The 56847-nt window shown below is 64.9% G+C and carries 51 protein-coding genes (1 of these 51 only partly in view); 9 read left to right on the forward strand and 42 right to left on the reverse strand.

Annotated elements, in window-relative coordinates; all coding sequences use genetic code 11:
• Positions 1-236: 236 nt before the first annotated feature.
• Complete coding sequence (locus BLEFHOIH_RS05000) at positions 237-890, reverse strand: hypothetical protein (protein WP_125461584.1); 654 nt, start codon at positions 888-890, stop codon at positions 237-239.
• Positions 887-1447 carry a sigma-70 family RNA polymerase sigma factor gene (locus BLEFHOIH_RS05005; RefSeq protein ID WP_088343427.1) on the reverse strand — a complete coding sequence of 187 codons (561 nt, stop codon included), beginning with the start codon at positions 1445-1447 and terminating at the stop codon, positions 887-889. The genes BLEFHOIH_RS05000 and BLEFHOIH_RS05005 overlap by 4 nt, the downstream gene beginning before the upstream one ends.
• A 462-nt stretch (positions 1448-1909) precedes the next feature.
• Here BLEFHOIH_RS05005 and BLEFHOIH_RS05010 point away from each other — a divergent pair, with 462 nt between their 5' ends.
• Positions 1910-3541, forward strand: a complete 1632-nt coding sequence (locus tag BLEFHOIH_RS05010) for a hypothetical protein (RefSeq protein ID WP_125461585.1) — start codon at positions 1910-1912, stop codon at positions 3539-3541.
• Between the two features lie 66 nt (positions 3542-3607).
• On the forward strand, positions 3608-3886 hold the full coding sequence (locus BLEFHOIH_RS05015) for a hypothetical protein (protein WP_125461586.1): 279 nt from the start codon (positions 3608-3610) through the stop codon (positions 3884-3886).
• A gap of 3 nt (positions 3887-3889) precedes the next feature.
• Here BLEFHOIH_RS05015 and metH read toward each other — a convergent pair whose 3' ends face one another.
• Together metH and BLEFHOIH_RS05025 are read right to left on the reverse strand one after the other, a co-directional pair.
• On the reverse strand, positions 3890-6586 hold the full coding sequence (metH, locus tag BLEFHOIH_RS05020; protein ID WP_088343430.1) for a methionine synthase: 2697 nt from the start codon (positions 6584-6586) through the stop codon (positions 3890-3892).
• Positions 6583-8454 (reverse strand): monovalent cation:proton antiporter-2 (CPA2) family protein, encoded by a 1872-nt coding sequence (locus BLEFHOIH_RS05025; RefSeq protein ID WP_088343431.1) that lies wholly within the window; start codon positions 8452-8454, stop codon positions 6583-6585. The genes metH and BLEFHOIH_RS05025 overlap by 4 nt, the downstream gene beginning before the upstream one ends.
• Positions 8455-8663: 209 nt before the next feature.
• On the opposite strand from BLEFHOIH_RS05025, the gene BLEFHOIH_RS05030 reads away from it, so the two are divergent.
• Positions 8664-9212 carry a hypothetical protein gene (locus tag BLEFHOIH_RS05030; RefSeq protein WP_125461587.1) on the forward strand — a complete coding sequence of 183 codons (549 nt, stop codon included), beginning with the start codon at positions 8664-8666 and terminating at the stop codon, positions 9210-9212.
• 63 nt (positions 9213-9275) lie between these two features.
• On the forward strand, positions 9276-10745 hold the full coding sequence (locus tag BLEFHOIH_RS05035; RefSeq protein ID WP_088343433.1) for a patatin-like phospholipase family protein: 1470 nt from the start codon (positions 9276-9278) through the stop codon (positions 10743-10745).
• 15 nt (positions 10746-10760) lie between these two features.
• Here the strand turns inward: BLEFHOIH_RS05035 and BLEFHOIH_RS05040 are convergent, their stop codons facing one another.
• The 28 genes from BLEFHOIH_RS05040 to BLEFHOIH_RS05175 all read right to left on the reverse strand — a co-directional run bounded on the left by BLEFHOIH_RS05040 (position 10761) and on the right by BLEFHOIH_RS05175 (position 44467).
• The gene (locus BLEFHOIH_RS05040) at positions 10761-11147 is read right to left on the reverse strand and encodes an SEL1-like repeat protein (protein ID WP_125461588.1); all 387 of its coding nucleotides are present in this window, start codon (positions 11145-11147) and stop codon (positions 10761-10763) included.
• A gap of 170 nt (positions 11148-11317) precedes the next feature.
• Positions 11318-12919 carry a glycosyltransferase family 39 protein gene (locus BLEFHOIH_RS05045; RefSeq protein ID WP_176427200.1) on the reverse strand — a complete coding sequence of 534 codons (1602 nt, stop codon included), beginning with the start codon at positions 12917-12919 and terminating at the stop codon, positions 11318-11320.
• A 90-nt stretch (positions 12920-13009) separates the two neighbouring features.
• Positions 13010-14023 carry a quinone oxidoreductase gene (locus tag BLEFHOIH_RS05050; RefSeq protein WP_088343492.1) on the reverse strand — a complete coding sequence of 338 codons (1014 nt, stop codon included), beginning with the start codon at positions 14021-14023 and terminating at the stop codon, positions 13010-13012.
• A gap of 131 nt (positions 14024-14154) precedes the next feature.
• Positions 14155-15723 (reverse strand): DUF6798 domain-containing protein, encoded by a 1569-nt coding sequence (locus tag BLEFHOIH_RS05055; RefSeq protein WP_088343435.1) that lies wholly within the window; start codon positions 15721-15723, stop codon positions 14155-14157.
• Positions 15724-16307: 584 nt separating this feature from the next.
• Positions 16308-17501 (reverse strand): DUF3644 domain-containing protein, encoded by a 1194-nt coding sequence (locus BLEFHOIH_RS26110; RefSeq protein WP_125461589.1) that lies wholly within the window; start codon positions 17499-17501, stop codon positions 16308-16310.
• A gap of 76 nt (positions 17502-17577) precedes the next feature.
• A complete protein-coding gene (gatB, locus tag BLEFHOIH_RS05065; RefSeq protein WP_088343493.1) occupies positions 17578-19053 on the reverse strand; it encodes an Asp-tRNA(Asn)/Glu-tRNA(Gln) amidotransferase subunit GatB in 1476 nt (491 codons plus the stop codon).
• A gap of 244 nt (positions 19054-19297) precedes the next feature.
• Complete coding sequence (locus BLEFHOIH_RS05070) at positions 19298-19615, reverse strand: chorismate mutase (RefSeq protein ID WP_088343437.1); 318 nt, start codon at positions 19613-19615, stop codon at positions 19298-19300.
• Between the two features lie 14 nt (positions 19616-19629).
• A complete protein-coding gene (gene gatA, locus BLEFHOIH_RS05075; protein WP_088343438.1) occupies positions 19630-21210 on the reverse strand; it encodes an Asp-tRNA(Asn)/Glu-tRNA(Gln) amidotransferase subunit GatA in 1581 nt (526 codons plus the stop codon).
• A gap of 4 nt (positions 21211-21214) precedes the next feature.
• Positions 21215-21502, reverse strand: coding sequence for an Asp-tRNA(Asn)/Glu-tRNA(Gln) amidotransferase subunit GatC (gene gatC / locus BLEFHOIH_RS05080; protein WP_088343439.1), 288 nt, complete (start codon positions 21500-21502; stop codon positions 21215-21217).
• A 199-nt stretch (positions 21503-21701) separates the two neighbouring features.
• A complete protein-coding gene (locus tag BLEFHOIH_RS05085; RefSeq protein ID WP_088343440.1) occupies positions 21702-22577 on the reverse strand; it encodes an outer membrane beta-barrel protein in 876 nt (291 codons plus the stop codon).
• 680 nt (positions 22578-23257) lie between these two features.
• A complete protein-coding gene (locus BLEFHOIH_RS05090; RefSeq protein WP_088343441.1) occupies positions 23258-24106 on the reverse strand; it encodes an outer membrane protein assembly factor BamD in 849 nt (282 codons plus the stop codon).
• A 266-nt stretch (positions 24107-24372) separates the two neighbouring features.
• Positions 24373-25329, reverse strand: a complete 957-nt coding sequence (lpxC, locus tag BLEFHOIH_RS05095) for a UDP-3-O-acyl-N-acetylglucosamine deacetylase (RefSeq protein WP_088343442.1) — start codon at positions 25327-25329, stop codon at positions 24373-24375.
• A gap of 348 nt (positions 25330-25677) precedes the next feature.
• The gene (ftsZ, locus tag BLEFHOIH_RS05100; RefSeq protein ID WP_088343443.1) at positions 25678-27237 is read right to left on the reverse strand and encodes a cell division protein FtsZ; all 1560 of its coding nucleotides are present in this window, start codon (positions 27235-27237) and stop codon (positions 25678-25680) included.
• A 127-nt stretch (positions 27238-27364) separates the two neighbouring features.
• Positions 27365-28630, reverse strand: a complete 1266-nt coding sequence (ftsA, locus tag BLEFHOIH_RS05105; RefSeq protein WP_170937008.1) for a cell division protein FtsA — start codon at positions 28628-28630, stop codon at positions 27365-27367.
• Positions 28631-28763: 133 nt separating this feature from the next.
• A complete protein-coding gene (locus BLEFHOIH_RS05110) occupies positions 28764-29636 on the reverse strand; it encodes a cell division protein FtsQ/DivIB (protein WP_088343445.1) in 873 nt (290 codons plus the stop codon).
• Positions 29637-29725: 89 nt separating this feature from the next.
• On the reverse strand, positions 29726-30658 hold the full coding sequence (locus BLEFHOIH_RS05115) for a D-alanine--D-alanine ligase (RefSeq protein WP_088343446.1): 933 nt from the start codon (positions 30656-30658) through the stop codon (positions 29726-29728).
• Positions 30655-31602, reverse strand: a complete 948-nt coding sequence (gene murB / locus BLEFHOIH_RS05120; protein ID WP_088343447.1) for a UDP-N-acetylmuramate dehydrogenase — start codon at positions 31600-31602, stop codon at positions 30655-30657. Before murB ends, BLEFHOIH_RS05115 begins: the two co-directional genes overlap by 4 nt.
• 25 nt (positions 31603-31627) lie before the next feature.
• Complete coding sequence (gene murC / locus BLEFHOIH_RS05125) at positions 31628-33061, reverse strand: UDP-N-acetylmuramate--L-alanine ligase (protein ID WP_088343448.1); 1434 nt, start codon at positions 33059-33061, stop codon at positions 31628-31630.
• A complete protein-coding gene (gene murG / locus BLEFHOIH_RS05130; protein WP_088343449.1) occupies positions 33058-34197 on the reverse strand; it encodes an undecaprenyldiphospho-muramoylpentapeptide beta-N-acetylglucosaminyltransferase in 1140 nt (379 codons plus the stop codon). Before murG ends, murC begins: the two co-directional genes overlap by 4 nt.
• A complete protein-coding gene (locus BLEFHOIH_RS05135) occupies positions 34194-35369 on the reverse strand; it encodes a putative peptidoglycan glycosyltransferase FtsW (RefSeq protein ID WP_088343450.1) in 1176 nt (391 codons plus the stop codon). Before BLEFHOIH_RS05135 ends, murG begins: the two co-directional genes overlap by 4 nt.
• Positions 35366-36775, reverse strand: coding sequence for a UDP-N-acetylmuramoyl-L-alanine--D-glutamate ligase (gene murD, locus BLEFHOIH_RS05140; protein WP_088343451.1), 1410 nt, complete (start codon positions 36773-36775; stop codon positions 35366-35368). Before murD ends, BLEFHOIH_RS05135 begins: the two co-directional genes overlap by 4 nt.
• A gap of 7 nt (positions 36776-36782) precedes the next feature.
• Positions 36783-37865: a phospho-N-acetylmuramoyl-pentapeptide-transferase gene (mraY, locus tag BLEFHOIH_RS05145; protein WP_088343452.1), complete on the reverse strand. Its 1083-nt coding sequence runs from the start codon at positions 37863-37865 to the stop codon at positions 36783-36785.
• A gap of 15 nt (positions 37866-37880) precedes the next feature.
• A complete protein-coding gene (locus tag BLEFHOIH_RS05150) occupies positions 37881-39314 on the reverse strand; it encodes a UDP-N-acetylmuramoylalanyl-D-glutamyl-2,6-diaminopimelate--D-alanyl-D-alanine ligase (protein WP_088343453.1) in 1434 nt (477 codons plus the stop codon).
• Positions 39307-40764 carry a UDP-N-acetylmuramoyl-L-alanyl-D-glutamate--2,6-diaminopimelate ligase gene (locus tag BLEFHOIH_RS05155; protein ID WP_088343494.1) on the reverse strand — a complete coding sequence of 486 codons (1458 nt, stop codon included), beginning with the start codon at positions 40762-40764 and terminating at the stop codon, positions 39307-39309. The genes BLEFHOIH_RS05150 and BLEFHOIH_RS05155 overlap by 8 nt, the downstream gene beginning before the upstream one ends.
• Positions 40765-40835: 71 nt before the next feature.
• Entirely contained in the window at positions 40836-42497 is a 1662-nt protein-coding gene (locus BLEFHOIH_RS05160) for a penicillin-binding protein 2 (RefSeq protein ID WP_088343454.1), read from the reverse strand.
• On the reverse strand, positions 42472-42870 hold the full coding sequence (locus BLEFHOIH_RS05165) for a hypothetical protein (RefSeq protein ID WP_088343455.1): 399 nt from the start codon (positions 42868-42870) through the stop codon (positions 42472-42474). The genes BLEFHOIH_RS05160 and BLEFHOIH_RS05165 overlap by 26 nt, the downstream gene beginning before the upstream one ends.
• 68 nt (positions 42871-42938) lie before the next feature.
• Positions 42939-43979: a 16S rRNA (cytosine(1402)-N(4))-methyltransferase RsmH gene (rsmH, locus tag BLEFHOIH_RS05170; protein ID WP_088343456.1), complete on the reverse strand. Its 1041-nt coding sequence runs from the start codon at positions 43977-43979 to the stop codon at positions 42939-42941.
• On the reverse strand, positions 43979-44467 hold the full coding sequence (locus tag BLEFHOIH_RS05175; RefSeq protein ID WP_088343495.1) for a division/cell wall cluster transcriptional repressor MraZ: 489 nt from the start codon (positions 44465-44467) through the stop codon (positions 43979-43981). The genes rsmH and BLEFHOIH_RS05175 overlap by 1 nt, the downstream gene beginning before the upstream one ends.
• Before the next feature lie 667 nt (positions 44468-45134).
• On the opposite strand from BLEFHOIH_RS05175, the gene BLEFHOIH_RS05180 reads away from it, so the two are divergent.
• Together BLEFHOIH_RS05180 and BLEFHOIH_RS05185 are read left to right on the forward strand one after the other, a co-directional pair.
• The gene (locus BLEFHOIH_RS05180) at positions 45135-45440 is read left to right on the forward strand and encodes a hypothetical protein (protein WP_088343457.1); all 306 of its coding nucleotides are present in this window, start codon (positions 45135-45137) and stop codon (positions 45438-45440) included.
• Positions 45441-45780: 340 nt separating this feature from the next.
• Positions 45781-46155, forward strand: coding sequence for a polymer-forming cytoskeletal protein (locus BLEFHOIH_RS05185; protein WP_088343458.1), 375 nt, complete (start codon positions 45781-45783; stop codon positions 46153-46155).
• 332 nt (positions 46156-46487) lie between these two features.
• On the opposite strand, the gene gor is transcribed toward BLEFHOIH_RS05185, so the two are convergent.
• The 9 genes from gor to BLEFHOIH_RS05230 form a co-directional block, all read right to left on the reverse strand.
• On the reverse strand, positions 46488-47855 hold the full coding sequence (gor, locus tag BLEFHOIH_RS05190) for a glutathione-disulfide reductase (protein ID WP_088343459.1): 1368 nt from the start codon (positions 47853-47855) through the stop codon (positions 46488-46490).
• A gap of 108 nt (positions 47856-47963) precedes the next feature.
• Positions 47964-48515, reverse strand: coding sequence for a DUF2059 domain-containing protein (locus BLEFHOIH_RS05195; RefSeq protein ID WP_088343460.1), 552 nt, complete (start codon positions 48513-48515; stop codon positions 47964-47966).
• Positions 48516-48534: 19 nt separating this feature from the next.
• Complete coding sequence (gene rpiA / locus BLEFHOIH_RS05200) at positions 48535-49245, reverse strand: ribose 5-phosphate isomerase A (protein ID WP_088343496.1); 711 nt, start codon at positions 49243-49245, stop codon at positions 48535-48537.
• 21 nt (positions 49246-49266) lie between these two features.
• Entirely contained in the window at positions 49267-49407 is a 141-nt protein-coding gene (locus tag BLEFHOIH_RS26580; RefSeq protein WP_170937009.1) for a hypothetical protein, read from the reverse strand.
• Positions 49408-49614: 207 nt separating this feature from the next.
• A complete protein-coding gene (locus BLEFHOIH_RS05210; protein ID WP_088343462.1) occupies positions 49615-50565 on the reverse strand; it encodes a methylmalonyl Co-A mutase-associated GTPase MeaB in 951 nt (316 codons plus the stop codon).
• Between the two features lie 93 nt (positions 50566-50658).
• Positions 50659-51228 carry a hypothetical protein gene (locus tag BLEFHOIH_RS05215; protein ID WP_088343463.1) on the reverse strand — a complete coding sequence of 190 codons (570 nt, stop codon included), beginning with the start codon at positions 51226-51228 and terminating at the stop codon, positions 50659-50661.
• 15 nt (positions 51229-51243) lie between these two features.
• Positions 51244-52419, reverse strand: coding sequence for a zinc-dependent alcohol dehydrogenase (locus BLEFHOIH_RS05220; RefSeq protein WP_088343464.1), 1176 nt, complete (start codon positions 52417-52419; stop codon positions 51244-51246).
• Positions 52420-52711: 292 nt separating this feature from the next.
• On the reverse strand, positions 52712-52993 hold the full coding sequence (locus BLEFHOIH_RS05225; RefSeq protein WP_140421885.1) for a hypothetical protein: 282 nt from the start codon (positions 52991-52993) through the stop codon (positions 52712-52714).
• Positions 52994-53115: 122 nt separating this feature from the next.
• Positions 53116-53418, reverse strand: a complete 303-nt coding sequence (locus tag BLEFHOIH_RS05230; RefSeq protein WP_088343466.1) for a hypothetical protein — start codon at positions 53416-53418, stop codon at positions 53116-53118.
• A gap of 153 nt (positions 53419-53571) precedes the next feature.
• Here BLEFHOIH_RS05230 and zapE point away from each other — a divergent pair, with 153 nt between their 5' ends.
• Positions 53572-54687, forward strand: a complete 1116-nt coding sequence (gene zapE / locus BLEFHOIH_RS05235; RefSeq protein ID WP_088343467.1) for a cell division protein ZapE — start codon at positions 53572-53574, stop codon at positions 54685-54687.
• Between the two features lie 147 nt (positions 54688-54834).
• Here zapE and BLEFHOIH_RS05240 read toward each other — a convergent pair whose 3' ends face one another.
• Positions 54835-55740, reverse strand: a complete 906-nt coding sequence (locus tag BLEFHOIH_RS05240) for a Na+-dependent transporter (RefSeq protein WP_245296872.1) — start codon at positions 55738-55740, stop codon at positions 54835-54837.
• A 181-nt stretch (positions 55741-55921) separates the two neighbouring features.
• On the opposite strand from BLEFHOIH_RS05240, the gene BLEFHOIH_RS26115 reads away from it, so the two are divergent.
• Together BLEFHOIH_RS26115 and BLEFHOIH_RS05245 are read left to right on the forward strand one after the other, a co-directional pair.
• Positions 55922-56551, forward strand: a complete 630-nt coding sequence (locus BLEFHOIH_RS26115) for a GNAT family N-acetyltransferase (RefSeq protein ID WP_125461590.1) — start codon at positions 55922-55924, stop codon at positions 56549-56551.
• A gap of 26 nt (positions 56552-56577) precedes the next feature.
• Positions 56578-56847 carry the beginning of a hypothetical protein gene (locus tag BLEFHOIH_RS05245; RefSeq protein ID WP_125461591.1) on the forward strand. It continues 447 nt past the right edge of the window, so the window shows 270 of its 717 coding nt (coding positions 1-270); it begins with the start codon at positions 56578-56580; the stop codon falls past the right edge of the window.

A 56847-nucleotide genomic window follows, 5' to 3' on the forward strand; every position in this document is an offset into this window, starting at 1 on the left:
CACCGCCCCCGCCGCCGCCACCGCCGCCGCCCGTGCCGCGCGAAGCGTTCGAGCCGCCTTCGCCTTTGGAGCTGCGCTGCGCGACGGCGTCATCGAAGACGCCGCCAAGCATGGCGAACAGGCCGAGCACGGCGAGAAGCCCGGCAATGCGGGTGGAATAAAACCGTATCATGGCGCACTCCCCAAAATGCTTGATGCCAAAGCGATGCGGGCACGGCCTGCTCAGGCCGTCCAGCCTATCCCGACGGAGCCAGGAACGTCACCAAATCTGTTTTGGCGCGCAGCCGCGCCATGACCGCCTCGCGCTCTTCCGGCGACAGCGCGCGCGTGGCGATGCGCAGCTTGTAGACGCCGCCGGGCTTGGGCCCATCGACGATGGCGCCGCCGACCGATTGCAGCAGCGCCGCGATGTCGGCCGCGCCGGCATTGTCGGCGAAGCGGATCAGCAGGTAGGTGCCCGCGGGGGCCGCTTGCTCATCGCCGCCCGCGACGCGGTAATCGCCGTCCTGGGAGACCAGCGCGGCCAGTTGCAGCACGATGACCAGCGCCGCGGCCACTGCCGCCAGCGCCAGCCCCGGCGACACCCCGTCCGGCAGCCAGCGTTGCAGCCAAGCCATCAGCCGGGGGCTTTGCTGCGCGCCGCCCGGCTCGGCGGCGATCTGCGCCGCCAGCTTGTCGCGCGCGCCGGTGCCCGGCATTCCGAGCGCCTCATTGGCGGCGACGGCGTGCTCCATCTCCTCGCGGATGAGCACGAGATAGGTCCGCATCTCCGGATGCGCCTCGAGATAGGCATCGACCCGGCGCATCTCGTCCGCGCTCAGCGTGCCCTTTTCGTACCAGGGCAGCATCAGCTCGATCTCGTCCCGTTCGCGGCTGTCGTCGTCGCTCATGGCCATCCCCGGTCGAGCCCGGCCTCCCGCATCAACTCCGCCAGCTTCTTGCGGGCATAGAACATCCGCGTCTTCACCGTGTTCTCCGGGATCGCCAGCAAGGCGGCGACTTCCGCGACGGACTTATCGTGGTAATAGACGAGGTCGATCACCGCCTTGTGGTCGACCGTCAGCCGGTCCATGCAGCGGCGCATCACATCCGCCTTGCCGCGCTTCTGCAGCGCGATCTCGGCATTGTCGTCCTGGTCGGCGATCTCGGCGGCGGCGTCCTCGTCGAGCTGGGATTCGCCGCGCTTCCTCATCGAGCTGATGGCGCGGTTATGGCCGATCGAAAACAGCCAGGTCGACACGGCCGAGCGCCCTTCATAGCTGCCCGCCTTGCGCCAGGTCTCCAGAAATGTCTCGTTCATCAGCTCTTCCGCCACCGCCTCGTTCCGCGTCAGCCTCACCAGATAGCGGTAGAGGCGGACATGATGGCGCGCATAAAGCGTGGTCATGGCGGTCTGATCGCGGGCCGCGATGCGCCGGATCAGATCCTGGTCGCCCTCGGCCTTCATGATCGCGCCCGTCTGAGATATGCGCGGCTTCGTCTCATGAGTCGTCCCGGCACTGAGGATGGTTCAAGCGGATAGGGGGCAGTCTAGCCTCGAGGCATTTTCTAGCATTTCGTCTTGAATGGGGAATGAAGCTTGCCACGCGTTCCGTCTTTCTTGGCACGGCATAGGCAGAAACCGAGTCGCTTCAACGCCACAGTTTTGGGAATTCGTGAGGCGGTTCAGGCGCGTGGCGGCTCGTGCGGATGTAACCATCAGTTGCATAAGTAGAACCACTGATGTCGATATCGGCTATTGACCGGCTGGCTGACAGATGAGTTCGGCTCACCCAGCGGTTGTGGATAGAAGGTTACTAGCCAATTCGGAGATCAGGCGCGCTCCGCCCACGTAATCTTCGGACTTGCCCGATCATCTCCGAGCTCATCTTAATAAAACGCCCGAGACCATAGCAGTGAGGCGTTGTGTATGAGTACGCCGACAAATCAATTGCCGCCGCCCTCCCCAGTCTACAGAACAGAACGGATCATCGCCTCGCTGACGATGGCGTGGGTCATAATATTGACCACCTACATGATCTTTCAGGATCACGCCCTCTCATACACCAGCCTCTATTTCCTGAAAATCATCCTGTCGATGTCCGGCGCGGTGATGCTCGCGACCCTGCCCGGCTTCATCGACATAAACTATAGTCTTGGCGGATTCTCGGTGCGCGCGGCGGGCGGCGCGGCAGCTTTCGTGTTCATCTTCACACAATCGCCCAACCTGCCGGTGCTGAAGCTCGACCCGGCGCAGGCCCGCCCCGCCGCGCAGCGGGAGCGCCCCGCCAAAGACCCTGACAAGATGTCGGCGCTGACGGATGAGCTGCCGATGATGGTCGCGTTTTCGATCGATCCGATGAGCATTCTGCCCGACGAGGCCAATCCCGATGCGCGGCGCGCCGAGGCGCCGGCCGAGCTGGAGCGCCCGACCCCCGGCGGTTCGGGCGGCGCAGGGATCGGGCTCGGCGCGGCGGTGATGGCCGATGCGGGCGCGGTGATGGAGAAAGCCGCCGTAATCCTGCGCGCCGCCGTCCGCCGCTTGCGCGCGGCTCTCGACGCAGCGGCGAGCGCGCTCCGGGGCGGACTGGGCAAGTTCGCGGCAACCGCGAAAGGACTGCTCGGCCTGGAGCCGGGCGGACCGGGACTGGGCCAGACGATCGCACTCGTCACCGAGAGCGTCTCGGCGCGGCTCGATCAACTCACCGCCGCATTGCTCGGTCCGGAGGCCGCGCCGCTTTCGTCCCTGCTGGGAGGCGCGGGCGACATCGGTGGATCGCTGGCCGGCCGGCTCGGAGATGCGGCCGGCGGCATCGTCGCCGCGACCGATGGCACCGTGCAATCGCTCGCCGCCGGCGTGCAGGATACCGCGCATGATCTGCTCGATGGCACGCAGGCACTCGCGGGCAAGGTCACCGGGCTGCTGGACAATACGACAGGCGGACTGACCTCAGGTCTTGCTCGTCCGGTCAACGCGCTGGTCGGAGGACTGAACGAGACCGCCGGGGGCCTTGTCGACGGCATCGTTCCCGTGGCGACCGGGACGACGAGCCGGCTGCTAGCGGGCGTCGGCAAGGGGCTCGACACCATCACCGACCAGCTCAATCTGGTTTCGCCATCGCTCGTGCCGGGTCTCGATCGGGAACGCGCAGCGACGCCGCTGCCGGTCGTCGGCAAGCTCGACTTGCTCGGCAATCTCAGCGGCGAGCACGGCCTGCTGAACGGCGTGGCGGACGGCCCGCTGCTGGGGAACCGCTTCGCCGATCCGCTCGGCGGCGAGAGGCTGAATGCGGGGCGAGGCTGCATCTCCGGCTGCGGACAAGGCGGGCTGTTGCCGGCGGTCGGCGGCGGCTTGCGCGACACGGTCGGAGGGCTCGGCCTGCGCCAAGGGCAAGGCCAGGGAGGGCTTCTCGGCGGCCTCGCCGGAAATGGTCCGGCGGCTGGCCGCGCCAGCGCCGGCGAGGGACCGGCACCCGCGCGGGGCGGCCTCATCTCGTCGACGGTCGGCAAGACCGGTTCCCTCGTCAAGGGCGTGACGGGGTCGCTCGGGCGGCGGCGCTAATTATTTTAAGCAAGCAGGTGATTCGAAATGTTGGAAAATCTAACTCAGACTCTCTTGGTTACGTCATTGCTCATGTCAGCGGTCGCCGTCGCGCAGGCCGCGCCGCGCGGCGCGATCTGCGTCATGAGCCCGGCGGCGGCGCAGAGCCAGTGCGCCGGGTCATCGGCGCTGCTCCCGGTCCGCGACACGCAAAGCGCCGGGCGCGGCGGCGGCAATAGCTGCTGGAGCGCATGTTTCAACAATTACAACGAATGCGTGGACCTGCGCCCGAAACCGCAATGCGTCGCGACCATGAAGCTTTGCCTCGAAACCTGCGACCGCCTCGCCAACCGCTCGGGGAATTGACGCTCAGCTCGCCGCGCGCACCGGCGGCGTTTCGTCATCGGCGGAGGGGTCGTAATTCAGGATCGGCGCGAGCCATTTCTCCGCCTTGGCCAGCGGCCAGCCCTTGCGGCGGGCATAATCCTCGACCTGATCGCGCTCGATCTTGCCGACGCCGAAATAATGGCTGGCGGGATGGGCGAAATAAATGCCCGAAACCGCCGCGCCGGGGATCATGGCAAAACTCTCCGTGAGCCGCATGCCGGCGACGCGCTCGGCGTCGAGCAGCTTGAACAGCAGCGCCTTCTCGGTGTGGTCGGGCTGGGCCGGATAGCCGGGCGCCGGGCGGATGCCGCGATAGCGCTCCTTGATGAGGTCTTCCGGCGTCAGAGCCTCCTCGGGCGCATAGGCCCAGAATTCGCGCCGCACGCGCTCATGCATGTGCTCGGCAAAGGCCTCGGCCAGGCGGTCGGCGAGCGCCTTGACCATGATCTTGGAATAATCGTCATTGGCGCGGGCGAAGCGCTCGGCCATCACCTCTTCGCCGATGCCGGCGGTCACCGCGAAGCCGCCGATATAATCGGCCTTGCCGCTCTGCCTGGGCGCGACGAAATCGGCAAGCGCGGTGTTGGCGCGGTCGCCGCCGCCCCGGCTGATCTGCTGGCGCAGCGTGAAGAACGCGCCGAGCGGCGTCTCCCGCCGCTCATCCGCATAGAGCCGGATGTCGTCGTCGCCGACGGAATTGGCGGGCCAGAAGCCGATGACGCCGCTGGCCTTCAGCCATTTCTCGGCGACCATCTGCTTCAGCATCGCCTGCGCGTCCTCGAACAGCGGGCGGGCGGCTTCGCCATAGCGGCTGTCGTCCAGCACGAGCGGATAGGTGCCCTTGATCTCCCAGGTCGAGAAGAACGGCGTCCAGTCGATATAGGGGACGAGCGTCGCCAGATCGTAATCGGGGAAGGCGCGCGTGCCGAGGAAGGTCGGTACCGGCGGCTCATAGTTCGCCCAGTCGATGCCGAACTTGTTGGCGCGGGCGGCAGCGATGGAGGTGCGCGACTTGGCGCCCCGGCCGCGCTCATGCGCCAGCTTCAGCTTGGAATAATCGGCGCGGATGGCCTCGACATAGCTGCCGCTTTCCTCGCCGAGCAGCTTCGACACCACGCCCACCGCCCGGCTCGCATCATTGACGTAGATGGCCTGGTTGCGCTTGTAGTTCGGGCTGATCTTGACGGCGGTATGCACCTGACTGGTCGTCGCGCCGCCGATCAGCAGCGGCACGGTAAAGCCGCCGCGCTCCATCTCGGCCGCGACATGGCACATTTCGTCGAGGCTCGGCGTGATCAGGCCGGACAGGCCGATGATGTCGGCGCCCACCTCGCGCGCCGTATCCAGGATCTTCTGCGCGGGCACCATGACGCCGAGGTCGATCACCTCGTAATTGTTGCATTGCAGGACGACGCCGACGATGTTCTTGCCAATGTCATGCACGTCGCCCTTGACGGTGGCCATGATGATCTTGCCGGCGGCGGGCTTGTCCTCCAGCCCCATCTCGCGCTTTTCGGCGTCCATATAGGGCATCAGATAGGCGACCGCCTTCTTCATCACCCGCGCCGACTTCACCACCTGCGGCAGGAACATCTTGCCCGAGCCAAAGAGGTCGCCGACGACGTTCATGCCCTCCATCAGCGGGCCTTCGATGACGTGCAGCGGACGCTCGAACAGATGGCGCGCCTCCTCGGTGTCGGCCTCGATGTAATCGGCGATGCCCTGCACCAGCGAATGGGTGATGCGCTCCTTGACCGGCTTCTCCCGCCAGGACAGGTCGACGGCGTTCTTGCGCTTCTCGCCGGTCTTGAAGCGCTCGGCGGCTTCCAGCAGCCGGTCGGTGGAATCGGGCCGCCGGTTGAGGATCACGTCCTCGACCAGCTCGCGCAGCTCCGGCTCGATGCTGTCATAGACGGCGAGCTGGCCGGCATTGACGATGCCCATGTCCATCCCCGCCTGGATGGCGTGATAGAGGAACACCGAATGCATGGCTTGCCGCACGCTCTCATTGCCGCGGAACGAGAATGAGAGGTTCGAAACACCGCCCGAGACATGCGCATAAGGCAGCTCGGCCTTGATCCGCCGCGTCGCCTCGATGAATTCGATGCCGTAATTATTGTGCTCTTCGATGCCGGTCGCGACGGCGAAAATATTCGGGTCGAAGATGATGTCTTCCGGCGGGAAGCCCACCTCCTCGGTGAGGATCCTATAGGCCCGCTTGCAGATCTCGAATTTCCGGTCAGCGGTATCGGCCTGCCCCTCTTCGTCGAAAGCCATCACCACGACGGCGGCGCCATAGCGCAGGATTTTCCGCGCCTGCTCGATAAAGGGGCCCTCGCCTTCCTTCATGCTGATGGAATTGACGATGGCCTTGCCCTGCACGCATTTCAGGCCGGCTTCGATGACGTGCCATTTCGATGAATCGATCATCACCGGCACGCGTGAGATGTCCGGCTCCGACGCGATCAGGTTGAGGAAGGTCGTCATCGCCTTCTCGCTGTCGAGCAGGCCCTCATCCATGTTGATGTCGATGATATTGGCGCCGTTCTCGACCTGCTCGCGCGCCACGGCGAGCGCCGCGTCATAGTCGCCCGCCTCGATCAGCTTGCGGAATTTGGCCGACCCCGTGACATTGGTGCGCTCGCCGATATTGATGAAATTGCTGCCGCTCTGCGTCATGCCGGTCTTTGCTTTCGATCTTCCTGTAGCGGCGGCTCTTTGGCCGCCAAGGCTAATTTGGCTGTCGGCCCGGCTTTCTTGACGACGAGCGGCTCCGTCTTCGCCGCGCGCTCTGCGGCGTCCTCCGCGAACAGTTCCGCCAGTTCCTGGGACTGCTTGCGCGCATAGAGCTGCACCTTTTCGGTGTCGGTATAATGCTTGTAATCGTCATAGAGCCGGCGTTCGTCGCTTTCCTTGAACGTCTCGATGATCCACTTGGCGCGTCCCTCTCCCGTCCCCAGCCCTTTGAGCAGGGTTTTGGTCAGCTCGAGTGACGACAGAAAGGTCTCGCGCTCGATCTCCTCGATGCCCAGATCCGTCAGCCGGTGCACGTGCTGGCGATTGCGGGCCCGCGCGTAGATCGGCACATGCGGAAAATGCGTGCGCACCACCTGCGCCGTGCGGATCGAGGTCTCGACATCGTCGATGGCGAGAACGAAGGCCCGCGCGTCCTGCGTCCGCGCCGCTTCCAGAATGCCAAGCCGGCTTGCATCTCCGTAATAGATCTTGTTGCCGAATTGATTAACGAAATTGACCTGCTCGGCATTGATGTCAAGCGCTGTGAACGGAATCTGGGTCGCGCGCAGGACGCGGGCGACAATCTGACCGAAACGGCCGAAGCCGGCGACCACGACATGGCCCTGCGCCTTGGGCGGCGTGTCGAATTGCGGCTCGGCCCTTTCGAAGCGCTTGCTGACGAAATCGTCGATGATGAGGAGAAGCGGCGTCATGGCCATGGATATGGTGATGGCGACCGCGATTCCGTCCGCCAGCTTGTGGTCGATCACCGATCCGGCCGCCGCGGCCAGCAGCACGAAGCCGAATTCGCCGCCCGGCGACAAAACGATCGCCAGCCGCCGCGCCGAGCGCAGGTTCAGCCCCTGCCACAGCCCGACGAAATAGACGATCAGCGCCTTGATCAGCGTGATGGTGGCGACGGCCGAGAAAATCACGTTCGGCCCGGTCAGCAGCAGGTCGATATTCAGCGACATGCCGATGGTGATGAAGAACAGGCCGAGCAGCAGCCCCTGGAACGGCGCGATGTCGGCCTCGATCTGGTGGCGGTATTCGCTGTCGGCGAGCAGCACGCCGGCCAGGAACGCGCCGAGCGTGGCGGAGAGGCCGATATAGTCCATCAGATAGACGACGCCGATGATGGTCAGCAGCGCGCCCGCCGTCATCGCCTCGCGGGCGCCGGTCGAGGCGATCAGCCGGTAGATCGGGTTCAGCACATAGCGGCCGGCCAGGATGATCGCCGCGAACACGACGATGCCTTGCAGCAGGCTGGAGACCGACACGCCCGAGCCGTTCTCGGTCAGCGCCAGGAAAGGCACGATCGCGATCATCGGGATGGCGGCGATGTCCTGGAACAAGAGGATGGAGAACGCCATGCGGCCGTGCCGCGTGGTCAGCTCGCCCTTTTCCTCCAGCGTCTGCAATGCGAGCGGCGTGGCGGAGAGCGACAGGGCAAGGCCGATCAGCAGCGACGGGCCGAGATCGAGGCCGCCGGTATAGGCAACGATCATGAAGACGATGCTGGTGACGCCGACCTGGGCGCCGCCCGCGCCGAACACCGTGTTGCGCATCGCCCAGAGGCGGCGGGGGCGCAGCTCGAGGCCGATCAGGAACAGGAACATGGCGACGCCGAGCTCGGCCGTATGGCGCAGGTCGTTCGGGTCGCCGAGCGAGGCGCTGAGGCCGGTCTGGGCGATGATGATGCCGGCGAGCAGATAGCCCAGGATGGATCCGAAGCCGCACATCCGGCCCAGCGGCGCGGCGACCGCCGCCGCGACGAGGAAAACAAGGAGCTGCAACAAGGAGCCGGTCATTGGCTGCTTCCCAATTGAAAGATCATTGCCCGGCGGCGGGAAATGCGTGGAAGGGACGCGGGTCTCAAGGGGAGAGAGGCGGTGCGTAAAGAAATTTTTACACCAGATGGCGCGCCACGTGAAGCTTTCTTGCGGTGCGCCATTTTATCGTCTTATGAATTTGCCATAAGGCTCACAGGAATTTTGCCAAGGTTTCCATGGTGCTGCACATGACGCTTCCGCTCGCCCGACCCGCAGGCCGGATCGGGGCGACGCTCTGCCTACTGATTATTTCGGTTTCTGCATTGTCGGCGGAAGGCGTCTGCGTGCGCTGCACCGGCCCCGACCAGACCTATCGCTGCGATGCGACCGCCGACCATCCCATCGCCAATCGCGAGCTCGGATTGTTCTGCGCCGCCAAGATCGCCAGCGAGCGCGGGCATGACATCTGCGCGACGCAGCGCAACGCCACCGATTGCGACGGCGTCGCCGTCACCTATACGTATGAGGAAGCACCCGGCATCGGCTTGGCGACGCTGCCGGCCGACGAGCCGACCGGCACGACGAAACGCGACGAGCCCGCCACGCTCGGCGAGTTCACCAAGGACGCGGTCAGCGCCTCGGCCAAATCGGTGAAACAGACCGGGGAAAATATCGGCGATGCGGCGAGCAAAGCCGGCAAGGCCACAACCGACGCGATAAAGGGCGCGGGTAGCGCCATCGGAAATGCAACCAAGAAGACATGGAATTGTCTTGGGTCTGCCTTAAACGACTGCTAAGCGCTATAAGTGAGCTGGGACACTGCCCGGATCGATTCTCTGAACCGATGAAGGAAAAAAGCGATGCCAGCTAGGGGAACCTTGGCTGTCGACGGCGAGGATTCGTTGGCTCCGCGAACGCGATTCTCGAAACGCCTCGTGCCGGTGGCGCTGCTGATGGCTGCCTCGGTCATGCTTGGCGGTTGCGCGAGCGCGATCCGTAACGGGCCGATCAACATCGCCATGGCGGCGGACGCTCCCGACGAGACCGGGGCGGCGCCGGATGCGCCGTTCGGCAATTTCGAGGACACTGTCGTCGGCCTCAGCTTTTCCGGCGGCGGCAGCCGCGCGGCGGCCTTCGCCTATGGCGTGCTGCGCGAAATGGGCCGCACCCAGATCTCCAGCGCCGGACGCCGCTCGCCGCTGATCGATCAGGTCGATCTGGTCTCCAGCGTCTCCGGCGGCTCGGTGACGGCCGCCTATTTCGCCCTCAAGGGCAACGCGATCCTGGGCGATTTCGAGAACAAGTTCCTGCACCAGGATGTCGAGGCTTCCCTGCGCACCTCCGTCTCGCTCGCCAATATCATCCGGCTGTCGGATGGCGGCGTGAACGATTCGACCGGGCTGCAGAGCTGGCTGGACGAGAACCTATTCCGCAACGCCACCTATAAGGACGTGTTCAAGCGCGGCCGGCCGGCCTTGTGGATCAACGCCTCCGACATCTATAACCGCACGCCCTTCGTCTTCAATCAGACGACCTTCGCGTCGCTGTGCAGCGACATCTCCAACTTCCCGCTGTCCGAGGCGGTCGCGGCGTCGGCTGCGGTGCCGCTGGTCTTTGCCCCGGTGGTGATGACCAACTATGCCGACCGCTGCAAATACGAGACCCCCGGCTGGGCCCGCCGCGCCCTCGCCAACGCCAATTCGCCGGCGGTGCTGCGCGCCAATGCCGAGACCATCCAGCGCTACCGGGAAAACAAGGACTTCAAATTCGTCAAGCTGCTGGACGGCGGGCTCACCGACAATCTCGGCCTGACCGGCATCCTGATCGAGCGCCTCGGCGCCAGCGCGCCTTACGAGCCGATGAGCGAGCGGGAAGCGGTGAAGATGCGCCGGCTGCTCTTCGTCGTCGTCGACGCGGGGCGTCCGCCCGGCGGCGACTGGGCGAAGAGCGTACAGACCTCGGCCGGCGATCTCATCCAGGCCGTCGCCGATACGGCGGTCGACGCCAATGTCCGCAACACCTACGACACCTTCGCCGCTCAGCTCCGCAATTGGAACAAGGAGCTGATCGAGTGGCGCTGCAAGCTGCCGCCCGATCGCGTGCAGGCGCTGCTCGGCGACGGTTCGGCTTGGAATTGCAAGGATCTCAGCTTCCACGTGGTCAAGGTGACCTTCGACCAGATGCCCGACCCGACGGTTCGCGCCAAGCTCGAGGCGATGCCGACGCGCTTCAAGCTCGAGAAGGAGAATGTCGACCTGCTGCTCGACTCGGCCGGCGCCATTCTGCGGCGCAACAGCTCGTTCCAGCGCTTCCTGGCGTCCAGCGATTAGGCGGTGCCGGCGCTGTCAAGCGCCGGCGACCACGCGGCCGAAGGAACTTGCGCTGCGCATAGCCTGGGCGCGGCGGCGCACATAGATCGGGCGCACGATGTCGGCCTTCGCGTCGGCGGCGGCCTGGGCCGGCGCATCGCGCGTCCACAGCCAGGCGCGGGCCTGGCGCTGGGCTTCGGCGATCTGCTCCGAAGTCATCTCGCGGGCAAGCTCGGCGCGGGCGGACAGGGCAGCCTCATGCCCCATCATCGCGGCCAGATTGAACCATTGATGCGCGGCGACGAGATTTTGCTCGACCCCGCTTCCCGTCGAATAGTTGATGCCGAGCACGAACATGGCGTCCGCATCCTTCGGCTGCTCCGTATTGGGCGCTTGATTATTGTTATCGCAAGGCTGGGCCATGAACTTATTCCCGGACGCTGAAACATGAGTTAGGGTTTATGGCGCGAAAGTCGCATTCCCCCTGGTTCAAGGTCAGCTTGTCACGGCATCGGAAAAGTTCTGTGAATCGCCGAGCGGGAATTCGACGGCGAAGTTAACGAACAAGTCTTTCCGGTTAACGGCCCTTATCTCTATTTAACGCCCGCTGAAGATTTGCTCGCAGCACCCGGCAAATCCAGGACCAGCACGTGCCAGATGGAGCTTTTATAGCCGTCGGGCTTCCAGAAATGGTCGCGCCAGGGCACGCGGATTTTTGCGGCGGTGGCAAGATCGCCTGGGGATAATTGCGGCAGCAGCGTCTGGAACTGCTCCGCCGCGTGGGTTTCGTCGCCAGCCCAGACCAGCGCCGTCTTCGCCGCCGCGCCGCCCGGCACCGCAAGCGGCGGCACATAGAGCCTCGAGCCGGCGAGGTCGATACGGGCATCCGGAAAGAACCGGCGCAGATTGCCGCCGAGCTCCTTATCGGTGACGACGATGCGTCCCTCCGTGAAGCCCACCTGCCGCATGCCGCCCGCCAGCTCGGCATAGGGCACGCCCCAGCGGCAGATATTGCAGACCGGCTCCAGCACATACATGTTGGCCGAGCGCGCGAAGAAGGCGAAAGCGGCGATCGAGGCCGCCACGATGACGAAGCGGCGCATCTGCGCCTTGCTCGGCGCCGAGCGGCGGGCCTGCGCCGTCAGCCAGATCGAGGTGATCAGAAACAGCGGCATCAGTGCGTGCACCGGATAGCGGTGGATGCCGAAAATCAGCGCGCCGGCCAGCAGCGCCGCGACCGACAGCAGGGTCAAATGCAGGATGAGCTGCTCGTAATCCGGCGTCGCGGACGCATCGGGCGTAAGACGCGCCGTGCGCCGGATGCTGGCGAGCATCTTCGGAAAGAATAGCGGGTAGAAGAAGATCAGCGGCGCCAGATACATCACCGGCTCGCTGAAAGCCCGGCCGATCCCGGCCAGCGCGAGGCGCAGATGCCCGTGCCAATCGTCGGCGAGAAAGCTCGGCAGGATGGCGAAGATGCCGTCGGGCGTCCCGGCAAGCCAGATGAAATGCGGCGCGGCGATCAGCGCGGCGATGGCGAGTGTCGCGGCGAAACGGCGGTCGAGGACGGCGCCGCGAATGGACGGTTGCAGGCAGGCCGCGCCGAGCAGGGCGGCGAGGAAAATCCAGTAGGTCGTCACGGTCAGCACGCCGAGGCCGATGCACACGCCAAACAGCGCGTAATCGCCAAGGCGCCGCCCCTCGATCAGCCGCAGCAGCGCCCAGAAGGTCGCCGCCACCGCGCACATGGCGCCAACGGCGTGGGTGAAGCCCTCATGGAAGCGCCAACTGATCTGATAGATCAGCGCCAGCGCCTCGACCGACAGGAACGCCCAAAAGCCTTCGCCCTTCATGACGCGGCGCGCGGAGAGGAAGATGAAGCCGCAAGTCGCCGTCAGCAGGCCGTATTTCAGAAGCTGGAAATGCACCGCGCCGGGGCCGGTCGCCCGCTCCAGCAGCCAGAGCGCCCAATCATAGAGCGGCGGCTGGCCCGGCTGGTACCCGAGCGACAGCGTCTGCGTCAGGATGGCGTCGAGCGGGTCGTCCTCGCCGAGATTGCCCGACGCGATGAGCCGCGCCGTGACATGCAGCAGCGAATAGAGCGTGGCGGCTGTCAGCACGCCGCCGAGGCTGTACAGCCATCCGCTCCTGATGCCCGGCATGAAACCGGTCTGTGCCTGCGCCCGTTCGAGCACGCCGCGTCCCTCCATTCATCGGCCCGCCACCGGACGGCTCGATAGCACGATGAGCGGAGGAAAGCGAAGTGCGATTGGTCGCCTCACCGATTAATCGGAGTCGCGCATCGCCGACGGCCGGATGATGCGGTCGAGGACGAAGACGGTCGAGCCGGTGGTGCGCCGCGCCTCCAGGTCGCGATGCGCCTGGGCGGCGTTGGAGAGCGAATAGGTCTGGTTGACCGAGACCTTGACGATGCCCTTTTCGAGCGCGTCGAACAGGTCGGCGGCGCGCTCCAGCAATTCGGACCGGGCGGCGGTATATCCGTTCAGCACGGGCCGGGTCGCGTAGAGCGAGCCCTTTGCCGCCAGCAGGGAGGTCTCGAAGGGCGGCACCGGGCCGGAGGAATTGCCGAAGGACACCCACAGGCCGCGCGGCTTCAGGCAATCGAGCGAGCCGGGAAAGGTGTCCTTGCCGACCGAATCGTAGACGACGTCGACGCCCTTGCCGCCGGTGATCTCCTTGACGCGCGCCGGGAAATTCTCGGTGTTGTAGTTGATGACGTGATGCGCGCCGGCCGCCTTGGCCAGCGCCGCCTTCTCTTCCGAGCCGACCGTGCCGATGACGGTGGCGCCGAGATGGGTGGCCCATTGCGTCGCGAGCAGGCCGATGCCGCCGGCCGCCGCGTGCAGCAGCAGCACCGTGCCGGGGCCGACCGGATAGGTGCTCTTCAGCAGATATTGCACGGTCAGGCCCTGCAGCATGATGGCGGCGGCGGTCTTGTCGTCGACGCTGGCGGGCAGCTTGACCAGGCGGTCGGCCGCGATCAGCCGCTCCTCGGCATAGGCGCCGATGACGCTGGCATAGGCGACGCGGTCGCCCACGGCGATGTCGGTGACGCCCTCGCCGATCTCGAGCACTTCGCCGGCGCCTTCCGTGCCGAGCACGAAGGGCAGCGAGGGCTGCTTATAGAGGCCGTTGCGGTGATAGACGTCGATGAAATTCAGGCCGACGACATGGTGCCGGATCTTGGCCTGTCCCGGGCCGGGCGAGGGCACCTCGACCTGTTCCCATTTCATCACCTCGGGACCGCCGACTTCATGCACCCTGATCGCGTAGCTCATGCCCTGCTCCATGTGACATCCGGAGCGTCCAGAAATAGCCGAGGCCGCCTTTATTGGCCAGCCTTTGGCAGCGGTTTATGGGCAGTCATGGTAACGAGACCGTGTTGTGCCGGAATGAGACGCCGGGCGGCTCAGGGCGTGGCCATCTTCTCCCGTTCCAGCCTGAAGATCTTCGCGCCGCCATCCGAGAAGATCTCGGCCGCGAAGGGGCAGGCGACGGCGGGAGTCTTGCCCGTCACCAGGACATGGGTGACGGCATCTTCCCGGGCGACGCGCTGGAGCTGGGCGCAATCCATGGCGTCGCCGGCATAAAGCGCTTGCGCGGCGCGCAGGCGGCGCAGCCATTCCAGCACTTCGACGTCCTGATAGGGGTGGCTCTTGAAGGTGATATATTGCGGCGCGCCGGTCGCGAGGCGGAATTCGGAGCGGGAGGGGCCGGTCAGATAGTGCTGGCCGGGCGCGAGATTGGCCGTGACGAAGCTCTCATAGGCGGGGGCCGGCTTCAGAAATTTCGCCGCCGTGAAGCCCGCGCCGACCGCCGCGCAGAGCAGAACGACGCCCGCGCTGACGGCCATGATCCGCGCCGGGCGCGCGCCGCCGAACCGGCCCGCCTCATACAGCCGGACGATGGCGACGGCGCAGAGCGAGAGCGAGGCGAGCGGCACCATGATGACCGAGATCCGCCAGGGGGCGATCAGGCGGTAGGTCTCGGTATGGGGGAGGAAGGCGGCGAGGACGAAGATCGCCATCGCGCCGAGCCCGAGCCGGATGACGAAGCGCAGCCGTCCGGGCGGCAGCAGCAGCGCGGCGGCAAGGCAGAGGCCGAACTGGATGAAGACATTCTGGTTGAGCCAGACCCAGAGCGAGGCGTGGCGCGGGATGCGGACATCGGTCAGGATGCGGTGCGCTTCGAGCTGGGTCTGGGCGTCGGTCGGGGTGAACAGGCCCTTCAGCGCCATCGAGATCGCCATCAGGATCGCCAGCCCCAGGGCGCAGATGGCGAGCCGCGCGATCTTCGCCGCGCGGCCGGCATCGTCGAAATGGGCGGCCTCGTAGAGGGTGAAGATCGCCAGCAGCATGGCGCCGGGGACGACATAGCCGGGATGCATCGCGGCGCCGACGATGATGCAGGGCATCGCCAAGGCAAGCTGGCGCTTGACGAACAGCACGATGGCGGCGAGCAGCAGCACGCCGAAATCGGCGGTCTGGAAATAGCCGCCGAGAATATATTGCTCGGCAAAGCCGGAGAAGACGAGCTGCTGCAGATCGGTCGCCGCCGCCAGCGCAAAGAGCACGGCGAGGAAGATGGCGAGGCCGTAGGGCGGGATATTGCGGGGCTTGGCGATGAGATCGTAGATCAGTAGCGCGCAGAACAGGAAAATCGTGAAGGAGACGAGCGTCGCGGCGTAGAAGGCGCCGGGGCCAAAGCCGCGATAGAGCGCCTCGAGCAGCCAGGTGAACAGCGGCAGGCCGTCCTTGGTGCGCGCCAGCCAGTCGCCGCCGAGCTGGCCGAATCCGGCATTGGCCAGCGCGTGCAGATATTTGGTGTTCTGATTGTCGGCATAGAGCGGCTTCATCTGCCAGGCGGCGAGGAAGAGCGGTCCGAGCGCCAGCGCCAGCAAAGCCAGACGCTGCGTGCCGCGCCCCGCCTCGGAGGCCGACGGGGTGTCGAGCCGCATTGCGTCATTCTGCAGAGTCATCGCCGGCGGGCCTTGTTCTTTTGGGAAGGCTTTGATCGATGCTTAGCGCAGGGTCTGGGCGATTTCCAGGCAGGATGGGGATTTATCCGGTTTTGTTCGCAACTTGCGCGTGCGGGGAGCCGAGCGGGAGTGGCTCGCCGGGCCGCGCCCGCGAGGATTTGGGGTCGTCACTTCGTCCCCGATGAGGGACACGCGGGCAGCCGCAAGGCTGGTGCGTTTTGTAGTGGGAGCCTTCCGGCTGCCCGCGTGCGGTGATATTTTGGCGCAGGATGCCTTTCCCGAACTTCGCGCATCCGTGGGCATTGCCGCCGGGATGAACGTGTGCCCTGCGCTTTCCAGCAAACAGGGGGGCACCTATGAACCCCTGAGGCGGGGGCGTTAATCCCCACCGCCAGACTGGCCTCCCTCCGCGGTCAGCCATGCTCCGGCAGTCTTCCTCAGGCACCGCCCCCTCCCCTTGCGTAAGACGAGCCGGTCTCGAGCCCCGCGTCCCTCTGGCGGAGGAACGGGGTTAGTATGGGGGAGGAAGGTGGGGGCGGGGATAAGTTTTTTGAGGACATCACTGACGATGTCGATCACCAAAGCTATGTCGTACCAGCGCGCAACTTATTTAGCTCATCTATCTCCTGGTAAGTCTGTATAAGAAAGTCGACCCATTTTTGGGAGTATGTATAACCACAATAAACCGAGTTATATATGCAATATGTCTTATCGGTATCGTGTGGTTTCTTGACACCGTTACGAGGGCGCGCCTTATGTCTCTTCCAAGCGAGTTGATGAGTGTGACTGCTAAATTGCTTGACCTTTTCTTTCACCAACTGCACAACAACAGCTGGCTTGAACGGATAAAGTTCGTCAAAGTTCTTTGTTTTAACAAGAATATTGTGTATCTCCACTCCCTCTTCGGTGCCCGGATTTACAAATCTGATATTTGACCCTGACTTTGATGAACTATCCAAGGTGTAAACAACCCTGAATTTGTATTCAAGAGACGCGGGATCCCCTTCATCAAAATCGGAGTTCAAACGGGCATCTAGCGATTGGATGTTGGCAGGAATAGCCAACTCTTGCGTCTCCGAAATTTGAGATAAACTGACACGAGCAAATTGTAAGGAGAACCTCAAACTCGCCTGTAGCGACAGATCTTTTCCAAACAAGTCGCACATCTTGTTTTCAAAATTCACGCAGCAAGCTTGAAAAATACCCAGCCAATTGGTGTCGGATTTCCCAAATAGCCTGTGCTCAACCTCATCACGTATCTCTTTAATTGAATCAAGATTTTTTCGCATGTATTTTGAAAGAGGGCACGTTTTTCTCGATAAAATTTCATGTAGAGAAACGGTCGTTCCGTCGCTACGATATATATCTTCTTTTAAAATATTCTCGTGGTATTCATGCAACAAGTAAGTCCATGAAATGTTCGCCAGTACAGCGAACAGCTCAGTACGAAATTTTAGATGGGGGCTGTTAAAAATGTGTACGGCCATCATCATTGCTTCGCGCGCTCTTATAAGGCGCTCATGATCAATGTCGTTCAGGCCCGTAACGGGGTCATATAGCTTTCGTTTGATTTTGAAGAGTTCAAGCTCAGACTCAGAAGCGGCCTCCTGCTCCTCGTTTTGCTTAACCTCGGTGATACGAGCACTATTTATTGTGGCACGTCGGCCCCTATTTACCAGATCCTGTATGTCCTGGTTTCGCATCCCCTCGGCGATTAGGGCCTTTACCGCTCTCTTCTCATCCGAAGTAAGAGAACCGTCCTTTTGCCTTTTAACCATAACATTAGCTGTCGCGGGCAAAGTTAGATAATTGATCCGATATATAGTTTAAAAATTAAACTTGTCTTTAAATCGCTCACTCCCCCAACCCCAACCGCTCCTTCAAAATCGCATTCAGCGCCGCCGGGTTTGCCTTGCCGCCCGTCGCCTTCATCACCTGCCCCACAAACCAGCCCAAGGTCTGCGGCTTCAGCCTGACCTGCTCGACCTGCTTGGGGTTGGCCGCGATCACCTCATCGACCGCCTTTTCGATGGCGCCGGTGTCGGTCACCTGCTTCAGGCCGCGCTCGTCGACGATCCGGCCCGGAGCCTCGCCGGTCTCCACCATGATCTCGAACACGTCCTTGGCGATGCGGCCCGAAATCACGCCGCCCGAAATCAGGTCGATCAGCTCGCCCAGATGGTCCGCGCGCACGGGGCTCTCGTCGATGCCCTTGCCGAGCCGGTTCAGCACGCCGAACAGGTCGCCGGTCACCCAATTGGCGGCCAGCTTGGGGTCGCGGCCCTTGGCGACGGTCTCGAAATAATCGGCGTTCTCCTTGTCGGCGACCAGCACGCCCGCGTCGTAGACCGACAAGGCGAAGTCGCGGATGAAGCGCGCCTTCTTCTGGTCCGGCAGCTCGGGCAGGTTTTTGGCGATGGCGTCGACATAGCCCTGGGTCAGCTCGAGCGGCAGCAGGTCCGGGTCGGGGAAATAGCGGTAATCATGCGCCTCTTCCTTGGAGCGCATGGAGCGGGTCTGGCCGGATTTGGGGTCGAACAGGCGGGTTTCCTGGTCGATCGAGCCGCCCTCCTCCAGGATGGCGATCTGGCGGCGCGCCTCGACATCGATGGCCTGGCCGATGAAGCGGATGGAATTGACGTTCTTGATCTCGCAGCGCGTGCCGAGCGGCGCCCCGAGCTTGCGCACGGAGACGTTGACGTCGGCGCGCAGCGAGCCCTGCTCCATATTGCCGTCGCAGGTGCCGAGGTACCGCAGGATCGTGCGCAGCTTGGTGACGTAGGCTTTCGCCTCCTCCGAGGAGCGCAGGTCGGGGCGCGAGACGATCTCCATCAGCGCAACGCCCGAGCGATTCAGGTCGACGAAGGAGAATTCGGCGTGCTGGTCGTGCAAACTCTTGCCGGCGTCCTGCTCCAGATGCACGCGCTCGATGCCGACCTCGACCGAATAGCCGTCCTTCATGTCGACGGTGACGACGCCCGCGCCGACGATCGGATATTTGTACTGGGAGATCTGGTAGCCCTGCGGCAGATCGGGATAGAAGTAGTTCTTGCGGTCGAAAACCGAATAGAGATTGATTTCCGCCTTCAGGCCGAGGCCGGTGCGGATGGCCTGGCGCACGCATTCCTCGTTGATGACGGGCAGCATGCCCGGCATGGCCGCGTCGACCAGCGAGACGTGGCTGTTCGGCTCGCCGCCGAATTCGGTCGAGGCGCCGGAGAACAGCTTTGATTTCGAGGTGACCTGCGCGTGCACCTCCAGGCCGATGATGACTTCCCACGGACCGGTGGCGCCGTCGATGAGATTTTCCTGCCTGATCTGGATCGTCATGGTTTTGGCCCCGTGCCTCGTACCCAGCTTGCCCCGCGCCATGCTATACGGCTTAGAAAGGGCGCTGCCCTCACATCTCCGAACGCCACAAAATCGGAAAGACGCCTTGCTGCTGCAATGCCCGTCAGCCGATCAGGGCCCGGCTCATTGCGCTTCGGCACCTTCACCATGAGACTATAAAATATTACCTGACAAGCGAAAATTTTGTGGTCTCGCTCACTGGTAGGCCATGGCTCCGAGGGGGTTATTTTTGCGTACCCGCGGGCGGGTTGGAGAGCTTTTCTTCCTCATATTGAATGAACCAGCCGATCATTTGTCGCCAAAGCGCCTCGGCCAACTCGGGCGGCACGCCGCGCTCGGTGGCGCGGGCGCGGACGCGGTCGATCACCTGCTGGATACGCCACGGCACCACGGCATCCTCGCGGCGGCTCTTGAGCTGCCAGGCGCGGTCGACATAGCCGAAGCGCTCGGCGACGAGATCGAGGATCGCCGAATCCAGCCGGTCGATCTCGGCGCGGACCTGCTCCATATTTTCGCATTCGGCTGGCGGACGCACGGACATGCCAAACTAACCCCTCAGGACGATTTTTTCGCTGCGGCCTTGGCCATTTTGGCGGGCTTCGCCGCCTTCGGGGATTTAGGCGCATCGGCCGCCGATGTCGAGCCCAGCCACCACGCGTCAGGGCGACGCGCCGGCCCGGCCGCATCCTCGATCACCTGCGCGGCGCGCAGCACGGTTTCCTCGTCGAACGGACGCCCGATGAGCTGCAGGCCGAGCGGCAGGCCCTGTTTCGAGAAGCCGGCGGGCACGGAAATGCCCGGCAGCCCGGCCATGTTGACCGTAACCGTGAAGATGTCGTTCAGATACATCTCGATCGGGTCGCCGCTCTTTTCGCCGATGCCGAAAGCGGGCGAGGGCGTCGCCGGCGTCAGGATGGCGTCGACCTCCTGATAGGCGCGTTCGAAATCCTGGCGGATCAGCGTGCGCACCTTCTGCGCCTTGATGTAATAGGCGTCGTAATACCCAGCGGAGAGTACGTATGTGCCGATCAGGATGCGGCGCTTGACTTCGGCGCCAAAGCCTTCCGAGCGGGTTTCCTCGTACATGCTGGTGATGTCGCGGCCATTGACGCGCAGGCCGTAGCGGACGCCGTCATAGCGGGCAAGGTTCGAGGAGGCCTCGGCGGGGGCGACGATGTAATAGGCCGGCAGCGCGTATTTGGTGTGCGGCAGGCTGATCTCGCGGATCTCGGCCCCGGCGGCCTTGAACCAGTCGATGCCCTGCTGCCAGAGCGCCTCGATCTCGGCGGACATGCCCTCGATGCGGTATTCCTTCGGAATGCCGATCCGGAGGCCCTTCACCGATTTGCCGAGCGCAGCCTCGTAATCCGGCACCGGCCGGTCGGCGCTGGTCGAATCCTTGGGGTCGTGGCTCGCCATCTGGCCGAGCATGATGGCGGCGTCGCGCACGGTGCGGGTGATCGGCCCGGCCTGGTCGAGCGAGGAGGCGAAGGCGACGATGCCCCAGCGCGAGCAGCGGCCATAGGTCGGCTTGATGCCGACGGTGCCGGTGAAGGCGGCGGGCTGGCGGATCGAGCCGCCGGTATCGGAGGCGGTCGCCGCCATGGCGATGCGCGCCGCCACCGCCGAGGCCGAGCCGCCGGACGAGCCGCCCGGCACCAGCGGCTTGCTGCTGCCATCGGCGCGCCAGGGGTTGACGCAAGGCTTGAAATGGCTGGTTTCGTTGGACGAGCCCATGGCGAACTCGTCCATGTTCAGCTTGCCGAGCATGACCGCGCCCGCATCCCACAGATTCTGGGTGACGGTGGATTCATAGACCGGCTTGAAATCGTCGAGGATGGCTGAGCCGGCCGTGGTGCGGACGTCGCGCGTGCAGAACAGATCCTTGATGCCGAGAGGCAGCCCGTCGAGCGGCAGCCCCTGGCCCTTGGCGAGGCGCGCGTCGGAGGCTTTCGCCATATCGAGCGCCTTGTCGGGCGTGGCGACGACGAAGGCATTCAGCGCGTCGTTTGCCGCCTCGATGGCGGCGATATGCGCCTCGGTCAGCTCGCGCGCGGTGATCTCTTTCTTGCGCAGCCGGTCGCGCGCTTCGGCGATGGTAAGGCCGGTGAGGTCTGAAGGAGTGAGGTCGGACATGGGGCTACTCCACCACCTTCGGCACGACGAAGAAATGATCCTCGGTCAAAGGCGCGTTCTTGACGATCTGGTCGGGGATGCCGCCATCGGTGACAGCGTCGCTGCGTTGCGGCAGCGCCATCGCCTCGACCCGCGTCATCGGCTCGACGCCGTTCGTGTCGACCGCATCGAGCTGCTCGACCCAATCCAGAATTGCGCTCAGTTCGCGCTGGAGGCTCTGTGCCTCCTGCCCGCTGACCTTGATGCGCGCAAGCCTTGCGACGTGGCGCACCGTGGCCTCATCGACCTTCATTTTCCATCCCACGCGGAAATGCGAGAAGAACCCAGGCCGGTGCGTATCCGGCCGCTCGGGCCTAGTGATACCGTCCGTTGCTGCACTGCGCAACACCTCGCCGCAGTGCGATCGCCGCTTTTGCAGCAATTCAAGCAAAAAGAAAGCAGCCGGGCTTGCACACGGCTGCTTGTCCTCGATCGAGTCGTCGTGGGGCCGATTAGAAGCCCCAGAAATTATGCGCCGTCCAATCCGGGCGATAGACGATGGCCGCGCGGATGGAGTGGATGTCCAGGTCGACATTGGAATTGCCGCCGGTGACATTGAGAACGCCAGGAATGGTGAACGCGTCGACACCCAGGTCGCCATCTTCGAAATCGGTGAAGCGGTATTCGAGCTTCAGAGAGATGTTCTGCGACAGCTTGGTTTCGATACCGGCGCCGACCGTGAAGCCGTCGGCGTCGATGTCGTCGTCATTCCGGAAGGCGGAAGTGACGCCGCCGACACCGTCAAGCAGCCTGAAGCGTGCATGGGCGTTGACGTCGGCCTGCGAATAGCCGCCCAGGACGTAGATCAGGGTCGCCGGCGTGGTCAGGTAGCCGAGGCGCGCGCCAGCGCTCCAGACATTCTCGATCTCGACCGACAATGCCGCGTCGGCAACGCCGACGCCCGGAATGGCCAGCACGGAGAGGTCGATGGCGTTGCCGCCCATATCGTTGTCCGAGCTCATCCAGTCGAAGTCCGCATAGGCGCCGATGACCCAAGGGCTGCCGCGAAACTGGTAGTCGTAGCCGATCACGACCGTGCCGAAGCCGGCGACATCACCAACGTCGGAGTCGGCGGTGAAGAGCGGCGCGAGCAGGGGGACGCCGAGGATCGACAGATCGAGATCGCCGCCATCGGAGTCATTGTCGAAGGAGGCAAAGCTGCCACCGCCACCGACACCCACATAGAAGCCTTCCCACATGGGGACTTCGACAATCGGCTCATCCTTCAACGAGCCACCGCCACCATGCTGGTAGACATCGGCAGCCATCGCGCTAGAGGCGAAACCGATGATAGCCGCGCTTGCGGCCAGGAGTTTCAATTTCGTCATTGTGTGTTCCTGTTCAGGGGATCGCAAACCTCACTCATAACGCAAGTTTGCCATATATCGAAAGTTGCAGTCGACAGCTTCGAATACACGCATAAATGGCGTGATTCTCATTAAAATCGACCAGCTCTCCTTGATACCCACCTACAATTTGAGGTTGAGTGGCATTCATGCAACGAATAAGGGGTTGTACGGCCCCGGAGAGGGGTTTCTCGCCTGTGAGGTGAGCAGAAAGCCCTGTGGACAGCGTGGGGAAAACGCGGCGAGCGTCGATCCGGACGTCCATGCGATCCCGCCAGCGCGCATTGTTTCGCGGCTGTGAAGGGCGGACGCCGGGCTACAGGGCCGGTCGGCCACGCGGCAAAGCGTGGGTCGCCTAGAGAGGGTGCCCTACCCGCAGGAGGCGCCGCCCGCGATTCGAAGCATGGGGTGCTCGCGCCGGCGCAACGCAAGGTCTGACAGATGTCGCGCGCCCGGTCTGTGGGAAACTCCACGGCGCGCATTCTCTGCGATCGGCGGCAGCAAGCGCGGCGGGATGGCGTCGATGGCGCTGCACGCCGCATCTGCTGCCCGCGTCCCGGCATCCCAGGGGACGAAAACACGAAGGCCCCCTCCATTCAGGAGAGGGCCCGTAAATCTACCTACCTATAGGTGAGATCCGCGCTCGCTTGCGAGCCGCGCCGCTAGGACTTTGCCGTCGGGTCGATCTTCTTCCATTGGCGGCTGAGCCAGGAATCGGTGTGCTCGCGCGGCTCGACGCCCTTGGAGGCCAGCAGAGCGTAGCTATCCTTGTACCACTTGCTGTCCGGGAAATTGTGCCCGAGCACGGCCGCGGCGGTCTGCGCCTCGTTGACGATGCCGAGCGTGTAATAGCACTCGGCGAGACGGGCCAGGGCTTCCTCGACATGGGCGGTGTTCTGATATTCCGTCACCACCACCTTGAAGCGGTTGATGGCGGCCAGATGCTGGCCCTTCTTCTGGTACCAGCGGCCGACGCTCATCTCGGCGGCGGCGAGAACGTCGCGGGAGAGGCGGATGCGCTTCTTGGCATCCTCGGCGTAGCGGCTGTCGGGATAGCGGTTGACCAGCGTCTCCAACTCGACCAGGGCGCGCTTGGTGTCGGCCTGGTCGCGGCTGGCGTCGTTGATGCGGTCATAATAGGAGGAGGCGATGATCCACTGGGCGAGCGCGGCTTCCTTGGTGCCTGGATGCAGGGTCAGGTAGCGCCGGGCGGCGGCGACGGCCTCCGGCAGCTTGTCCGCCTTCTGATAGGCGAAGGCCGACATCAGGATCGCCTCGCGGGCTTCCTTGGAATAGGGATGCTGGCGGTCGACCTCTTCGAATTTTTCCGCCGCCTTGGTGTAATCGTTCTTGTCCAGGGCCGTGCTGGCGTCCTTGAACAGCACGTCGGCGGGCTGGGTCTCGATGGTCGGCTTGTCCTCGCCGCCGCCGAAGAGCGACCCCGCGCAGGCCGAAAGCTGGCTGGCCATAATGACGAGCGTAGCCGCCTTCAAGAAAGTCCGGACGTTCATGTTTTCCCGATCCCTGCCGATTTTCAGCGGCTTCCGCTCGCCGGCGCCTGATCGCGCCGGCCCGATTGGCCGCTGAAGCTTAATGCGAGTCGCCCCAGCCACGGAACATCCTGAATGTGGTGTTTTTTTGCTCGGAGCCGCCCGGTCCCGCCTCGGGAGCGTCCATTCGCTGCCCATTCACGGGGGCAATCCGTCCCACATCCCCCCACAAACAAGACCGCCCGCTCATGGGGAAGCGGGCGGTCAAGGAGAACAACGTTTAGCACTCAGCCGCGATCGGGCGCGAAAACCGGTTGTGCGATAAGTCCCCCCACATCGGCGTGGCCCGCGTCACGGCTGTAGCTGCGCTCGGTCTCGACCACGGTCCAGGCCGAACGGTTCTCATAGAGAGCCTTGAGGATCAACGTGTTGATGCGATGTCCGCCGCGTACCGAGCGATAGGCGCCCATGATCGGCGCGCCGGCCAGGGCGAGGTCGCCGATGGCGTCCAGCGTCTTGTGGCGAACGAATTCGTCGGCGAAGCGCAGGCCCTCCGGATTGAGGATGCGGTCCTCGCCGATGGCGACGGTGTTCTGCAGCGAGGAGCCGAGCGCGCGGCCGGCGGCCCAGAGCGCCTTGACGTCCTTCATGAAGCCGAAGGTGCGGGCGCGGGCGATCTCGCGGCGGAAGATGCGCGGGGTCAGGTCGATCTCGAAGCGCTGGCGGCCGATGAAGGGCGTCTCGAAATCGATCTCGACGTCGAAGCGGCTGCCGTCATAAGGGGTCAGCTCGGCTGAGCACTTGCCCTCTTCGATGCGGACCGGCTTCAGAACCTTGATCCAGCGGCGCGGCTCGTCCAGGACGCGGATGCCGGCTTCGTCGATGGCGTCGACGAACGGCGCGGCGCTGCCATCCATGATCGGCAGTTCGCTGCCCTCGATCTCGATCTCGACATTGTCGATATTCATGCCGCGCAGGGCGCTGAGCAGATGCTCGACCGTGGCGACCGTGGCGCCCTTGCCGTCCGACAGGACCGTGCAGAGCGTGACGTTGGAGACCGCCCGGAAATCGGCCGGGATGCGGGCCAGCCGGCCGGCGCCGGTGTTGACCAGGAAGACCCAGCCCGTATTGGCTTCGGCCGGATGAAGAACGATGGAAACTTCTTTACCGCTGTGGACGCCCGTGCCGGACAGAACCAGATCGCAGTCGATGGTTGTCTGCCAACCCCCCGAGAGAGTCTTCATGTCGCGCCGTTATCTTTCCCCTATGGCAGGTCCGCTACCCCCTGTAGCGGACCCGCCCCCCGTAACCATTCGACGAAATCGGGCGCTGAGCGTGTTGCTCTAAACTGCATGCCGGCTTAAGTTTTTGCCCCTAGCCGGCCGACGCGCACCGTCTCGTCGCTGTAACCACGAAGACGTTACGCTGGCTCGTTTCGCTCCAGCAAATCACGGTTTTTTACAGTCTGTTACGATTTGAAAGGTTGGCTCCGGGGCCTGCGCGCATGGCGGGTACGAGGTCCTAACGGACCTGCCTACATCGGCAAAAAATCGTTGAAAATCAATGCTTAAGAAGAAATACGGGGACAGCTTCTAGTTGAGCGGCTTTTTGAAGAAATTCGGGATCTCGAAGGGCTCGTCGCCATTGCGGCCGCGGTCTGTGTTTTTATTGTCACGATTGCGCGGAGCCGAATCGTCGCCCTGGTGAGAGCCCTCGCGGCCGGTCGAATCGAAGGACGGCATCGGCCGCTCCGGCTGCATGGCTTCGTCCGGTCCGCGCGTGCGGCCGGTGACCCAATCGAGCAGCCCGCCCCGCCGCTTCAGCCCGAGATCGCGCTGACCCTGCATCTCCGCCTCATGCTCGGCAAGTTCGGGAAAGTCCTTGCCGGTCAGCGGACGCCGTGGCGGGCGAATCGGCTTGGCCGGCGGCTGCGGCTCGAACTGGCCCTGCTGCGGCGGGCGGGAATTGCGCGCCGCTGACGGCGTGTTCACCATGAATTTCGGCGAGCGCGGCTCGATGGTGACATTGCCCGAGCCCTGCCAGGTATCGGCGGGCGGGTTGTCGTTGCGCGGCAGCGGCTTGTCGCGCTCGATGCGGGCCGCGGGCGTGCCGATGCGCTCCATCAGCCGGGCGCCCTTCAGCGCGTCGGTGGCCTGGGCGACCTGGATCTGCTGGCCGGCATTGATGCCCGTCGCCACCACCGAAACGCGGATGCGGCCCTCGATCGAATGATCGAAGGTGGCGCCGACGATGATGTTGATATCCGGATTGGCGTCCGGGTCCACCTCGCGGCGGACGCGCGAGGCGGCCTCCTCGACCTCGTACAAGGTCATGTCGAAGCTGCCGGTGATAGAGATCAGGAGCCCCTTGGCGCCGCGCATGGACACTTCGTCGAGCAGCGGGTTGGAGATGGCGGCCTCGGCGGCGCGGAGGGCGCGCTGGTCGCCCTCGGCCTCGCCGGTGCCCATCAGGGCGGTGCCCATGTTCTGCATGACGACGCGCACGTCGGCGAAATCGAGATTGATCAGCCCTTCCTTCACCATCAGGTCGGTGATGCAGGAGACGCCCGATTTCAGCACGTCGTCGGCCTTCTGGAAGGCGTCGGCGAAGGTCGTCTTCTCGTTGGCGATGCGGAAGAGATTCTGGTTGGGGATGACGATCAGCGTATCGACATATTCGGAGAGCTGAAGGATGCCCTCATTGGCGACGCGCATCCGGCGCTGGCCCTCGAACTCGAACGGCTTGGTGACGACGCCGACGGTGAGGATGCCCATTTCCTTCGCCGCGCGGGCGATGACGGGCGCTGCGCCGGTGCCCGTGCCGCCGCCCATGCCGGCGGTGATAAACAGCATATGCGCGCCCTCGATCAGCGAGCGCAATTCGTCGCTCGCCTCCTCGGCCGCCGCCGCGCCGATCTCGGGCTTGGAGCCCGCGCCGAGCCCTTCGGTGATGGTCGAGCCCATCTGCACCCGGCAGCCGGCGGCCGACATCGAGAGGGCCTGGGCGTCGGTATTGGCGGCGATGAACTCGACGCCTTCCAGCCCGTACTGGATCATGTTGTTGACGGCATTGCCGCCGGCGCCGCCGACCCCGACCACGGTGATGCGGGGCCGCAATTCGGTCAGAGCCGGAAGTTTCAAATTGATGCTCATGGCAGCCTCGTCATCTCTTCCCTACATGCGCCCGGCGAAGGCCGTCGACATGCTCCGCCGATCATGGCGTCACTTTTCCTGGTCGCATCGCCGGACGGAAAACCGGTCCCCATTTTCCTGGCAATGCTCAAAAACTCTCCCGGAGCCATTGCCCCACGCGCGCCAGATAACCGTGGCTGCTGGCAATGATTTCGGGCTTCGTCCCGGTATCCAGCCGCAAATCATCTTCGAGCAAATGCATCAGGAGCCCGATCGGCGCGGCGAATGCCGGACCTGCCTCCGGCCTCGGCAGACCCGAGATCGGACGCGGACGGCCGAGCCGGGGCTGCTTGCCGAAAATCTCTCCGGCGAGTTCGGTGGCGCCGACCAGCTCGCTGGCCCCGCCCGTCAGCACCAGCCTTTGCCCCGACATGGGCGCAATGCCGCTGGCCCGCATCCTGTCACGCACTTCGGTCAGAATTTGCTCTAAGCGGATTCGAGCGATGTCGGAAAGCTCCGCTTTGGTGATGTGACGCGAAAGCAACTCAGGGTCCGGATCATGATCATCCGTAATGACCCCATTCATATCACCAGTTGCAGCGAAAACGGAAGCGTGCAGCGTCTTTAGCCGCTCGGCCTCCATATGGGGCAAGGAAAAAACATGCGCGACGTCGCTGGTGACATGGTTGCCGCCGACATCGATCGAATCACAATAGATGAAGCTGCCGCCGGCGAAAACCGACACGCCCGTCGATCCCGCGCCCATGTCGATGCAGGTGACGCCCGATTGCGCCTCGCCGTCGGTGATGACCGAAAGACCGCTGGCATAGGCCGCCGCGGCGACGCCCGCGACAGAGAGATGGCTGCGCTCGATGCAGTGGCGCAAATTCTTCAGCGGCAGCCTGTCGACGGTGACGGCGTGCATGTCGACCTTCAGCGCATCGCCGATCATGCCGAGCGGATCGGTGATGCCGCTCTCATAGCCGAGCGCATAGCCGAAGGGCACGGTGTGCAGCACGCTCTTGCCGCTGCGCGAGGCATATTCGGAAGCGGCGCGCATCACCCGGTCCATGTCGCGGTGGGTCACGGAGCCGGCGGGCAGGTCGACGCTGGCGGTAAAGCTCTGGCTGGTCAGCGGGCCGAAGGAGGCGGTGACATAGACCTCGTTGACGGTGACGTCCGCCGCGCGCTCGGCCTTGGCGACGACGCTGCGCACGGTGCGCTCGGCGGCTTCCATGTCGGAGATGCGCCCCGCCACGATGCCGCGCGAGAGCTGGTAGCCATAGCCGATGACGCGGATGCGCGAGGACAGAGCGGGCGTGTCCTGCCAATGCGGCCAGGGCATGAGCCTTGCCACCAGGCAGCACATTTTGCGCGTGCCGACGTCAAGCACGACGACGGTCCGTTCGTTCATGGAATATCTGCGAGCTTTCGTTCGCAAACCCTGCCCCCGGTGGAAGCGCCGCCCCATCCCAAGGCCGAGGGGTTTGCGCCTGCTATGTTGCCGCGAACTATTTACTAAAAATGAGCTTAAGACCTGTTAACGGTCAGAGCTGCTTGCGGCTTTCCTGATGATCGGAAAGCCAGGATAAAAATTTTTGGCGGCCGGTCGCGGTCGCGTCCTTCAGCCTCAGCGTGAATTGCGAGGGCACCCGGAAATCCAGCTCGGCGATCTCGGCGAGGGCGCCCGGGTTCTTCGCCGCGATGGCGCTCAGATCGGCCAGGGCCGGGGCAAAATCACTTGCCGGCAGCTTGACCCGCAATCCCGTATCCAGCACCAGGTCCCAGCGCCGCCCGGCAATGCGCTCGATCTCGCGGACGCGGCCGCGCAGCTCCGGCACGGCGGCCAGCGCCAGGATCAGCTCCTTGGCGGGAGCGGCGGCGCCGGCGCCGGAGACGACAGGCAAATTGGGGAATTGTCTTTGCGAGGCGAGCGCCAGGACTTTACCACCCTCATCGATGGCGGCCATCTTGTCGCCGTCGCGCCAGAGGGCGAACGGCTTGCGCTCCTCGATCTCGACGACCAGCGTGGAGGGCAGGAGCCGCATCACCCGCGCCTCGCCGACGAAGCCGAGCCGCTTCAGCCGCTCGCGCGCCGCATCGGTGTCGAAGGCAAAAATGGACACGCCGTCGCGCGGGCCGAGAGCGGCGTCGATCTCCGCATCCTTCAGATTATGCTGGCCTTCGACCTGCACTGCCTTGACCTCAAGCCCGGCCCTCAGGGCCGCCTGATTGGCGGCATCGGCGACGGCTTGACGTGCATATGACCACTGCCCGCCTGCCGACACGCCATAGGCCGCCGTTAGACCGTAAAAGATCACGCAAGCAACGAAACCGATCCGGGAGGCACCTTCGGAATGGGCCTCGAGATAGGCGAACAGCGATTGATCGGACGACACACCGCCGTTGCCCGCCCGCATGCGCGAGCGTTGATGCTGGGTCGAAGGACCGGGATCATAACCCCCTGCACTGTCGAACCAATTGTAGTCTCCAGCACTAGAGGTGTTTATCACCGATTGCAAGACGCGTCCTCCACAATCCAGCGGACAAGATCACCGAATGTCAGACCACTGTGGCTTGCAAGCTCCGGTACGAGCGAGGTCGCCGTCATGCCGGGCTGGGTGTTGACTTCGAGACAGATCAGCTCCCCCGTCCCGCCGGTTCGGTCGTCGAACCGGAAGTCGGCGCGGCTGATGCCCCGGCAACCCAAAGCCTGATGGGCCTGAAGCGCTAGCTTCTGTACCAAGTGGTAAATATTTGGTGAAATTTCCGCTGGCAGGACGTGTCTGGAGCCTCCGGGAGCGTATTTTGAATGGTAGTCGTAAAAGTTCAGACCCTCGGCGGGGAGGATCTCGATGACGCCGAGCGGGCGGTCGCCCATCACGGCGCAGGTGAGTTCGCGGCCGGCGATATAGCGTTCCACCATCACCTCGTCGGCGAGCGCCCAATCGGCCGAGGTCAGCTCCTGCGGCGGGTGAGCGTGGTCCTCTCGGACGATGAAGACGCCGACGCTCGAGCCTTCCGCCACCGGCTTGATGACGTAGGGCGGCGCCATCACATGCGCCCTGGCCGCCACCCTGCGCGGCACGACCTTGTCCTCGGCGACGGGAACGCCGGCATTGGCCAGGACGATCTTGGCCCGCGCCTTGTGCATGGCGAGCGCCGAGGCCAGCACGCCGGAATGCGTATAGGGGATTTGCAGCGTCTCGAGGATGCCCTGCACGGTGCCGTCCTCGCCGCCCTTGCCGTGCAGGGCATTGAAGCAGACGTCGGGCGCGATCTCGCGCAGCCGCTCCGGCAGATGCCGGTCGACGTCGATGCGGGTGACGCGGTAGCCCTCGCCTTCCAGCGCCCTGGCGCAGGCCGCGCCGGAATTGATCGAGACTTCGCGCTCGGCCGACCAGCCGCCGAACAGGACGGCGACGTGCTTGAATTTGCTCATGCGGCGGCAACCATCGGACGGCCTTCGGGCGGCACGCCGAGGCGCTTGATTTCCCATTCGAGTTCGATGCCGCTCGCCGCCTTGACGCGGGCGCGCACGGTCTCGCCGAGCGTTTCGATGTCCTCGGCGCTGGCCTCGCCGTCATTGATCAGGAAGTTGCAATGCATCTGCGAGACATGCGCGCCGCCGACGCGGTAGCCGCGCATTCCGGCGGCGTCGATCAGCTTCCAGGAGCTGTGGCCGGGCGGGTTCTTGAAGGTCGAGCCGCCGGTGCGCGACTTGATCGGCTGGTGGGCTTCGCGGTAGTCGGCTACCTCCTGCATGGCGCGCAAGATGTCGTCCTGCGAACCCGCTCCGCCTTGATACACGGCTTCCGTAAAAATCAGGTCTTCGGGCGCGCCGCAATGGCGGTAGGTATAGGCGAGATCGGCAAGGGTCAGCGTGTGTATCGTTCCGGTACGGTCCACCGCGCGCGCGCCGATGACGACGTCTTTGGTCTCGGTGCCATGCGCGCCGGCATTCATACGCAGCGCGCCGCCGACGGTGCCCGGAATGCCGCGATAGAAGGCGAGCCCCGCGACGCCCGCGCTCGCCGCGCCCTGCGCCAGCCGCATGTCCGGAACGGCGGCGCCGACGCGCAGCCGGTGGCCGTCTTCGGGCAGGATGTGGTTGAAGCCGCGCCCGAGCCGGATCACCACGCCTGGAATGCCGCCGTCGCGCACCAAGAGGTTGGAACCGACGCCGACGATGGTGACAGGCACCTCGCGCGGCGTGCCGGCAAGGAAATAGGCCAGATCGGCTTCATCGGCCGGGCTGAACAGCACTTGCGCCGGACCGCCGACGCGGAACCAGGTGATGTCGGCCATCGGGCGCATCGCTTCCATGCGCCCGCGCAAATCGGGCAGCGATGCTTGCAGTTCGGCGGTCAGATCGGGGAAAGGCATCGGCGGGACTGCTTGTCGAAAGAATTTACTCGGCGGCGTCGAGCCGTGAGGGGCTGAGGAGATCGAGACGGCCCGGCAGGGCGTTGGCCCAGTCGGTGATCGTCCCGGCGCCTAGCCCTATCACCAGATCGCCCGGCTTGACCAGCGAGGCGACGAGGCTCGTCAGCGCTTCCTCGCCGTCGACGCCGATGACCTGGCGATGGCCGGTCTTCCTGACGCCCGCGATCAGCGCGTCGCGGTCGACGCCGTTCGGCTCCTCGCCCGCCGAATAGACCGGGGTGACGATGACGGTGTCGCTGTCGCCGAAGCAGCCGCAGAATTCATCGAACAGGCTTTTCAGCCGCGAATAGCGGTGCGGCTGCACGATGGCGATGACGCGGCCCTTGGAGGCGCCGCGCGCCGCGCCGAGCACGGCGGAGATTTCGGCCGGGTGGTGGGCGTAGTCGTCATAAAAGGCGACGCCGTTCCAGATGCCGGTCCGGGTGAAGCGGCGCTTGACGCCGTGGAAGCTCGACAGCGCCTCGCGGATGGTGGCGTCATCGATGCCGGCTTCGGTGGCCACCGCAATGGCGGCCATGGCGTTCAGGGCGTTGTACTGGCCGGGAATGGCCAGCGTCAGGTCGATCAGCGTGCGCTCGCCGCCTTCGACCTCGTCATTGAGGGCGGCATCGACATGCATCGATCCGCCATTGGAGCGCACGGCGGTCAGGCGAATGTCGGCATCGGCGGCAACGCCGTAGCGGAGGATGCGGCTGCCTGCCGTCAGTCTCGCGTCGGCGGCGAAGCGGCGCACCATCGGATGATCGATGCCGGCGACGACGACGCCGCCCGGCTGGATGCCTTCGAAGAAGCGCCGATAAGCGCCGTACATCGCCTCGACCGAGCCGTAATAATCCAGATGCTCGGGGTCGATATTGGTGACGACGCCGATGCGGGTCGGCAGCTTGACGAAGGTCTCGTCGGATTCATCCGCCTCGACGACGATCCATTCGCCCTTGCCGATGCGGGCATTGGTGCCCCAATCGTTGATGATGCCGCCGGTGATGACGGTCGGGTCGAGCCCGGCGCTTTCGAAGATCCAGGCGATCAGCGAGGTGGTGGTGGTCTTGCCATGCGTGCCGGTGACGCTGATGGCTTTGAAATTGTCCATCAGCCGCGCCAGCATGTCTGCCCGGCTCCAGACCGGCAGGCCGGCGGCGCGGGCGGCGACGAGTTCGGGATTGCCGGCCTTGACGGCGGAGGACAGCACGACGAGCCCGGCGCCCTCGATATTTTCCGGCACATGGCCGATGGCGACGGAAATGCCCTTCGCGGCGAGGCGCCTTGCATTGACGCCGTCCTTGAGGTCGCTGCCGCGCACTTCGATGCCGCGATCGTGCAGCACCTCGGCGATGGCGCTCATACCAATGCCGCCGATCCCGACGATGTGGATCGGCTGAAACTCTTCCAGGTTCTTCATTGTGCCTGCCCCTCGGCTGCGCGCGGTGCCGCAAATGTCTGCGGCGCCTCGGCCAGTGTCACCACCAAATCCGCCAGACGCGCCACGGCGTCAAAGCGCGCCAGCGACTTGGAGCGCGATGCCGCACGGGCGAGTGTCGCCGGTTCCTCGAACAGCCGCCGCAGCGTTCCGGCGAGCCGTTCCGGCGTCATGATCGCCTGCTCAAAACACCAACCCGCACCCGCTTTTTCGAATCGGGTAGCATTTTCAAGCTGATCATTATCAACCGAATGCGGCAGAGGTACGAGCACGGCAGGGCGCCCAAGTGCCGCAAGCTCGGCAATTGTGGTCGCTCCCGCACGGGAGACGACCAGATGCGCTCCGGCCATGCGAAATGGCAGATCGTCGAAAAACGTTGCCAGTTCCGCCGCCACACCCGCCACTTCGTAGCTATCGAAAACCCGATCGATATCTTCTTCGCGGCATTGCTGGACAACCATCATCCGGTCGCGCAGTTCCTGGGGCAGAAGCTGTAATGCGACAGGCATGATATCGGAGAAGAAGCGCGCGCCCTGGCTGCCGCCGAAGCAGAGCAGGTTCAGCGGCTGCCCGCTCGACGGCGGCTGGTAGGTGCCGCCGCGCATCTCCAGGATGGCGTCGCGCAAGGGGGTGCCGGTGACGTAGCTCTTGTCGTTGAGCTTGCCCTCGAGGAACTTGGTGTCCTCGAAGGAGATGGCGATGGCCTTGACCATCGGGGCAAGGAAGCGGTTGGCCCGCCCCATCACCGAATTCTGCTCATGGATCATGCTCGGGACGCCGCGCGCCAGCGATGCGAGCACCGGCGGAATGGTCGGATAACCGCCGAAGCCGATCATCGCCCTCGGTTTCAGGTCGCCCATAATGTCATAGGCCATCTTAAAACCGTTTGAATTGGTGGCCACCATTTTCATCGCTTCGAGCGGTGATTTGCCCTTGAAGGTGGCGGCGGGCACGGTGTGGACCGCGCGGCCGGGAAATCCCTTGAAATTGGCGGCGCGGTTGTCGGTGATGAGGTCGACCTCGTAGCCGCGGCGGATCAGTTCGCCAGCCAGTGCCTGGGCCGGGAACAAATGGCCGCCCGTGCCTCCCGCAGTCAGTACGATGGACGCGCCTATCAAATTCTTATCCCCCTGGAGGAAGCCGCTCCGCTCGCTGTGCGCGGAACGGAACGGTAGACCGGACCTGCCTCCGGCCGGCGCCTTGCAAGGCCCAGCGCCAGCCCCATTGTGAGCGCCATGGCCGTCAGCGAGGAGCCGCCATAGGACAAAAACGGAAGCGTCATGCCCTTGGACGGCAGCATATCCACGTTAACTGCCATATTAATCAGAGTTTGAAAACCAAAGAGCATCATAAGGCCGGAAAGCGCCAGCCGAATAAACGGATCGTGCGAGCGGCTTGCGGCGCGAAAGCCGCGCCAGACGATAAAGGCGTAAAGGCAAACGAGAAACAGGCAGAAAATCAGCCCGAATTCCTCGGCGATGACGGCAAAAATATAATCCGTGTAAGCGTCGGGCAGCCCCGGCGTCACCACGCCCTCGCCCGGCCCGCGCCCGAACCAGCCGCCCTCGCGAAAGGCGGCGAGCGCCGTTTCGGTCTGATGGGTGTCGCCGCTCGCCGGATAGAGGAAGCGGTCGACCCGGCTCTGCACATGCGGCAGCATGTGGTAGGCGCCGACGAAGCCGCCCGCGCCGGCGAGAATCGCAAGCCCGATCCAGATCAGCGAATAGCCGGCGAGGAAGAACAGGCCGCCCCAGACCAGCACGACGAGCGCGGTCTGGCCGATATCGGGCTGCATCACGAGGCAGAGCGCGAACAGGCCGAGCACGGCGATGGCGATCTGTAAGGTTGGCATGTCGCGCCGCTTGCCGCTTTCGCCGAACAGCCAGGCGGTCAGGATGATGAAGCCGGCCTTGGCGAATTCCGACGGCTGGATCGACTGGCCGCCGATGATCACCCAGCGCACCGCGCCGTTTTTCTCGATGCCTTGCGCGAAGGCGAGCAGCATCAGCCCGATGCCGCCAAGAAACAAAACCAGGCCCATCCGGCGGACGAGCTTCGGGTGCAGCATCGAGGCGCTGATGAGGAAGAGGGCGGCGGGCACCATGTACAGCACGTGCCGCTTGAAGAAATAGAGCGGCTCCGCGCCGATCTTATGGGCGGCGGCGGGGCTGGCGGCGAGCGAGACCAGCGCTCCGATCAGCATGATGAGCAGCACGGCGCCGAGCAGCAGGCGGTCCACCGAGAACCACCATTCGGTAAAGACGCTGCGGTCGGTCCGCGCCAGCCTCATGCCGCCTGGGTCTCCTGCATCTGCACGGCGCCGAGCGCGATGACGCGCGCCCGGAAGGCGTCGCCCCGGATCATGAAATTGGGATATTGGTCGAAGGAGGCGCAGGCCGGCGAGAGCAGCACGACCGGCTCGGCATCGCCGGAGGCGGCGGCATCGCGGGCGGCCTCCGCGACGGCGGCGTCGAGCGTGCCGCTGATGGTGTAGCCGAGGCGGCCGTCGACGAAGCGGCCAAAATCCTCGGCGGCGGCGCCGATGAAATAGGCGCGGCGGATTTTGGGATAAAAGCCTTCCAGCCCCGCAAGCCCGCCCGCCTTGGCGAGGCCGCCCGCGATCCAATAGATCTGCCCGAAGCTGGCGAGCGCCTTTGCCGCCGCGTCGGCATTGGTGGCCTTGCTGTCATTGATGAACAGCACATGGCCGAGCCGTCCGACCTGCTCCATCCGGTGGGCAAGGCCGGGGAAGCTGGCCAGCCCTGCGGCGATCTCCTCGCGCGTCAGGCCGATGGCGCGGCAGAGCGCGTAAGCGGTGGCGGCGTTCTGTGCATTATGCGAGCCGCGCAGCGAGCCGATGCCTTCGAGGCTCAGCGGCGGCTGGCGGACGCCGCCCGCGACGTCGATCAGCGCGTGGCCCTCGTCAAAGACGCCGTCCTCGACGGGGCCGAGCACGGAGATGCGCTTGACGGTCGCCGGGCCGGTCAGCGCGTCGGCGATGGCGGCGGAAGGCGCGTCATCGACGCCGATCACCGCCGTGTCGCCCGCGCCGAGCCGGGCGAACAGGCGCGACTTGACATAGGCGTAATGCTCCAGGGTGCCGTGCCGGTCGAGGTGGTCGGGCGTGATGTTGAGGAGGGCGGCGGCATTCGGGTCGAGCGTCGGCGTCAGGTCGATCTGGTAGGAGGAATATTCGATGACATAGGTCAGGTCGTCGGCGAGCGGATCGAGGTCCAGGATGGCGCGGCCGATATTGCCGCCCATGGCGACGCGCCGCCCGGATGCGGCCACCAGATGCGCCGAGAGCGCCGTCGTCGTCGATTTGCCGTTGGTGCCGGTGATGGCGATGACCTTGGCCTTGGAATTCTGGGCGCGGCGCTGGCGGCAGAACAGCTCGGTATCGCCGATGACCTCGACGCCGGCGGCTTGCGCGCGCTCCACCGTCCAATGCGGCTTGGGATGGGTCAGCGGCACGCCGGGCGCGAGGACGAGCGCGGCGAAGGCATCCCAATCGGCGGCCTTCAGGTCGACCGGCGCAAAGCCAGCCTCGCGCGCGGCCTTCAGCCCGTTCTCATTGTCGTCCCAGACGGCCACGTCCGCGCCGCCCGCCGCCAGCGCCTTCGCCGCCGCGATGCCGGACATGCCGAGGCCGAACACCGCAATCTTTTTGCCGGCGAAGATGGTGACAGCGATCATGGAAATCCTACCTCAATTTCAGCGTCGAAAGCCCGATCAGGGCCAGCACCACGGCGATGATCCAGAAGCGGACGACGACGGTCGCCTCGGCCCAGCCCTTCTGCTCGAAATGGTGATGCAGCGGGGCCATGCGGAAGACGCGCTTGCCGGTCAGCTTGAAGGACATCACCTGCACGATCACCGAGGCGGTTTCCAGCACGAACAACCCGCCGACGATGGCCAGCACGATCTCATGCTTGATCGCCACCGCAATGGCGCCGAGCGTGCCGCCGAGCGCCAGCGAGCCGGTGTCGCCCATGAAGATCATCGCGGGCGGCGCGTTGAACCAGAGGAAGCCGAGCCCCGCTCCCACCAGCGCCCCGCAGATGACGGCCAATTCGCCCGCCCCGGCGACGGGATGAATCTGCAGGTAATCGGCGAACATCTTGTTGCCGGCGAGATAGGCGATGACGCCGAACGTCGCCGCCGCGATCATGACGGGCACGATGGCCAGCCCGTCCAGCCCGTCGGTAAGGTTGACGGCGTTGCCGGAGCCGGCGATGACGAAAATGCCGAGCAGCAGGAAGAACGGCCCCAGATCGATCATCAGCGCCTTGAAGAAGGGCACCGCCAGCATGGTCGAAGTCTCGGGCGTGCTGATCTTCATGATCGAATAAGTGGCGATGGCGGCGATGGCGACTTCCAGCCCGAAGCGCACCTTGCCTGGAAATCCGTCCGTGCTGCGTTTGGTGACTTTCAGATAATCGTCATAGAAGCCGATCAGCCCGTAGGACAGCGTCACGGCGAGCACGACCCAGACCAGCTTGTTCGAAAGGTTGGCCCACAGGATGGTGGCGACGCCGACGCCGAGCAGAATCATCAGCCCGCCCATGGTCGGGGTGCCGGCCTTGCTCAAATGGCTCTTGGGCCCGTCGGAGCGGATCGGCTGGCCCTTGCCCTGGCGCAGGCGCATCAGGTTGATCAGCGCCGGGCCGAACAGGAACACCACCATCAGCGCCGTCATGATCGCCCCGCCGGTGCGGAAGGTGATGTAGCGGAAGACGTTGAACAGTGGCGCATGGTCACCCAAGGCACCCAATAAATAGAGCATTTCCTGCCTTTCGAGCTATTCCGCCGCGCCGGTTTCGGCTGCTTCGCGTTGCGGATAGCGTTGCTTGATCGCCTCGACGAGAAGGCCCATCCGGCTGCCCAGCGAGCCTTTGATCGTTACGGCATCGCCCGGCTGGATCGCCTCGAATAGGGCCTGTTTGAGAGATTCTGAATTTTCCGCCCATGCCCCGCGCTTCGCCTCGGGCAGGGCGGCGAACAGAGCGGCCATATGCGGCCCGCAGCAGAAAAGCGCGTCGACCTCAGCCGCCTCGATGGCGGCGGCGAGCCCGGCATGCATCGCGTCGGAGCGCTCGCCGAGCTCCAGCATGTCGCCGAGGACGGCGATGCGGCGCTTGGCGCGGGATTGCGGCAGGTCGCCGAGCACCCGGATCGCGGCGGTCACCGAGGCCGGGTTGGCGTTGTAGGACTCGTCGAGCAGCAGGAACGTGCCGCCTTCGATGGCGTGCAGCGATTGCGCGCCGCGCCCGGCCGGAGCGCCGAACACGGCCAGCGCCGGAACCGCGCGCGCCACATCGCCGCCGAGCAGCTTGATTGCCGCGACGGCACCGAGCGAGTTCATGGCGAGGTGCTCGCCGGGCGCGCCGATGTGGTAGCTCAGGCGCTCGCCGAGGCAATCGGCCTCGATGCGCGAGCCGCCGCCTTCGGCCTCGGAGGCGAGCAGCCGGGCCTCGGCCTCATCCGCCCAGCCGAAGCCGACGATCCGCGCCGCGCCGCGCTCGCCGGCGCGCTGGGCGAGCCGGTCATATTGCTCGATATCGCGGTTGAGGATGGCGGCGCCGTCCGGCTCCAGCCCGTCGAAGATCTCCGCCTTGGCGTCGGCGATGGCCTCGATGCCGTCGAAGAACTCGATATGGACGGGCGCGATGGTGGTGATGATGGCGGCGTGCGGACGCACGAGATGGGTCAGCGGCGTGATCTCGCCGGGATGGTTCATGCCGATCTCGAAGACGGCGTAATCGGCGTCGCGCGGCAGCCGGGCGAGCGACAGCGGCACGCCCCAATGATTGTTATAGGACTTGTCCGAGGCATGGACGCGGCCGAGCTTGCCCAGCATCAGCCGCAGCATTTCCTTCGTGCCGGTCTTGCCGACGCTGCCGGTCACCGCGACGATGCGGGCCTTGCTACGCGCGCGCCCTGCCCTGCCGAGCGTGTTCAGCGCTTCGAGCGTGTCGCGCACGCGGAGCAGCGGCCCCGAAGCCTTGCCCGCATAGTCGGCATTGACCACGGCGAGCCCGGCTCCGGCGGCGAAGGCATGAGCCAGGTAGTTATGGCCGTCGGTGCGGTCGCCCTTGATGGCGAAGAACAGGTCGCCCGGCTCGAGCGTGCGCGTGTCGATGGAAATGCCGCCGACGCTGTCCGGCATGGCGCCGCCCTCGGCCGCGCCGAGGGTTTCCGTCAACTCCGCCGCCGTCCAAAGCGCTTCAGCCATGCATGGTCCCTTGCTGGTCCGGAACGCCCAAAAGTGCGGCGACCGCGTCGTGATCGGAATAAGGAATGACCGTATTGCCTACGATCTGTCCGGTTTCATGGCCTTTGCCGGCGACGAGCAGCAAATCGCCCGCCGCCATGGAGCCGATGGCCGCCGCGATCGCCGTCTGCCGGTCGCCGATTTCAATGGCGCCCGGCGCGGCGGCGAGGATTTCGGCGCGGATCTCGGCCGGGTCCTCGCTACGCGGATTGTCGTCGGTGACGGTGACGCGGTCGGCGAAGCGCGCGGCGACCTCGCCCATCTGCGGACGCTTGCCCTTGTCGCGGTCGCCGCCGCAGCCGAAGACCACATGCAGCCTGCCCGCCACATAGGGGCGCAGCGCCGCGATGGCGTTTTCGAGCGCGTCGGGCGTGTGGGCATAGTCGATGAAGACCGGACCGCCGGCCGGGGCGTAACCCGCCAGCTCGAGGCGGCCCTTGGCGCCTTTCAGCTTTTCCGCGGCGGCGAAGGCGGCGTCCAGAGGCACGCCGGTCGCCAGGGCGAGGCCGAGCGCCACCAGCACGTTGGACGCCTGGAAATCCCCCGCCAGCGGGATCCTCACCTCATGCACCTTGCGCTCGTGGACGATGCCGAGGCGCTGGCCAAAACCGTCGCGCGCCGTCGAGACGAGGCGCAGCGTGTCGCCGCGCCGTCCGGTGGTGATGAGCTGGAGGCCGCGCGCGCGGGCGATCTCGGCGGCCTCGTCGCCCGCTTCGCTGTCGACGTCGATGACAGCGGGCTGGCCGGGCGCGAGCAGTTCGGTGAACAGCCGCATCTTGGCGCGGAAATAATCGGCGAAATCCGGGTGGTAGTCGAGATGGTCGCGGGAGATGTTGGTGAAGCCGCCCGCCGCCAGCTTGATGCCGTCGGCGCGATATTGCGCGAGGCCGTGGCTCGAGGCTTCGAAGGCCAGATGCGTTGCGCCGCGCGCCGCGAGATCGGCAAGGCTGGCATGGAGCGAGACCGGATCGGGCGTCGTGTGGTGCAGCGGGATTTCCACGCCCTGGAAGCTGACGCCGGTCGTGCCGAGGCTGGCGGCGGCGAAACCGTTCGCCTCCCAGAGCTGGCGCAGGAAGGAGGCGACCGAGGTCTTGCCGTTGGTGCCGGTGACGGCGGCGGCGGTCTCGGGCTGGCGGCCATGGAAGCGCGCCGCCATCAGGGCGAGGCGGCGGCGCGGATTGGCATCGCGGATCACGATGACGCCATCAGGCGCATCCACCGGCACGCCTTCGCCCGCCAGGATCGCCGTTGCCCCGCGCGCCAGGGCGTCGGTGATGAAACGCGCGCCATCGGTCTTGGTGCCTGCCAATGCGGCAAAGACATAGCCCGGCTCGACCTCGCGGCTATCCGCCGTCAGGCCGGTGACGGGGCGCGCATCGCCGGTCGCGGCGCAGAGATCTTTCAGCTTCATGAGTGTCATGCGCAAGCCCGGCAGCCCGCGACGCGGCGCGGGACGTTCAATCAAGCTCTTGGATTGCCCGGTTAATAGGAGGCTTGCGGGCTTTCGTCAAACGTCCTGGCCGGGGCGATCCCCAGCATCGGCGCGATCCGCTTGATCACCGCCCCCGCTGTCGGAGCCGCATTATGCCCGGCCTCATTGCGTTTTCCGGCCGCCTCGGGCTTCGGTTCATCGATCACGATCAGCACAAGATATTGTGGATCGTCCATGGGAAATGCCGCAACGAAGCTGGTGATGACCTCGTCGCTATAGCCGCCCTTGGCGGGCTTCCAGGCCGTGCCGGTCTTGCCGCCGACGCGGTAGCCGGGGACCTTGGCCTGTTCGCCGGTGCCGTGCTCGACATTGGCCAAAAACATCTGGCGCATCGCGGCGCTAGTTTCGGGACTTACGACGCGCTCGCCGGGCGCGCGCTCGCCGCTGCGGGGCAGAAATGTCGGCTCGACGCGGGTGCCGCCATTGATCAGCGCGGCATTGGCGACGGCGAAGGCGAAGGGCGGCACGGAAATGCCGTGGCCATAGGCGGCAGTCATGGTGTTGACCTCGCGCCAGCGCTCGGGGAACAGAGGACGCGCGGTCGGCCCGAGTTCGGTCGACATCGGCTGCATCAGCCCGAGCTTGGCGAAGAAACTCTTTTGCCTCTCCGTCCCAGTCGCGAGGGCGAGGCGCGCCGCACCCGTATTGGATGAGTGGGTGAAGATCTCCTCGACCGTGAAATAGCGCTTCTTGGCATGGCGGTCGTAGAGGGTGAAGCGGCCCATGCGCAGCGGCGTCAGCACGTCGATCTTGTCGTCCATGCGGGCGGCGCCGCTGTCGAGCGCATTGGCGACGGCAAAGGTCTTGAACACCGAGCCCATTTCATAGGCGTCATAATAGAAGCGGTTGTGGCGGCCCTCGGTCAGCGATTCCTCGCGCCGGTTGGGGTCGTAATCGGGCAGGCCGGCCATGGCGATGACCTCGCCGGTCTTCACATCCAGCACGATGCCGCCGGCGGCTTTCGCCTGATAGCGCTGCTGCGCGAACATCACCTCCTCATGCAGCGCATATTGGATGCGCAGATCGAGCGAGAGCCGGACCCGCGAGCGCTCCGCCACGCCGTCCACCGGCTCGGGCAGGCTGGGATTGGCGTCGATATATTTCTCGATCCCCGCGAGGCCCTGATTGTCGACATTGGTATGGCCGAGAATATGCACCGCCGTCGCGCCGCCGGGATAGACGCGCTGCGGCTCCTCAATCAATTGCAGCCCGGGCAGGCCCAGATCGTGGACGTCGGCGGCCTGTTTCGGCGTCAGGCCGCGCTTCACCCATTCGAAGCGGCCGGGTCCGCGCAATTTGGTGCGCAGGCCGACGACATCCTCGGCCGAGAGCACGCGCGACAGCTTCTCCACCGTATCGTCGGCGTCGAGGATCTGCGTGGGATCGGCGAACAGCCAGTAGACGCGGATATCGGAGGCGAGCATCCGGCCGTGCCGGTCGACGATGTCGGGGCGGGAGAGCGCGTGGCGCACCTGCTGTTCGGCCGACATCATGCGCGAGGCGACGGCGACTTCGCGGCCGAGCGAGGTGAGCTGGACACCGATGGCGACGAAGGCGCCGAGAAGGGCCAGCGACAGGGCGCGCATCCGCCAGGCCGGGGTCGGCTCGGCGGTCATGTCGTAGACCTCATTGAGTGGCGGTACGCGGCGCATGGCCAACTCCCCTGACGCCGCGGATCAGCGCGCCGATTTCGTCCCGCGCCTCCCAGCCATTGCCGCTATCGGCCGGGGGCGCCGCCGGGCGGCGCGCCAGGGTCTCCATGAAATCGCGGTGATTGATGAGCTGGTCGGGCTTGGCGGGTTCGAGCTTCAAGACTTCGCGCGCCAAGGTCTCGATGCGCTCCGGCCGGGTGACGTGGCTCCACTCGGCGCGCATCAGCGCCACATTGTCCTTCTCATCCTCGATGGCACGCTGCAGGCTGCTCGCCTGGGCTTCGAGCCGGCGGGTCTGGAACTTCATGTCGTAGATGAGGATGACGAGACCGGCGAGAAATCCGAACGCCAAAAGAGAAAGCAGACGCAGCACGGCTGAGAACCCCGATAGAAATGAACCCGTTACCGGACTTAGCAAATATTGGTAAATTTCCGGTAAGCTTAATGCTTGGTTGACGCCCCTTTGAGCTGCGGCAGGCCGATTTCGTCCGGCTTCAGCGGCCAGGCGGGCGCATCGGTCCTGACCGCAGCCCTGAGCCTTGCCGAGCGCGCGCGTGGATTGGCGGCAATTTCGGCTGCGGACGGGTCGACGGGCTTACGCCGGGCAACGCTGAAGCTGGGACTGCGATCCTCACCGGCGTCGGGCAGGTGGCGCGAGGGCCGGCCCTTGGCGCCCGAACGTTCGGTGAGGAAATTCTTCACGATTCGGTCTTCCAGCGAGTGGAAGGTGACGACGATCAGCCGCCCGCCAGGCGCCAGAATGCGCTCGGCGGCGGCAAGGCCCTCGACCAGCTCGCCGAGCTCGTCATTGACGAACAGGCGCAGCGCCTGAAAGCTGCGCGTCGCGGGGTGCTTCGGGTCGTCATGGCGGCGGCCGAGCACGCTCTGGATGAGCTCGGCCAGCTCCAGCGTGCGGGTGATCGGCGCCTGCTCGCGCTGTTTGACGATGGCGCGGGCGATGGCGCGCGAGCGGCGCTCCTCGCCGAGCCGGAACAGGATCTCGGCGATGTCGGCCTCATCGAAGCGGTTGACGACGTCGGCGGCGCTGAGGCCCTCGTCCGACATGCGCATGTCGAGCGGGCCGTCGCGCATGAAGGAGAAGCCGCGCTCGGGCTCGTCGATTTGCATCGAGGAGACGCCGAGATCGAAGATCACCGCGTCGGCGGGCACGAAACCGGCGCTCTCGGCGACATCGCCCAGCGCGCCGAAGGTCGACGGCTCGAACCGGAAGCGATTGGGAAATTCGGTCTTGAGATCGGCGGCGATTGTGGCCGCGAGCGGATCGCGGTCGAGCGCCAGAAGCTGGCTGTCGGCGGCGCCGAGAATGGCGCGCGTGTAACCGCCGGCGCCGAAGGTGCAATCGATATAGCGCTCGCCGCCGATCGGCGACAGCGCATCCAGAACCTCGGCTAAGAGTACGGGAGTGTGACGAGCCGGTCCGCCAGCGGTTTCGGGGGCCTCTCCCTGACCGCGACCCGTCATCACTCCCGTACTCCCTCTTTACGACCGTCCTCTAGAGAACGGCTCCCCGCGCCGAGGTCTCTCCGGTGGGCCCGGGCGCGTTCTCGCGCCTCGGTCCGGAATTCTTCGTAAGCTGCCGGCTCCCAGATCTGGAACTTGTCTCCCAAACCGACGAAGACGGCGGTATCCGTAATGCCCGCATGATCCCGCAGTCTTTTGGGGAGTACCGCTCTCCCATCGGGATCGACTTTGATCTTTTCGCTTTCACCGAAATAGGCGGTTGCAATCTCGTCGCGCTCGGCGCTGTCGATGGCAAAGCCTTCCAAAATCCCCTTAATCTTTCCGACCAGACGGCTGCCGCCAGCCTCGAGCGCCGGCCGGTCGAGATGCGGGTAACAAAAAATGTCCTCAGCACCTTCCTTGGCGAGCACCGCCCGAAAGGATGCAGGGATCGAGACCCGGCCCTTGGCGTCGATCTTGTTGTCGAACCTGGAGGCAAATTCATCCATCCCCCTCAGGCGCTCCCGGTGCTGACGCAAAACGAGGGCCGCGGGCAGCGCGGCGTTTCTCGAAAAATTTCCAAATCGGCAAATTGCCCTCGGCAAGACCGGACCGGGAGGAGGCGCGCGCGGGTGCCCCCTATTTGGCCTTCGAAGGAACTCGCTTCTGTTGGCCTCCTCCCGAATCACACCCTTCCGAACGGGTATTAATGGGATAGCATGGGATTATATGGGAGTCAACGGAACGGGGCGGGTAAAGCCGGGCTGCACTTGGGATTTACTGGCCGAATTGGCCCTGGCGGCTCGATGCCGCCTGTGGAAAAGCTCGGATTTCGGGCGAAACGGGGTTGTAAAGACCCTCGCGCGGCGGCGCTGGGGTGGGATTTGCTGGGAAAGACTGGGGCGATTTACGGGTTGCTAACCAGGCGCGAAGGAATCGGCAGCCACCCGCCACAAAAATCGAACCGCCGCCCGCGCTGCCGCGTCCTCAGCGGTGAAGGCCGACGCCCGGAAAAGCGGCGGGCCGACCATGTCCCGGTCACAGATTTGTGTTGCATTCGCGATGCGCGGGAAACACGGGCCGGGTGTTAATAATTGTGACAGCCCCGAATTAACCCCAATTGCCTCGGATGCCCGGCGGATCTGGGGCCGTTCTCGATCAAAACGGAGACTGAAGATGCGCAGCCTACTCGTTCCAGCCTCGATCCTCGCCTTGGCCGCTTTCGCCGCCACGCCTGCGGCCGCCATAGAGTGCGAAGGCAATTTCCAGGTCCAGAAGAACGGCAACCGGATCTCGACGCCCTTCTGCGCCGACGGCCATCTTGCCATCGTCGCACGCGAATATGGCATGCAGGTGAGCGCCCAAGCCATTCGCTACAATCCGTCCGTCAAGGAGCGCGCCTGCCGCTTCGTCGGCGACGACAACCGCGTCCGCGACACCTGCCAGCCCTACCGCAATGACGGCGACCGGAACTGGCGCTGATCGCGCGTGTTAGCTGGCGGGCGGTTGCCGGCTGGTGACTGTCCGGGAACGAGGATGAGCGCGCGGGGTGCCCATCCTCGTTCCCGTTCGCATGGCCGGCGCCGCGCGCCGCACGCCCCGGCGCCCCCCAGATGCCCCTTGCTCCCGCCCGGCGTTGTAGCGGCACAACAGTGAGCGCTATTCGGGATCTCCCGGAATCAACGGGAAAGTTCTTGCGGTGGACAGGGCGGCAAAATAGTTTACAAGCACCGCTAAGGACGCCATCGGGCGCCGCGGTCTCGGAGCCGCCGCTTCCCGCGTCATCGACCTTCGTTTGAACCGTTTGCAGGGTGTGAGTACCATGGGGGAAACGATAATCAGCACAGACCTGACCATCATCGGCAACGTGACCTCAAAGGGGAACGTGAAGCTGGATGGGAAGATTCGCGGTGACATTCACTGTGCCTCCCTGGTCGTCAGCGAGTCCGGCGACATCGACGGCGGCATCATCGCGAACAATGAGGTCATCGTGCTCGGCAAGGTCGTCGGCACCATTCGCGGCAAGCGCGTCATGCTGCATGCCACCGCCCGCGTCGAAGGCGACATCTACCACCAGGGCATCGGCATCGAGATGGGCACCCGCTACGACGGCAGCCTGCGCTGGACCGAGGATTTCGCCACCTATCAGCCCGGCATGCGCTCGAGCGCCAACGGCGAGATGTCCGTCGGGCTCTAAGCCGCTTTTCGAATTCTGCCAGCATCCGCCCGAGGCATCCGCTTCGGGCGGATGCTGCCGTTTTGGGGTGGGATGAGCGATCATTTTGGCGGTTCAAAGCGACGCCCCTCGCCGCAGCCCGACCCTCTCCAAGGGGAGAGGGTGGCGTGCGCAAGCACGCCGGGTGAGGGGTTGGTGCCTCACGGCCGACTCACGAACCCCTCACCCCCGCCCTCTCCCAAGGGAGAGGGAGTCCGGCTGCGGATCGCGGGGGTGCGCGCCATTTTTCGTGTCCGGTTAATGCTCTGGCGGACGGCCTCGCCATGCCGCATTGGCCGCCTCGGATGGCCTTATCAGACCGCCGGCGGCAGCCATTTCTCGCGCATGGTGACAAGCTCCTCGCCTGCCGTCGGGTGCAGCGCCATGGTGGCGTCGAAATCGGCTTTCCTGACGCCGAGGCGCAAGGGGATGGCGAGGAGCTGGGCCATCTCGGCGGCGTCCGGGCCCATGATGTGGCAGCCCAGGACCATGTCGGTGCGGGCATCGACCACCAGCTTCATCAGCGTGCGCTCCTGGCGCTCGGCCATCACATATTTCATCGGCCGGAAGCGCGCCTTGTAGATGTCGATCTCGGGGAATTGCGCCCGCGCTTGCGCCTCGCTCATGCCGACCGTGCCGATTTCCGGCAGCGAGAACACCGCCGTCGGGATGAACGTGTGGTCGACCGGCGTCGGCTTGCCGCGAAGCACGGTGTCGACGAATTTCATCGCCTCATCGATGGCGACGGGCGTCAGTGTCACGCGGTCGGTGACGTCGCCGATGGCATAGATGTGCTCGAGCGATGAGCGGGAGTAGTTGTCAACCAGCACCTCGCCTTCGAGCCCAAGCTTCACGCCCGCCTCCATCAGCCCCATGCCCGAGGTCAGCGGCATCCGGCCCGTGGCGTACATGACGGCCTCGGCGCGCAGCTCGCCGCCATCCTCGAACACGATCAGCTTGTCGGCGCCGTCCTGGTCGATGCGGGCGAGATATTTGTTGGGCAGCATGCGGATGCCGTCGGCCTGCATCGCCTCGGTCAGGCCGACGCGAATGTCCTCGTCGAAGCCGCGCAGGATGTGCGCGCCGCGATAGATCACCGTCACCTCGACGCCGAGCCCGTGGAAGATATTGGCGAATTCCAACCCGATATAGCCGCCGCCGACAATGGCGATGCTGCGCGGCAGCTTCTCCAGCGTGAAGGCCTCGTTGGAGGACAGGATGTGCTCGCGGCCGTGAATATGCGGGATGAAGGGCCAGGAGCCGGTGGCGATCAGGATGGTCTTCGCGGTCACGGTGCGGCCATCGGCGAGCAGGCGGATGGTGTGGGCATCGTCGAGCACGGCGCGGCTGTGGATGCGCTCGGCCCCAGCATTCTGCAGCACGCCCTCATAGATCAGGCTCAGCCGCGCCACCTCGGTCTGCACGCGGTCGCGCAGCGTCGGCCAGTCGAAGCTGGCGGGCGGGACGGTCCAGCCATAGCCCTTGGCATCCTCGAAATCGCGGGCATAGTGGCTGGCATAGACCAGCAGCTTCTTCGGCACGCAGCCCCGGATGACGCAGGTGCCGCCGAACTTGCTCTCCTCGGCGATGCCGACGCGCGCGCCGGTTCCGGCCGCCATTCGCGCCGCGCGCACGCCGCCCGAGCCGCCGCCGATCACGAAGAGGTCATAGTCGAACTGCATGGGGGTCATCCTTCCCGGGTTCCGGGAACCAGCGCGGCGCTCACAGCGAAACGGCGACCGCCGCCAAAGCGATCGCCGTCGCCAGCAATTAGTCTGCGCGCGCGGAATTTACAAGCTGACGCCGCGCTTCTGCAATTCGTCGCGGATCCTGGCCTCCGCCTCGCTGCCGACCTTGTCCTCCCAGGCATCGCCGATGCGGAGCGCTTCGGAGGCAAGGCTAGGCGTCGTGGCGACGAATTTCTGGCCGAGCGGGGTCCGGTAGAAATCGGCCAGGCCCTTCATCTCCTCGATGCTGAATTTGCTGGCGTAGAGGCTGGCGATCTGTTCGAGCAGTTCGGAGCGCCGCGCCGCGAACTGCTTCTCGGTCTCGGCGAAGACCTGATCGACATTCTGCTTCTGATCCGCCGCAGCGGCGCTTGCCGGCAATTCGGCGCGCAATTGCCGGAAGATGTCCGGGATGATGCCGGCGAATTGCGCATCCGCATTGGTGGCGGTGAGCAGGTCCATGGCGGCCTTCAGCTTGGCCGGATCGGCTTTTGGCAGCGGCGTCTGCTGCGGCGCCTCGGCCGGTGCCGCCGTCTGGGCGATGGCCGGCAATGCGGCCGCCGCGAGCAGGCCGATGCCGGCGGCGGCGGTGCGAAACGCTTTGGAAATCTTCATGCTGGGAGGCCCTTTCCGATCAGCCGTCCGTTGCGTCCAGGACTTGCACGCCGCCCGGCCCGGCGATGATGGCCCGGTCGGCGATGCCGATGAACAGCCCGTGCTCGACCACGCCGGGGATCATCTCCAGCACATCGCCGAGCGATTCGGGATCACCGATCTCTCCGAACGCGCAATCGGCGATGTAGTTGCCGCTGTCGGTGACGAATAATTCACCCGTCTTGAACAAACGCAGCGTGATCTTGCCGTCGCAGCCGGCGTCGAAGGCGGCGTCCTGCATCATTTTCAGCGTTGCCTTCGCCCCGAAACGCACGATCTCGACCGGCAGCGGGAATGCGCCCAGCTTTGCCACACGCTTGGTGTGGTCGGCGATCACAACCATGCGATCCGAGGCCATAGCCACGATTTTCTCGCGCAGCAGCGCGCCGCCGCCACCTTTGATCAGCCGGAGCGAGTCGTCGATCTCATCGGCACCGTCGATGGTGAGGTCGAGCTCGGGATAGTCGTCGAGCGTGGTCAGCTTCAGCCCGGCGCGCTCGGCCTGGATGCGGGTCTCCTCCGACGTCGGCACGCAGACGATGTCGGAGAGCTGCCCGGCCTTGACCTTCTTGGCCAGCAGCTCGACCAGCTTGCCCGCCGTCGAGCCGGTGCCGAGCCCCAGCTTCATGCCCGAGGTGACGAGTTCGAGCGCGCGTTCGGCCGCGATGGCCTTAAAGATATCGGTGTTCATCTTCAGCATCCTCTTCCCCCATCAGCGATCGAGGCCGCCGGGGAGCCTGCGGCCTTCATTGATGCCGATGACGCCGAAATCAAGCTTTTCCTTGGATTGGCCGGTCCAGGCGCCGCCGACGCGGCAGGGTTCGTGGATGAGCGTTGCAACCTTCTGGTCCATGGCCAACTCCCTTGGCTGTCCGCCCGGATGGCGGTCCTTGCTGATGATGGGGAGCACCCGCGCCAGCCGCGATAGACGCGGCGCGAGCACCCCATGCCAGCCATTATGTATCCACTAAGTTTTCGGCGTTGGAAAGATTTGTGCCGGACGCGCGCGGAAGCGCTTTATGCATTCAGAAAACCTCGCCCAGGGGCGCCGCGCCGCCGATCAGCCTTGATAGATCACCCGCAGCCTGTCCGCCAAAGCCTGCCGCAGGCCGAAGGGCGCCGCGCCCGGAGCAAGCCGCGCCGCGGCACCGGCGGCGGCCACGCCCTCTTCCCCGAACCGGTGCAGCAGCGACGTCCGCAGCCAGCTCTCCGCCTGCGCATGGCGGCGGGTCGTCCAATCCGCCTCGCCGCCCGCCGCGAAACGCGCATCCAGCGCGGCGGCCAGTTCGGCGAGCCCCTCCCCCTTCGGCACGGACAGCATCAGCGCGGCAACCTCGCCGCCGCCGCTCGCCAGACCGAGCGCGCCCTTCAGGTCCGCCAGCGCCCGGCGGGCCGGCGGGCCCATATCGGATTTCGTGACCACGGCGATGTCGGGGATCTCCATGATGCCGGCCTTCATGAATTGCAGCGAGTCGCCCGAGCCGGGCTGCACGCAGAGCACGACGCTGTCGGCGACGGCCGAGATCTCCGCCTCGGACTGGCCGACGCCGACCGTCTCGACCACCACCCGGTCATAGATCGCCCGCATCAGCACGACTGCCGGAAAGGCGAGCTCGCTCAAGCCGCCGAGCCGGCCGCGCGAGGCGAGCGAGCGCACGAAGACGCCTTGATCCTCGGGATCGGTGCGCATGCGAATGCGGTCGCCGAGCAGGGCGCCGCGGGTGATCTGGGAGGAAGGGTCGACGGCGATGACGCCGACGGTGACGCCAGAGGCGCGCCAGCTCCGCACCAGCGCGTCGATCAGCGTCGATTTGCCGACGCCGGGCGGCCCGGTGAAGCCGATGACATGGGCGCGCGGGGCAAGGAACGCCTCATCGATCAGCGCGGCGACCTCGGCCTCGCCGCCGGCGCGCTCGATCAGCGCCAGCGCTTCGGCCAGCGCGCGCTTGCCGCCAGCGCGCAATGCCGCCAATCCGCCGCCTGTCGTCCGGCCGTGATCCGTATGGCTCATGCCGTAAATGATTGCGATTTGCCGCGCGCGGGCAAGCGAAAACGCCGAAGGCGCTGGAGAAGCACCGGCGGCGCGCAGGCGCCGAGTAATGCCCTATCCCGCGGGGAAGGCGACCGGCCGGGACGGTTCCGGCCGGCTGCGCGCGGCCGGAGCACGATTGCCGGCATCTCTCGCGGCCTTGACCCCATGCGGGAACCCGCTCCGATCCCGGTACGACACCTGCTTGCCCTGGCTTCTGCGATGACGCGCAGTCGTGGCCAGAGCCGCGACGAGGTCGAGCACCGACACGCCGAGCACCAGGGCCAGCGCCCCCGCGACATTGGCGCGCTTCGGGTTGTAGCGGTCCAGCTCGCCCGCAAGGGTGGCGATGTCCAATCCATCGCCCGCGACGCGGCCCCACAGCCCGAGGCTCTTTTCCGTCGAGAGCGAAAGCATGCCGGTCGCCAGTTCGCGGGCGCCATAGGCGCGCACAAGCCCCTCCCGGCCCTCCATCCCGAGCGCACGGGTGATGCTCCCGGCCGCGACCAATTGCGCGACGCCGAGGCCGATGCCGAGCCAGCCGAGCCGTTTCGCCAAGCGGTCACCCGAGCTCAGCGAGCTTGGCCCGCTTCGCAGGATCTTGGGATCGCCTTTGGAGCGCTTGATCTTCGAAAAGATACTCATAATAAACCCACCTGGTTACGGCCTCATCACGACCTTGATGCAACTGTCCTGCTTATCGGCGAATGTCTTGTACATCTCAGGCCCGTCGGCGAGCGCCACCGTGTGGGTGATGACGAAGGACGGATCGATCTGGCCCTCTTCGATGCGGCGGAGCAGATCGTCCGTCCAACGGTTGACATGGGTCTGGCCGGTGCGGATGGTCACCGCCTTGTTCATCAACTGGCCGAGCGGGATGTTGTCGGACAGGCCGCTATAGACGCCGGCGATCGAGATCGTGCCGCCCGGACGGCACACATAGATCATCTCGCGGAGCGCATGCGGACGGTCGTTTTCCAGCATGAACATCTGCTTGGCCCGGTCGAGCACCGTATCCGGCTGATACATGGTGATGTGCGATTCCAGCCCGACAGCGTCGATGCATTTCTCCGGCCCCTTGCCGTCCGTCAGCTCGTTGAGCCGGTCGATGACGCTCTCCTCCTCGAAATTCAGCGGGATGGCGCCGCCGGCCTCCGCCATGCCGAGCCGCTCGGACAGGCAATCGATCGCAACCACTTGCTTTGCGCCCAGGAGAATCGCGCTGCGGATGGCCATTTGACCGACGGGACCACAGCCCCAGACCGCCACGGTGTCGGTGGGCTGGATGTCGCAATTCATGGCGGCCTGCCAGCCGGTCGGGAAAATATCGCCGAGGAAGAGAAGCTGTTCGTCCGGAATGCCTTCGGGGACCTTGATATGGGTCGCATCGGCGAAGGGGACGCGCACATATTCGGCCTGCCCGCCAGGATAGCCGCCGGTCAGATGCGTGTAGCCGAACAGCCCGGCCGCCGCGTGGCCATAGGCCGTGTCGCCGAGTTCCTTCTTGCGGTTGGAGCGCTCGCACAGGGAGAAATTGCCGCTTTTGCACTGATCGCATTCGCCGCAGATGATGGTGAACGGGACGACGATCCTGTCGCCCTTCTTTAGCTTGCCATTGACCCCGTGCCCGACCTCGACGACCTCGCCCATCATCTCGTGGCCCATGATGTCGCCGGGCAGCATGGCCGGGATGAAATTGTGGAACAGGTGGAGATCCGAGCCGCAGATGGCGCAGCTCGTGACCTTGACGATGGCGTCACGCGGCTCCTCGATTTCGGGGTCGGTGACGGTGTCGTAGCGGATGTCTTCCTTGCCGTGCCATACGAGCGCTCGCATGTGTCGTTCTCCCTTGGAACCATCTCGGTCTGAGGACCGCGACCGGCGCCCGAGCGCGAATGGCAGCTTACGGACGCCGGCGATGGAGCAGTCGGAGAACGGCAACCTGAGGTTGATTGTTCCGCAGCATGTGGGTTGGCGTCGCCGCGCCGCGATTTGGGCAGGCGGGTGGAGTGGGAGAGTTGGGGAAGCAGAGCTCTATGCGTGCGCATGCGTCGTGAGCGAGGGCGCGCCGAGGGCTCACCCTCGGCGGACCATTGGCAATCAGCCGGACCGGCCGGACGCGATCGGCTTACGCGCCCTTCTTGCAGACGGTGGCGCGGGCGATGCAGGTCCAGCCGCCGCCGCTGCCCTTGCAGCTATAGGACGGCTTGGAGATGAGATCGGTCTGCACCGGCCAGTTTCCGGTCACCTGCTGGATGATCTCGAAGGACTGGAACTGGGCCATGCCCTTGGACATGCCCCAGCCCTCGCCGGCCTTCTTCACGCAGGCCGATTTGGCCTCCGCGCCGCCGGCCGCGCCGAATGCCAGCGCCGCCGCGCAGATCGCGGCCGTCACATAAGCTGCACGCATCATCTTTCCCCTTATGACTCATCGATTACGATCCGCCGGACGCAAGACGCGGCGGCGAAATCATAATGCGCGCAAAAGGTTGCGTTAAGGATGATGCGAGACGTGAGCTTCGTAGGGACGCGTTAGATCTTCGTACAAACCTTCGCCGCGCCGACGCAGCGCCATTCATCGGCGCCGAGGAGATTGGGGAAATGCTTGCAGTCCAGCGCGCGCTTGTCGATCTTGCCGACCTCGCGGCCGCTCGCCTCCAGCGCCTTCTTCTGCTCCTCGACGCCGTTGTCGAGGCTGCGCTGGGCATAGAAGCGCGCCGCCTGTTCGCCGAGGCTGACGATGTCGCTGCTGACGGGCATGCACGTCGCGCCCGCCGCGCTCGCCCACGCCGTCATGCACAGGCCGGCGACGCAAAAAACCGCAATCCGCTTCATAGGCTTACTCCCCACAACAAGCACCCGGCGCCTGAGTAATGCATGCGGCGCGGCCGGGCAATGAACTTTTCTCCAGTTGCGCCGGGGGCGTGCCTATTGTAGCTGCCTTCGCGGGGTGCCGCCCCGTCGCCTCGTCCGTTCAAGGATTCAGAAATGGCCAGCCCCCTGCTGGAGCGCTACTCCGGCATGGTCCGCTCCGGGGAAATCGACGCCGATCCGGCCCAGGCCGAGGCCGTCGAAAAGCTCGAGGCGCTGGCGGCCCGGCTCGCCCGCTATTCGCCGCCGGGAAAATTCTCCTTCTTCCGCAAGAGCGCCGCGCCGCGCGGGCTCTATATTTTTGGCCGGGTCGGGCGCGGCAAGACCATGCTGATGGACCTGTTCTTCGGGACCGTGCCCTTCGCGAAAAAGCGGCGGCTGCATTTCCACGAATTCATGGCCGAAGTCCACGATCTGATCGCCGAGGCGCGCAAGAGCCATCCGGGCGATCCGGTGCCGCAGGTCGCCGAGACCATCGCGCGCGAAGCCCCGCTATTGTGCTTCGACGAATTGCACGTCACCGACATCGCCGACGCCATGATCCTCGGCCGGCTGTTCTCGGTGCTGTTCGAGCGCGGCACCGTGATCGTGGCGACGTCGAATCTGCCGCCTTCGGAGCTGTACAAGGGCGGGCTGAACCGTGCACTATTCGTGCCGTTCATCGAGCTCATCGAGGCGAAGATGGAGGTTCTGGAGCTCGCCTCCGCCCAGGATTACCGCCTCGGCCGCCTGACCGGCACGCCGCTCTATTTTTCGCCGCTCGGGCGGCAGGCGGATGGCGAAATCCGCAAGGCCTGGAAGATGCTGACAGGCCGGGAGCACGGCGAGCCGGCGAGCGTGGCCGTAAAAGGCCGCGACGTGCCGGTGCCGGAAGCGGCGATGGGCGTCGCCCGCTTCACCTTCGACGATCTCTGCGGCAAGCCGCTCGGCGCCAACGACTATCTGGCGCTCGCCCGGCATTTCCACACGCTGATCCTGGAAAACGTGCCGCTGCTGACGCCGGAGCGCCGCAACGAAGCCCGCCGCTTCAACACGCTGATCGACACGCTCTACGATCAGGGCTGCGTGCTGATCCTCTCCGCCGCCGCCGAGCCCGACGCGCTCTATCCCGCCGGCGACGGCGCCGAGCTGTTCCAGCGCACCGCCTCGCGGCTGATGGAAATGCGATCGGAGGGCTATCTGAAGGCCCGGCACGGTAGGAAGCGCGGCAGCGAGGCGGGGATGCGGTTTTAGGCGGAAGTCTCGGCCCAACCACTCGAAATTTGTCATCCCCGCGAAGGTGGGGATCCAGCAAAGGGCAAACTTAGCCGTTGGGCTCTGCCTCGCCGCAACCGCTGCGGCGAACTGGGTTGCCGCCTTCGCGGGACTGACAAAAGGGGGCTAAGCCCGCGCGCCGGCCCCAGCAGGAACCAGCCGCCGCAGCACCGGCCCGAGCATCAGCGGCGCGAGGTAAATCGGGAATTGCGCCACCGCGAAATACAGCCAGACCAGCTCCGGCAGCGCGCCGCCGGTCGCGGCGAGCATCAAGCCCATATTGCGCTGCGAGCTGGCGACGGCGATGGCGAAGGCCCGCTCCGTCCCGGCCCGGCGGAAGAGCAGCACCGTCAGCGCCACCAGCACGAAATAGATGCCGAAAGCCAGCGCCGTCAGGCCGGCGACCCGGAGCGGCGCGGCGATGGTCTGCTCGGCGAAATTCGACGTCAGCGCCGCGACGAAGATGTAGAGGATCGCGATGTTGAGCCCGTCGATCTCATCGCGGCGGCGCTCGATCTGCCGGGGGCTGACCCAGCGCCGGAGCAGCAAGGCGACGAAGGCCGAGCCCGCCAGGATCAGCCCGAGCTTGGCCCCGAGCGCCAGCGGCGAGAGCTGCACGCCGAGCCCGAGCGCGGCGGCAAAGCCTGGCGCGGTGAATGGCACCAGCGCACTCGACAGGATCAGCACGGCGAGCGTCAGCGTCGCGTCGAGCCCCATCAGCGCGGCGAAGGCCGGCGCCGACATCACCGGCGAGGCGAGCGCCTGCAGCATCAACGCGGCGAACAATTCCGGCGCGCGTGTCTCGACGCCGAGCCCCAGCAGCGCCGCCGAGGCGAGCGCGGGCACCGCGAACATCGACCAGCCCGTCGCCGCCAGCACGAGGCCGGGCCGGGTGAGGTTGCGCTTGAGCGCGCTAAGATCCGCCCGCAGGAAGGCGAGCACCAGCAGCAGGAAGATCGCCTCGCCCGCAAACGGCCTCAGCGCCACCCCGACCGGCGGCAGCGCGATGCCGAGCAGCACGATCCCCGCCATGCCGCGCGCACGTTGACGGCCGAGCCAGGCGAGTGGGTTGGAACAAGGCATTGATGCTGCGGGGCTATCTGAATCTGTGGGAGGTCGTGACGACAGGGGTACCTCAGATGGGTATACGCTGCCAACGCGACATACTATTCTAGCGGAAGACGTTCGGACCGACTGAAAAACAGTGCGGCTTATGAAATATACAATCTCCATTTTGAAGACGAGATCAGGCCGCCGGTTTGATCAGTTCTACGACATATATGAGTCGTCCTTACCCACCAGGGAACGGAAAAATCGCAGTGAAATCACTGACCTTATAGAACGGGATGACTACATCGTTCTGTTGCTTGAAGACGAAAGCGATGTGTTTGCCTTTTCAATAGTCTTCGCGTCGGATGAAGGCGAAATATCGCTTCTTGAATACATGGCTACCCATCAGAACTATCGGAATCGCGGTCTCGGCGCAGCAACCTTCAAGGCGAGCCTAGCATCAGTTCCCGGTTGTCCCATGTTGGTCGAAGTGGACTCCGAACGGGAGAATAGTCCTGATCGGCTAATGAGAATGAGGCGGAAGGGATTCTACAGGCGGCAAGGCTGCCATCAAATCGGCGGTCTTCACTACATCTTACCGCTGCCGGGCAACGGCAAAGTGCCGGAAATGGACCTGCTGGTCCATTTGAATGGACGAGTTACGCCGATAAAAAAGCCTGATCTCAGGCGATGGCTAGATACGATATACACTAAGGTTTATTGCTGCGAACCGAATGACGATCGCATCGCAACTATGTTGCGGACGCAAGGAGATCCTGTTATTTTGGTTTAAATTTTTATGGTTGCTGTGAGGGAGGCATGTCCGAGACCAGCGATTTTTTATTATTTGGTTTTTCAATCTCACGACAAGTCAATTTAGAATTTTCGATAGGCGACGTATTTACAATCGTTACCATATTAATATCCGCAATCTCTGTACGGAATGCATTGCGGCAACGTAGCGAACAAGTTAAATACGAACACTATTCAGAACTTGACCGCTTTTATGCTGATATTCTCACGCTTGCGATACACGCTCCATTCTTACGTACCCCAAGGCGCATAGCAAGCGACAGCGAAGCGCTCCGA

Origin of the sequence: Rhodomicrobium sp. R_RK_3 (genome assembly GCF_002198715.1) — a bacterium.
In the GTDB taxonomy this organism is placed as follows: Bacteria; Pseudomonadota; Alphaproteobacteria; order Rhizobiales; family Rhodomicrobiaceae; genus R-RK-3.

Coding starts and splice junctions, on each gene's coding strand:
- BLEFHOIH_RS05000 (WP_125461584.1), bottom strand. CDS start 890: ATGAGCGACGACGACAGCCGCGAACGGGACGAGATCGAGCTGATGCTG.
- BLEFHOIH_RS05005 (WP_088343427.1), bottom strand. CDS start 1,447: ATGAAGGCCGAGGGCGACCAGGATCTGATCCGGCGCATCGCGGCCCGC.
- BLEFHOIH_RS05010 (WP_125461585.1), top strand. CDS start 1,910: ATGAGTACGCCGACAAATCAATTGCCGCCGCCCTCCCCAGTCTACAGA.
- metH (WP_088343430.1), bottom strand. CDS start 6,586: ATGACGCAGAGCGGCAGCAATTTCATCAATATCGGCGAGCGCACCAAT.
- BLEFHOIH_RS05025 (WP_088343431.1), bottom strand. CDS start 8,454: ATGACCGGCTCCTTGTTGCAGCTCCTTGTTTTCCTCGTCGCGGCGGCG.
- BLEFHOIH_RS05030 (WP_125461587.1), top strand. CDS start 8,664: ATGACGCTTCCGCTCGCCCGACCCGCAGGCCGGATCGGGGCGACGCTC.
- BLEFHOIH_RS05035 (WP_088343433.1), top strand. CDS start 9,276: ATGCCAGCTAGGGGAACCTTGGCTGTCGACGGCGAGGATTCGTTGGCT.
- BLEFHOIH_RS05040 (WP_125461588.1), bottom strand. CDS start 11,147: ATGGCCCAGCCTTGCGATAACAATAATCAAGCGCCCAATACGGAGCAG.
- BLEFHOIH_RS05050 (WP_088343492.1), bottom strand. CDS start 14,023: ATGAGCTACGCGATCAGGGTGCATGAAGTCGGCGGTCCCGAGGTGATG.
- BLEFHOIH_RS05055 (WP_088343435.1), bottom strand. CDS start 15,723: ATGACTCTGCAGAATGACGCAATGCGGCTCGACACCCCGTCGGCCTCC.
- BLEFHOIH_RS26110 (WP_125461589.1), bottom strand. CDS start 17,501: ATGGTTAAAAGGCAAAAGGACGGTTCTCTTACTTCGGATGAGAAGAGA.
- gatB (WP_088343493.1), bottom strand. CDS start 19,053: ATGACGATCCAGATCAGGCAGGAAAATCTCATCGACGGCGCCACCGGT.
- BLEFHOIH_RS05070 (WP_088343437.1), bottom strand. CDS start 19,615: ATGTCCGTGCGTCCGCCAGCCGAATGCGAAAATATGGAGCAGGTCCGC.
- gatA (WP_088343438.1), bottom strand. CDS start 21,210: ATGTCCGACCTCACTCCTTCAGACCTCACCGGCCTTACCATCGCCGAA.
- gatC (WP_088343439.1), bottom strand. CDS start 21,502: ATGAAGGTCGATGAGGCCACGGTGCGCCACGTCGCAAGGCTTGCGCGC.
- BLEFHOIH_RS05085 (WP_088343440.1), bottom strand. CDS start 22,577: ATGACGAAATTGAAACTCCTGGCCGCAAGCGCGGCTATCATCGGTTTC.
- BLEFHOIH_RS05090 (WP_088343441.1), bottom strand. CDS start 24,106: ATGAACGTCCGGACTTTCTTGAAGGCGGCTACGCTCGTCATTATGGCC.
- lpxC (WP_088343442.1), bottom strand. CDS start 25,329: ATGAAGACTCTCTCGGGGGGTTGGCAGACAACCATCGACTGCGATCTG.
- ftsZ (WP_088343443.1), bottom strand. CDS start 27,237: ATGAGCATCAATTTGAAACTTCCGGCTCTGACCGAATTGCGGCCCCGC.
- ftsA (WP_170937008.1), bottom strand. CDS start 28,630: ATGAACGAACGGACCGTCGTCGTGCTTGACGTCGGCACGCGCAAAATG.
- BLEFHOIH_RS05110 (WP_088343445.1), bottom strand. CDS start 29,636: ATGCGGGCGGGCAACGGCGGTGTGTCGTCCGATCAATCGCTGTTCGCC.
- BLEFHOIH_RS05115 (WP_088343446.1), bottom strand. CDS start 30,658: ATGAGCAAATTCAAGCACGTCGCCGTCCTGTTCGGCGGCTGGTCGGCC.
- murB (WP_088343447.1), bottom strand. CDS start 31,602: ATGCCTTTCCCCGATCTGACCGCCGAACTGCAAGCATCGCTGCCCGAT.
- murC (WP_088343448.1), bottom strand. CDS start 33,061: ATGAAGAACCTGGAAGAGTTTCAGCCGATCCACATCGTCGGGATCGGC.
- BLEFHOIH_RS05135 (WP_088343450.1), bottom strand. CDS start 35,369: ATGAGGCTGGCGCGGACCGACCGCAGCGTCTTTACCGAATGGTGGTTC.
- murD (WP_088343451.1), bottom strand. CDS start 36,775: ATGATCGCTGTCACCATCTTCGCCGGCAAAAAGATTGCGGTGTTCGGC.
- mraY (WP_088343452.1), bottom strand. CDS start 37,865: ATGCTCTATTTATTGGGTGCCTTGGGTGACCATGCGCCACTGTTCAAC.
- BLEFHOIH_RS05150 (WP_088343453.1), bottom strand. CDS start 39,314: ATGGCTGAAGCGCTTTGGACGGCGGCGGAGTTGACGGAAACCCTCGGC.
- BLEFHOIH_RS05155 (WP_088343494.1), bottom strand. CDS start 40,764: ATGAAGCTGAAAGATCTCTGCGCCGCGACCGGCGATGCGCGCCCCGTC.
- BLEFHOIH_RS05160 (WP_088343454.1), bottom strand. CDS start 42,497: ATGCGCCGCGTACCGCCACTCAATGAGGTCTACGACATGACCGCCGAG.
- rsmH (WP_088343456.1), bottom strand. CDS start 43,979: ATGACGGGTCGCGGTCAGGGAGAGGCCCCCGAAACCGCTGGCGGACCG.
- BLEFHOIH_RS05175 (WP_088343495.1), bottom strand. CDS start 44,467: ATGGATGAATTTGCCTCCAGGTTCGACAACAAGATCGACGCCAAGGGC.
- BLEFHOIH_RS05180 (WP_088343457.1), top strand. CDS start 45,135: ATGCGCAGCCTACTCGTTCCAGCCTCGATCCTCGCCTTGGCCGCTTTC.
- BLEFHOIH_RS05185 (WP_088343458.1), top strand. CDS start 45,781: ATGGGGGAAACGATAATCAGCACAGACCTGACCATCATCGGCAACGTG.
- gor (WP_088343459.1), bottom strand. CDS start 47,855: ATGCAGTTCGACTATGACCTCTTCGTGATCGGCGGCGGCTCGGGCGGC.
- BLEFHOIH_RS05195 (WP_088343460.1), bottom strand. CDS start 48,515: ATGAAGATTTCCAAAGCGTTTCGCACCGCCGCCGCCGGCATCGGCCTG.
- rpiA (WP_088343496.1), bottom strand. CDS start 49,245: ATGAACACCGATATCTTTAAGGCCATCGCGGCCGAACGCGCGCTCGAA.
- BLEFHOIH_RS26580 (WP_170937009.1), bottom strand. CDS start 49,407: ATGGACCAGAAGGTTGCAACGCTCATCCACGAACCCTGCCGCGTCGGC.
- BLEFHOIH_RS05210 (WP_088343462.1), bottom strand. CDS start 50,565: ATGAGCCATACGGATCACGGCCGGACGACAGGCGGCGGATTGGCGGCA.
- BLEFHOIH_RS05215 (WP_088343463.1), bottom strand. CDS start 51,228: ATGAGTATCTTTTCGAAGATCAAGCGCTCCAAAGGCGATCCCAAGATC.
- BLEFHOIH_RS05220 (WP_088343464.1), bottom strand. CDS start 52,419: ATGCGAGCGCTCGTATGGCACGGCAAGGAAGACATCCGCTACGACACC.
- BLEFHOIH_RS05225 (WP_140421885.1), bottom strand. CDS start 52,993: ATGCGTGCAGCTTATGTGACGGCCGCGATCTGCGCGGCGGCGCTGGCA.
- BLEFHOIH_RS05230 (WP_088343466.1), bottom strand. CDS start 53,418: ATGAAGCGGATTGCGGTTTTTTGCGTCGCCGGCCTGTGCATGACGGCG.
- zapE (WP_088343467.1), top strand. CDS start 53,572: ATGGCCAGCCCCCTGCTGGAGCGCTACTCCGGCATGGTCCGCTCCGGG.
- BLEFHOIH_RS05240 (WP_245296872.1), bottom strand. CDS start 55,740: ATGGCGGGGATCGTGCTGCTCGGCATCGCGCTGCCGCCGGTCGGGGTG.
- BLEFHOIH_RS26115 (WP_125461590.1), top strand. CDS start 55,922: ATGAAATATACAATCTCCATTTTGAAGACGAGATCAGGCCGCCGGTTT.